The organism is Pseudoalteromonas sp. T1lg76, assembly GCF_002964725.1.
GTDB lineage: Bacteria > Pseudomonadota > Gammaproteobacteria > Enterobacterales > Alteromonadaceae > Pseudoalteromonas.
Window position 1 is genome coordinate 57672 of the sequence record NZ_PQCE01000009.1, and the last position, 57671, is coordinate 115342.

At 50.2% G+C, this 57671-nt stretch carries 56 protein-coding genes and 2 pseudogenes (2 of these 58 cut by a window edge); 26 read left to right on the top strand and 32 right to left on the bottom strand.

The features are described 5' to 3' along the window. The 13 genes and pseudogenes from C2M35_RS03725 to dapA form a co-directional block, all read right to left on the bottom strand. Positions 1-189, bottom strand: the start of a protein-coding gene (locus C2M35_RS03725; RefSeq protein WP_105214180.1) for a LolA family protein. Its footprint begins 369 nt before the window's first position; only the first 189 of its 558 coding nucleotides appear in the window; it begins with the start codon at positions 187-189; its stop codon lies beyond the left edge, outside the window. Beyond that, positions 189-614, bottom strand: a complete 426-nt coding sequence (locus C2M35_RS03730) for an acyl-CoA thioesterase (protein WP_105214182.1) — start codon at positions 612-614, stop codon at positions 189-191. Before C2M35_RS03730 ends, C2M35_RS03725 begins: the two co-directional genes overlap by 1 nt. Then, a complete protein-coding gene (locus tag C2M35_RS03735; protein WP_105258741.1) occupies positions 607-2151 on the bottom strand; it encodes an HAL/PAL/TAL family ammonia-lyase in 1545 nt (514 codons plus the stop codon). Before C2M35_RS03735 ends, C2M35_RS03730 begins: the two co-directional genes overlap by 8 nt. 3 nt (positions 2152-2154) lie before the next feature. Continuing rightward, positions 2155-3102, bottom strand: coding sequence for an LpxL/LpxP family acyltransferase (locus tag C2M35_RS03740; RefSeq protein ID WP_105214186.1), 948 nt, complete (start codon positions 3100-3102; stop codon positions 2155-2157). Between the two features lie 10 nt (positions 3103-3112). Continuing rightward, positions 3113-3853: a glycosyltransferase family 2 protein gene (locus C2M35_RS03745; RefSeq protein ID WP_105264632.1), complete on the bottom strand. Its 741-nt coding sequence runs from the start codon at positions 3851-3853 to the stop codon at positions 3113-3115. Positions 3854-3856: 3 nt separating this feature from the next. Then, positions 3857-4210, bottom strand: coding sequence for an ApeI family dehydratase (locus tag C2M35_RS03750; protein ID WP_105214201.1), 354 nt, complete (start codon positions 4208-4210; stop codon positions 3857-3859). After that, entirely contained in the window at positions 4203-5546 is a 1344-nt protein-coding gene (locus C2M35_RS03755) for an AMP-binding protein (RefSeq protein WP_105264633.1), read from the bottom strand. The genes C2M35_RS03750 and C2M35_RS03755 overlap by 8 nt, the downstream gene beginning before the upstream one ends. Next, positions 5539-6108, bottom strand: a complete 570-nt coding sequence (locus tag C2M35_RS03760; RefSeq protein ID WP_105201471.1) for a hypothetical protein — start codon at positions 6106-6108, stop codon at positions 5539-5541. Before C2M35_RS03760 ends, C2M35_RS03755 begins: the two co-directional genes overlap by 8 nt. A gap of 2 nt (positions 6109-6110) precedes the next feature. Then, positions 6111-6356 (bottom strand): acyl carrier protein, encoded by a 246-nt coding sequence (locus tag C2M35_RS03765; protein ID WP_105201472.1) that lies wholly within the window; start codon positions 6354-6356, stop codon positions 6111-6113. A 14-nt stretch (positions 6357-6370) separates the two neighbouring features. After that, on the bottom strand, positions 6371-6634 hold the full coding sequence (locus tag C2M35_RS03770) for a phosphopantetheine-binding protein (protein WP_105189045.1): 264 nt from the start codon (positions 6632-6634) through the stop codon (positions 6371-6373). Continuing rightward, a complete protein-coding gene (locus tag C2M35_RS03775; protein ID WP_199774383.1) occupies positions 6631-7416 on the bottom strand; it encodes a lysophospholipid acyltransferase family protein in 786 nt (261 codons plus the stop codon). The genes C2M35_RS03770 and C2M35_RS03775 overlap by 4 nt, the downstream gene beginning before the upstream one ends. After that, positions 7409-8118, bottom strand: a pseudogene (locus C2M35_RS15940) (beta-ketoacyl synthase chain length factor). Before C2M35_RS15940 ends, C2M35_RS03775 begins: the two are co-directional and overlap by 8 nt. A 116-nt stretch (positions 8119-8234) precedes the next feature. After that, the gene (gene dapA / locus C2M35_RS03790; protein ID WP_105258744.1) at positions 8235-9152 is read right to left on the bottom strand and encodes a 4-hydroxy-tetrahydrodipicolinate synthase; all 918 of its coding nucleotides are present in this window, start codon (positions 9150-9152) and stop codon (positions 8235-8237) included. Positions 9153-9335: 183 nt separating this feature from the next. Here dapA and C2M35_RS03795 point away from each other — a divergent pair, with 183 nt between their 5' ends. The 4 genes from C2M35_RS03795 to C2M35_RS03810 all read left to right on the top strand — a co-directional run bounded on the left by C2M35_RS03795 (position 9336) and on the right by C2M35_RS03810 (position 11891). Next, positions 9336-9653, top strand: coding sequence for a hypothetical protein (locus tag C2M35_RS03795; protein ID WP_158677906.1), 318 nt, complete (start codon positions 9336-9338; stop codon positions 9651-9653). After that, entirely contained in the window at positions 9625-9972 is a 348-nt protein-coding gene (locus tag C2M35_RS03800; protein ID WP_105264637.1) for a DUF6058 family natural product biosynthesis protein, read from the top strand. Before C2M35_RS03795 ends, C2M35_RS03800 begins: the two co-directional genes overlap by 29 nt. 85 nt (positions 9973-10057) lie before the next feature. Next, complete coding sequence (locus C2M35_RS03805; protein ID WP_105264638.1) at positions 10058-11140, top strand: substrate-binding domain-containing protein; 1083 nt, start codon at positions 10058-10060, stop codon at positions 11138-11140. Positions 11141-11219: 79 nt separating this feature from the next. Further along, complete coding sequence (locus tag C2M35_RS03810; protein ID WP_199774384.1) at positions 11220-11891, top strand: glycine-rich domain-containing protein; 672 nt, start codon at positions 11220-11222, stop codon at positions 11889-11891. A gap of 190 nt (positions 11892-12081) precedes the next feature. Here C2M35_RS03810 and C2M35_RS03815 read toward each other — a convergent pair whose 3' ends face one another. The 6 genes from C2M35_RS03815 to ybaK all read right to left on the bottom strand — a co-directional run bounded on the left by C2M35_RS03815 (position 12082) and on the right by ybaK (position 17471). Further along, the gene (locus C2M35_RS03815; protein WP_233999526.1) at positions 12082-12483 is read right to left on the bottom strand and encodes a cytochrome b562; all 402 of its coding nucleotides are present in this window, start codon (positions 12481-12483) and stop codon (positions 12082-12084) included. 81 nt (positions 12484-12564) lie between these two features. Then, entirely contained in the window at positions 12565-13200 is a 636-nt protein-coding gene (locus C2M35_RS03820; protein WP_105264639.1) for a flavin reductase family protein, read from the bottom strand. A 21-nt stretch (positions 13201-13221) separates the two neighbouring features. Beyond that, positions 13222-13920, bottom strand: coding sequence for an SDR family NAD(P)-dependent oxidoreductase (locus C2M35_RS03825; RefSeq protein ID WP_105264640.1), 699 nt, complete (start codon positions 13918-13920; stop codon positions 13222-13224). After that, positions 13913-14305 carry a thiol-disulfide oxidoreductase DCC family protein gene (locus C2M35_RS03830; RefSeq protein WP_105264641.1) on the bottom strand — a complete coding sequence of 131 codons (393 nt, stop codon included), beginning with the start codon at positions 14303-14305 and terminating at the stop codon, positions 13913-13915. Before C2M35_RS03830 ends, C2M35_RS03825 begins: the two co-directional genes overlap by 8 nt. Positions 14306-14416: 111 nt before the next feature. Continuing rightward, positions 14417-16678, bottom strand: a complete 2262-nt coding sequence (locus tag C2M35_RS03835) for an acyl-CoA dehydrogenase (RefSeq protein ID WP_105264675.1) — start codon at positions 16676-16678, stop codon at positions 14417-14419. A gap of 331 nt (positions 16679-17009) precedes the next feature. Further along, positions 17010-17471: a Cys-tRNA(Pro) deacylase gene (gene ybaK, locus C2M35_RS03840; RefSeq protein ID WP_105258748.1), complete on the bottom strand. Its 462-nt coding sequence runs from the start codon at positions 17469-17471 to the stop codon at positions 17010-17012. A 378-nt stretch (positions 17472-17849) separates the two neighbouring features. On the opposite strand from ybaK, the gene C2M35_RS03845 reads away from it, so the two are divergent. The 10 genes from C2M35_RS03845 (at position 17850) to C2M35_RS03890 (ending at position 25956) form a co-directional block, all read left to right on the top strand. Further along, complete coding sequence (locus C2M35_RS03845) at positions 17850-18662, top strand: hypothetical protein (protein ID WP_105264642.1); 813 nt, start codon at positions 17850-17852, stop codon at positions 18660-18662. Further along, a complete protein-coding gene (locus C2M35_RS03850) occupies positions 18663-19703 on the top strand; it encodes a substrate-binding domain-containing protein (RefSeq protein WP_105264643.1) in 1041 nt (346 codons plus the stop codon). Continuing rightward, entirely contained in the window at positions 19703-21193 is a 1491-nt protein-coding gene (locus C2M35_RS03855; protein WP_105258750.1) for an ABC transporter permease, read from the top strand. Before C2M35_RS03850 ends, C2M35_RS03855 begins: the two co-directional genes overlap by 1 nt. Positions 21194-21206: 13 nt before the next feature. Then, positions 21207-22223 carry an ABC transporter ATP-binding protein gene (locus C2M35_RS03860; protein ID WP_105201485.1) on the top strand — a complete coding sequence of 339 codons (1017 nt, stop codon included), beginning with the start codon at positions 21207-21209 and terminating at the stop codon, positions 22221-22223. A 189-nt stretch (positions 22224-22412) separates the two neighbouring features. Then, positions 22413-23387 carry a hypothetical protein gene (locus C2M35_RS03865; protein WP_105264644.1) on the top strand — a complete coding sequence of 325 codons (975 nt, stop codon included), beginning with the start codon at positions 22413-22415 and terminating at the stop codon, positions 23385-23387. A gap of 13 nt (positions 23388-23400) precedes the next feature. Then, positions 23401-23766 (top strand): hypothetical protein, encoded by a 366-nt coding sequence (locus tag C2M35_RS03870; protein ID WP_105264645.1) that lies wholly within the window; start codon positions 23401-23403, stop codon positions 23764-23766. Positions 23767-23883: 117 nt separating this feature from the next. Next, entirely contained in the window at positions 23884-24318 is a 435-nt protein-coding gene (locus C2M35_RS03875; protein WP_105264646.1) for a hypothetical protein, read from the top strand. Positions 24319-24657: 339 nt separating this feature from the next. Next, on the top strand, positions 24658-25074 hold the full coding sequence (locus C2M35_RS03880) for a hypothetical protein (protein ID WP_105258754.1): 417 nt from the start codon (positions 24658-24660) through the stop codon (positions 25072-25074). Positions 25075-25256: 182 nt separating this feature from the next. After that, positions 25257-25544 (top strand): hypothetical protein, encoded by a 288-nt coding sequence (locus tag C2M35_RS03885; RefSeq protein ID WP_105264676.1) that lies wholly within the window; start codon positions 25257-25259, stop codon positions 25542-25544. A 184-nt stretch (positions 25545-25728) separates the two neighbouring features. Beyond that, a complete protein-coding gene (locus C2M35_RS03890; protein ID WP_158677907.1) occupies positions 25729-25956 on the top strand; it encodes a hypothetical protein in 228 nt (75 codons plus the stop codon). A 220-nt stretch (positions 25957-26176) separates the two neighbouring features. Here the strand turns inward: C2M35_RS03890 and dnaJ are convergent, their stop codons facing one another. Continuing rightward, entirely contained in the window at positions 26177-27307 is a 1131-nt protein-coding gene (gene dnaJ / locus C2M35_RS03895) for a molecular chaperone DnaJ (RefSeq protein WP_105264647.1), read from the bottom strand. 85 nt (positions 27308-27392) lie between these two features. After that, entirely contained in the window at positions 27393-29309 is a 1917-nt protein-coding gene (gene dnaK, locus C2M35_RS03900) for a molecular chaperone DnaK (protein WP_105201492.1), read from the bottom strand. A 186-nt stretch (positions 29310-29495) separates the two neighbouring features. Here dnaK and C2M35_RS03905 point away from each other — a divergent pair, with 186 nt between their 5' ends. From C2M35_RS03905 to C2M35_RS03920, 4 genes are all read left to right on the top strand, one after another. Beyond that, positions 29496-30287, top strand: coding sequence for an acyl-CoA thioesterase (locus C2M35_RS03905; protein ID WP_105201493.1), 792 nt, complete (start codon positions 29496-29498; stop codon positions 30285-30287). 241 nt (positions 30288-30528) lie between these two features. Continuing rightward, positions 30529-31755, top strand: coding sequence for a paraquat-inducible protein A (locus C2M35_RS03910; protein ID WP_105264648.1), 1227 nt, complete (start codon positions 30529-30531; stop codon positions 31753-31755). Next, the gene (gene pqiB, locus C2M35_RS03915) at positions 31748-33406 is read left to right on the top strand and encodes an intermembrane transport protein PqiB (RefSeq protein ID WP_105201495.1); all 1659 of its coding nucleotides are present in this window, start codon (positions 31748-31750) and stop codon (positions 33404-33406) included. The genes C2M35_RS03910 and pqiB overlap by 8 nt, the downstream gene beginning before the upstream one ends. After that, positions 33406-34035 (top strand): PqiC family protein, encoded by a 630-nt coding sequence (locus tag C2M35_RS03920; RefSeq protein ID WP_105214237.1) that lies wholly within the window; start codon positions 33406-33408, stop codon positions 34033-34035. Before pqiB ends, C2M35_RS03920 begins: the two co-directional genes overlap by 1 nt. Positions 34036-34198: 163 nt before the next feature. Here the strand turns inward: C2M35_RS03920 and C2M35_RS03925 are convergent, their stop codons facing one another. Next, entirely contained in the window at positions 34199-37075 is a 2877-nt protein-coding gene (locus tag C2M35_RS03925) for an insulinase family protein (protein ID WP_105264649.1), read from the bottom strand. Positions 37076-37422: 347 nt separating this feature from the next. Here C2M35_RS03925 and C2M35_RS03930 point away from each other — a divergent pair, with 347 nt between their 5' ends. After that, positions 37423-37836: an MAPEG family protein gene (locus C2M35_RS03930; RefSeq protein WP_105214241.1), complete on the top strand. Its 414-nt coding sequence runs from the start codon at positions 37423-37425 to the stop codon at positions 37834-37836. Positions 37837-37854: 18 nt separating this feature from the next. Here C2M35_RS03930 and C2M35_RS03935 read toward each other — a convergent pair whose 3' ends face one another. Continuing rightward, a complete protein-coding gene (locus C2M35_RS03935; RefSeq protein WP_105264677.1) occupies positions 37855-38622 on the bottom strand; it encodes a peptidylprolyl isomerase in 768 nt (255 codons plus the stop codon). A gap of 236 nt (positions 38623-38858) precedes the next feature. On the opposite strand from C2M35_RS03935, the gene C2M35_RS03940 reads away from it, so the two are divergent. After that, positions 38859-39044 carry a hypothetical protein gene (locus C2M35_RS03940; RefSeq protein ID WP_105214243.1) on the top strand — a complete coding sequence of 62 codons (186 nt, stop codon included), beginning with the start codon at positions 38859-38861 and terminating at the stop codon, positions 39042-39044. A gap of 133 nt (positions 39045-39177) precedes the next feature. After that, positions 39178-40796: pseudogene (gene ushA, locus C2M35_RS03945) on the top strand (bifunctional UDP-sugar hydrolase/5'-nucleotidase UshA). Here the strand turns inward: ushA and C2M35_RS03950 are convergent. Next, complete coding sequence (locus C2M35_RS03950) at positions 40783-41772, bottom strand: hypothetical protein (protein ID WP_105264650.1); 990 nt, start codon at positions 41770-41772, stop codon at positions 40783-40785. The pseudogene ushA and the gene C2M35_RS03950 overlap by 14 nt on opposite strands. Beyond that, complete coding sequence (locus C2M35_RS03955) at positions 41769-42659, bottom strand: hypothetical protein (protein WP_105264651.1); 891 nt, start codon at positions 42657-42659, stop codon at positions 41769-41771. The genes C2M35_RS03950 and C2M35_RS03955 overlap by 4 nt, the downstream gene beginning before the upstream one ends. A gap of 262 nt (positions 42660-42921) precedes the next feature. On the opposite strand from C2M35_RS03955, the gene C2M35_RS03960 reads away from it, so the two are divergent. Together C2M35_RS03960 and C2M35_RS03965 are read left to right on the top strand one after the other, a co-directional pair. Continuing rightward, positions 42922-43710 carry a S1/P1 nuclease gene (locus tag C2M35_RS03960; protein WP_158677908.1) on the top strand — a complete coding sequence of 263 codons (789 nt, stop codon included), beginning with the start codon at positions 42922-42924 and terminating at the stop codon, positions 43708-43710. Positions 43711-43797: 87 nt separating this feature from the next. Next, positions 43798-46941, top strand: a complete 3144-nt coding sequence (locus C2M35_RS03965; RefSeq protein ID WP_105214262.1) for a TonB-dependent receptor — start codon at positions 43798-43800, stop codon at positions 46939-46941. Positions 46942-46993: 52 nt separating this feature from the next. On the opposite strand, the gene C2M35_RS03970 is transcribed toward C2M35_RS03965, so the two are convergent. Next, positions 46994-47440, bottom strand: a complete 447-nt coding sequence (locus tag C2M35_RS03970) for a MarR family winged helix-turn-helix transcriptional regulator (RefSeq protein ID WP_105214264.1) — start codon at positions 47438-47440, stop codon at positions 46994-46996. A gap of 114 nt (positions 47441-47554) precedes the next feature. Here C2M35_RS03970 and hmgA point away from each other — a divergent pair, with 114 nt between their 5' ends. Then, on the top strand, positions 47555-48856 hold the full coding sequence (hmgA, locus tag C2M35_RS03975) for a homogentisate 1,2-dioxygenase (RefSeq protein WP_105264652.1): 1302 nt from the start codon (positions 47555-47557) through the stop codon (positions 48854-48856). Then, positions 48856-49482, top strand: coding sequence for a maleylacetoacetate isomerase (gene maiA / locus C2M35_RS03980; protein WP_105264653.1), 627 nt, complete (start codon positions 48856-48858; stop codon positions 49480-49482). The genes hmgA and maiA overlap by 1 nt, the downstream gene beginning before the upstream one ends. 167 nt (positions 49483-49649) lie before the next feature. On the opposite strand, the gene C2M35_RS03985 is transcribed toward maiA, so the two are convergent. The 4 genes from C2M35_RS03985 to C2M35_RS04000 all read right to left on the bottom strand — a co-directional run bounded on the left by C2M35_RS03985 (position 49650) and on the right by C2M35_RS04000 (position 55312). Then, complete coding sequence (locus C2M35_RS03985) at positions 49650-51272, bottom strand: diacylglycerol kinase family protein (protein ID WP_105264654.1); 1623 nt, start codon at positions 51270-51272, stop codon at positions 49650-49652. An 89-nt stretch (positions 51273-51361) separates the two neighbouring features. After that, positions 51362-53023, bottom strand: a complete 1662-nt coding sequence (locus tag C2M35_RS03990) for a hypothetical protein (protein ID WP_105264655.1) — start codon at positions 53021-53023, stop codon at positions 51362-51364. Positions 53024-53134: 111 nt separating this feature from the next. Continuing rightward, positions 53135-54244 carry an arginase family protein gene (locus tag C2M35_RS03995; RefSeq protein ID WP_105214274.1) on the bottom strand — a complete coding sequence of 370 codons (1110 nt, stop codon included), beginning with the start codon at positions 54242-54244 and terminating at the stop codon, positions 53135-53137. A gap of 288 nt (positions 54245-54532) precedes the next feature. Next, a complete protein-coding gene (locus C2M35_RS04000) occupies positions 54533-55312 on the bottom strand; it encodes a DUF2189 domain-containing protein (protein ID WP_105264656.1) in 780 nt (259 codons plus the stop codon). 148 nt (positions 55313-55460) lie between these two features. On the opposite strand from C2M35_RS04000, the gene udp reads away from it, so the two are divergent. Then, positions 55461-56219, top strand: coding sequence for a uridine phosphorylase (gene udp, locus C2M35_RS04005; RefSeq protein WP_105264657.1), 759 nt, complete (start codon positions 55461-55463; stop codon positions 56217-56219). Here udp and cdd read toward each other — a convergent pair. Together cdd and ppc are read right to left on the bottom strand one after the other, a co-directional pair. Beyond that, positions 56180-57067 (bottom strand): cytidine deaminase, encoded by an 888-nt coding sequence (gene cdd / locus C2M35_RS04010; RefSeq protein WP_158677909.1) that lies wholly within the window; start codon positions 57065-57067, stop codon positions 56180-56182. The two genes, udp and cdd, sit on opposite strands and share 40 nt — an antisense overlap. A 92-nt stretch (positions 57068-57159) precedes the next feature. After that, a protein-coding gene (gene ppc / locus C2M35_RS04015) for a phosphoenolpyruvate carboxylase (RefSeq protein ID WP_105214281.1) crosses the window boundary here: on the bottom strand, positions 57160-57671 show its 3' end. The gene runs 2113 nt beyond the window's last position; only the last 512 of its 2625 coding nucleotides appear in the window; its start codon lies off the right edge, out of view; the stop codon is at positions 57160-57162.

Genomic DNA, 57671 nt, shown 5'->3' on the forward strand with positions numbered 1-57671 from the left:
CAGGGTATGCCATAACAGCTGCTCACTGCTTAGGGTAAATTCACCCTTGCTGATAAAGGGCTGGTTAAAACCGGCAAAGGTTTTCGCCTGGCTAAAATTGCCCTGCTCACTTTGGACCTTAGGCTCATTTGCAGCTGCGCTTGCCACACACATAAGCGTAAGCCATAGACTGACTAAAAGCTTTTTCATTACAGTACCTTGGCCAGTTTCTGCATTAAAATCGGCGGTGACACATATTGCATTTCACCGCTGTCTTGCGCAACCGCTACCTGCACCGTATAGGCCTTGGTCAGGCGCTTATTACTGGCGGCATCGAAGATCACATAGTCGATTTTTAAGCGTTGCTCATATTCTTTAAGGTAAGCCTCGACACGTATACGCTGGGTGAACAGCGCCGAGTCTATGTATTTTATGCGCATATCAACAATGGGCCAGGCATAGCCCGACTCAAGCATTTGCAAATAATCATAATCGAATTGGCGTAACAACTCACAACGCGCCACCTCCAGGTAGCGGGCATAGTTACCATGCCAAACGATATTCATGGGATCGCAATCGTGAAACGGGATCTCTATTTCAACTGAGCTAACCAGCAAGGCATTTTTATTATTCATACAGGTCCCAACGTTGCTGCACTATGTAATCCACCGTGGTGCGCAGGGTCTGCTCCAGTGGTCTGTCCTCAGTCAGGTTATCAAAATAGCGACAAACATCGCTATACATGGCACGAATATTTGTGCTTAAACCCTGCTCATCCACCTCACCACGAGCAATACGAATACGCAGTCCTTGTACCGCCGCCAACAGGGTACAGGCCAGCACCTGCTCGGTTAGTTGCAGCACCCGCATACAATCGCGAGCGGCTATGGTACCCATGCTCACCTTGTCCTGGTTATGGCATTCGGTGGAGCGCGAAAATACGCTGGCGGGCATGGTCAGTTTCAGGGCTTCGGCGGTAAAGGAGGAAGCACCGATCTGCACCGCTTTAAAGCCGTGGTTGATGTACTTGCGCTCGTCATGGGCATCGCTCAAGTTGCTCGGCAGGCCATTGTTGTACTTGGTGTCCACCAAGGAGGCGATTTGTCTGTCGGCCAAGTCGGCCAGATTCGCCACCGCAGTTTTCATGCTGTCCATGGCCATGGCGATATGGCCGCCATAGAAATGACCACCATGCAACACATGCTCGCCCTGCCCATCGATAATGGGGTTGTCATTGGCGGAGTTCAGCTCGTTCTCGATAAACTGACGCAACCAAGGCAAGGAGTCCGCCAACACACCAATGACATGGGGCGCGCAGCGAATCGAATAACGGTCCTGCAAACGCTCGGCATTGCGAGGATGACTATGATGATTCAGGTCATCGCGGATCCAGGCCGCTACCTGCTGCTGACCGCTGTGCGGTTTCACCGAGAATAAGATTTCATCGAAATGATGACTGTTGCCCTTGAGCGCCAAGGAGCTTAATGCGGTGATACGCGTCGCCAGCTTATGCAGGTAATTGGCGCGGTCAAAGGCCAAACAGGCAATGGCTGTCATCACCGCCGTACCATTCATAATCGCCAAGCCTTCTTTGGGGCGCAATGTGATGGGTTTCAGCCCTACCTTGGCAAAGGCGTCTTTGGCGGCCATCACCTCGCCTTGAAAATACACATCGCGCTCGCCTACTAATGCACCGGCCACATAAGAAAGCGGCGTGAGGTCGCCACTGGCGCCCACCGAGCCCTCTTGCGGGATCAAGGGCAGGATTTTATGGTTGAGCATATCGCGAAGCAAATACAGCAGTTCCCAACTCACCCCGGAATAGCCCTGAGTCAGGGAGGTTAATCGGGTTGCCAAAATGGCGCGCGACTCGGCATGAGTAAAGTGAGCGCCCATGCCACAGCCGTGAAAACGGGTGAGATGCAAAGGCAGCTCTTGCACCAGCTCAAGGGGGATGCCTACGGTCACAGAGTCGCCGTAACCGGTAGTGACGCCGTAAATCACCCCTTCTTTTTCGAGCAGTTCATCTAAAAAGGCCACCGCCGAGTCTATTTTGCGCGCCAAGGCTTGGTCATTACTAATGTGTGCTAACGTATCAGTGCGGGCAAAAGCAACGATATCTTCTATACGCAGCGGCGCAGCGCCAAACTCGATGGATTGAATACTAGACACGAACTACTTCTCCTTGTGGCGCACGCTGTCTTCATCGCGTTGCCAAAAATCGTAAAAATTGAACCATTGATAAGGGCATTGCAGCGTCACGCGCTGCAACTCTTGGGCGTAATCATCTATTACCTGAGCCAGGGCCTGCTGCCGGGTTTTACGCGGCAAGGATAAGGCCTCGCTGTAATGACTGAAATGGACGTCAAAGCCATCACCACTTCGGGTACAGAATAGCCAGTATATTGGGCACTCCAGTAGCGCCGCAAGAATAAAGGGCCCCTGCGCAAAAGGCGCCGGCTCGCCAAGGAAGGACGCATAGTGCACCCGCCCAACCGCACTGGTGCTGGTGCGATCGCCGACAATCACTACAAACTCACCCTGCTCGACCTTGCTTTTAAGTAAAATCGCCAGATCCGGGCCCATATCGCTGACCTGAATAAGGTTGACGCTGACATTGGGGTTAATGCGCCCCAAGGTGCGATTAAATTCCACCGCGTGCTCGGTAAACACAAGTACATTGATCACACAGTTTTGATGACGCATGCCCAAGGCCCGGCATACTTCCAGGTTGCCCAAGTGCGAGCCGATAAAAATGGCGCCTTGGCGGCGGGCCACCAAGTCATCAAACAGATGTTGATTCTGATAACGCAATTGCGCTGGCGTAATACGCCCAAGCCAGGCATCAATCTTATCAAAGGCGCTGTCGGCAAAGGTACAAAAATGTTTTAACCCAGTGCCAAAACTAGGCTTAGGTTGACTGGAGTCAAACGTGTGGAGACGGCGCCAATAATCAAGGGACGCACGGCGTGCTTTTCTGCCGCTGACATAAAAATAAAACACCACCACAAACATAAACAGCCAGAGCACCCGGCGGCCAAAGAGCTTATACACACCAAGTAAAAACTGCATGCCAAGATAGCTGCCACGCTCTTTGGTTTTTGACCAATGTTGTTCGCTCATATCGTGCCGCTTACCTTTGACCACTGAGCTTACGCCATAGCAATTTAGGCAGGCGTACCAACATGCCGAAAAACAAGCGGGTGTGCAGCCAGCTGATCTTAAGGTTATCGGCCAGCGGCTGAAAATGCGACACCCCGTCTTCTGGGTAAATCACTTGGGTGTCAACAAAACGCGAAGGCGTACCGCGCCAATACATGCGCACCATGATCTCAATATCAAAATCCATGCGTTTACCCAGCTCGCAGCGTGCAAATAGCGCCATACAAGGTGCCAGTGGATATACGCGAAAGCCGCACATGGAGTCTTTAATGGACAGGCTCAGGGTTTCTACCCAGACCCAAAAATGGGTGATATAGCGACTTAAATATCTGTGTTTGGGGACCGAGTCGTCATACTGGGGACGACCACTGATAATGGCCTCTGGATTTTCCCGGGAACATTCTACCAGTCGGTTCATATCCGCTAGGCAATGTTGGCCATCGGCATCCACCTGCAGGGCATGGCTGTAACCGTTTTCATATGCCCAGCGCAGACCGGTTTGCACCGCTCCGCCCTTGCCCTGATTGATTTGATGGCGTAGTAGGGTCAAATCACTGTATTGCTGCGCCAGCTCGTCGAAGTATTTTTGCGCCTCGGCATGACTGCCATCATCGACCATGACTATCTTGTAACCGGCACCACTTAATTGCGCCAGCACCTGATCAATGGCATGGGTATGGTTGTAGTTAGGAATGACGATACACAAGTTCATGGCTTAGCTCGCAAAGACCAGGCGGCCACTGGCATGCTGACCCTTTTCAGAATGATAACTAAAGAGCACCTTTTCGTTATTTTTCTTGGCCAATTGCAGCGTCACTTCCAGTTCTGGGGTCATCACCACCTGAAACTTCAATACCTCGATATCGGCTATCTCCCCGATCATGCCCAGATATTGACGAGCGTATTGCACCGCCCAATCAAGTTGCACGACACCGGCAAGGATAGGCGCACCCGGAAAGTGGCCACGAAAATAATCGAGCTCGGGTTGTAAATACAAGGTCAGCGCAACCTGGTCGTCCGTTTGTTCAATGGCGCGGATCTGCGGCTCGGTTATCACTAGATCAGACAAAATATTGCTCCAATTGCGAATAAATCAGCTTGCCCTGACTGTTGTAGGGGAGCTGCTCAAAATAACGCCATTTACGCGGTACACACACGGCTTCAAATTCCTGCCCCAGCCAGGCCTTTAACTGCACGGTGATTTCCCTGCTGGAAGCCTGCGATTCACCTGCATTGCTAAGTGCCACCAAGGCACCTAAACGCCCCGAAGAGAGTTGCAGCAGCGCACAGGCGCGCACCAGAGGGTGCTGGCGCAAACGCGCTTCCATACCAACCAGGTCGACCCTTTTTTCCGCTACCTTCACGGTTCTATCGGCGCGCCCGAGTAACAAAAATCGGCCATCACTCAATACCTGGCCCTTGTCATCCAACAGCCGGATTGGCTCGTCTATCAAGGGGGATTGCAGCGCCAAGCGGCCCTCGTCTGTGCTTAGACTGATGCCAGCAAAAGGCTGCCAGGGCGTTGCCGTCGTCGAAAGCACACTGCGATAGCCTATGCCGCCGGTTTCCGTGCTGCCATAAACCTGCACTACGCCTTGATGTAACTGCTCCGCCAAGGTAATGGCATCTGAGTCCGCCAAGGGTCCACCGGAGGAAAATATGCGCTCTATCTGTGCACGCTTCGGCACCAGAACATTGTCATCCACAAGCCGGGATAGCTGAGCTGGCGAGGCCACCACCAGCCAACGCCGATGATCGCCAAGTCGCTTGGCTAAATGCTCTGGGTATTGGTAACTGCTGGCTTCGAAGAAGTGCCCAAAACGCAGCGGCCACAGCAGTTTAAATAACAGCCCATAAATATGCTGGTGCGACACCATGGCCACAAAGGACAGATGTTCGGGCTTAGACTCGGCGCAGATAAAGGTCTGCTCCAGGGTTTCTAGTTCACAGTTAATGGCATCCCAAGATTTATAAATGGCCTTGGCAGGACCGCTAGAGCCCGAAGTGAAAAACACCAGGCTGCCGGAGCCCTGAGCGCTACCGGGCCAGTGTAAATCGCACGCCAATGAAGAATCTGGGGCAAAGGCGTCCACACAGGTAAAGCCAGGCGGGCTATCCGCCTCCAACTCACCGGCATAGAAACTGGTGATCTTTTGCAAATCACACAAGGTTTGTGGCTGAGCGTTAGGAGGTAAAACAATATCCAGCGGCAATTGCGCCAATGCCAGCAAACGCGCTGCAAACTCTATGCTATCGCTGTGATACAGCAACACCGAGGAGCCGGCTTCAAGAGACGCATAACGGCGATAAAAACTCTCGACTAAAGCAAGAAATTGTGCGCTGCTAAAAGCACAGCCGTCACGGCTGGCCATGTGCTCACCGAGGAGGTTTTTTAAGTTATACAAGCTTGCCCTGCCTTTTTAACCACAGCCTATAAGTCCACTCGCTGGCGGCCAAAAGGCCGATAAGCACATAGGCGATAAAGCCGTTATACCAGGTCCACAAAGCCACATCACCAAGCCAGACCGTGTAGGTGGCGGCGATACCATTGAGGACAAAAAAGGCACACCAGATCATGGTCACCTTACGGGTATAGCGTACGCCTTGCTCACTCAATTGTGGCTCCTGCAAGCGGGCAAAACGCTCCACCATGCTCTGCTTTTGCAGCAAACTTAGGGCAAAGGTGATGGCCATAATCAGGTTCACCATAATCGGGTAGAGTTGCAGCCACAGGGATGAGCCGCGCATTAGCGCCATCAACACCAGCAGCAAGCCAACGGCGGAGATAGGTAATAGCCAGTTGCCAATAGCCTTGTGGCGCAGCGCCAACAGCACGCGCCCTGTTAATAAGGCCGCCAACAGCCAGGCTACCTGTTGCTCATACCCCCGGCTTAAGCCCAGGTAAACCAAGACAGGATAAGCCAAAAGGCACAAGGAGATCAGTGCATTCACTATGCCTTTAAGCATGATTAATTAACGAGTTGTTCTACTTCTTTTACTACGTCCGCTACGGTACGCACCTGTTTAAAGGCTTCCGGCTCGATTTTCTTACCGGTGATTTCTCTTAGTTTCACAACCAAATCAACGGCGTCGATACTGTCTAAGTCCAGCTCTTCGTATAGGTTGGCATCCATACTGATGTCGTCGGCGTCGATTTCAAAGTCATTCTCTAAAATGCCACGTAATACGTCGTAAATTTCAGCAGCAGTTTTCATCTTCTATTCCACTATTAAGCGTTGTTGCGCGATTGTTCAATAAACTCAGCCAATGCATTGATAGATGCAAAGTGAGCCTTCGTTTGTTCTGAGTTAGCGTCGATTTTTACATCGAATGCCTTTTTAATGGCCAGACCCAATTCCAGCGCATCGATACTATCTAGGCCAAGGCCGTCAATGAACAAGGGCTCACTGTCGTCTATGTCTGCTACTTCGATGTCTTCCAGATCTAAGCTGGTAATAATTAGTTGTTTTAGTTCTAGTTTTAAATCACTCATAAATTCGCTACTTGATTATGAAAATAAGTTTCTAAGTGTTTGGTCAAGCCCCGCGATTGCATGCTCATGGGTTCATGCTCATGGCCCTGCCAGGGCTGCGGTTGCTCGGCGGCAATATGCATCGAAAAATGCGCTTTCTTCGGTGCCACCTTATACCAGGGCGTGCCCTTGGTCAGGGTGCTGGGCTTCATGGTGATCAGCACCGAGGTGATCACCGAGCCCGAAGGCAAACCACAGCGCAAAGCGATATTGGCAGCCCCGCGTTTAAATTTTTGCAGTGAGCCTTTGTCAGAGCGCGTTCCCTCGGGGAAAATAATCAAATTATTGCCCGCGGCTAACGAGCGACAACAATCCACCAGCAAGCCTTCGGGATCATCATTACTGATATAGCCGGTGCTTTGAATAACGCCGCGCATAAAGGGGTTTTTAAACAAATGCGCCTTAACCACGCAATCGGCCCTTGGCACAGAGGCAATCAGCACCACCACATCAATTAAACTCGGATGATTGGCAAGGATCAGCTGCCCGCGTAAGTTTTTAAAGGCATCGCGGTTGTGAACATGAAAACCTATCACCCCCAAGGTATCCATCACAGCCACAAAAAAACGAAAAGTGTAATGCACCAGCTTTCGCGCCTTGCGCTGACGCACCTCGGTTTGCCGGTAAATTAACCGCTGCAAAGGCAGGATGGTCAGGCTTAAGATCATACCACCGAGACCAAAGAGAGCAAAACAAAAACCCGTGCCAAGCACGCGCCAACAGTAGTTGAGCTTGCTAATCATAGTGCAACCGCCATCCACTAAGCTCAATGCTTTTTTGCTCGTGCAGGGCCAGCGCTAAACTCAGCGCTGCAGCCACTGTAGGCTTGGTTGTTCCATCGCCTTGTTCAAGGCGTACAGCAGCACCATTATTTAGGGCCTCAGAGTTTGTGCTCAGCACCAAGGCAAGGCAATGATCCACTTGCGGCTCATCGGCAAACTCCTGATACAGCTCGGGCAAGGTTTGATCGGCATGGATCACCATCACCCGCTCAACCTCTGGGTCTTGCAGCTGAATATAGGCCTCACACAGGGCGCTGTTAATGCTGTTGTTGCCGCCGGCCAAGGCGACAATGGGCGCCTTGTTATTGGTCAGAATCGATAAGAGTCCGGCTACGGCGTTATGTACCGATAAGCCAAACTGAGTAGGTGATAAGGGTTCATGCGCTTGAAGTGTGCCAGCAAGTCCGACGTTTTATGCAGATCACCATGGCGGGATGAGAAAATAATCGGCAGCGGCTGAGCATCAGGGTTTACCTTATGGGCACAACTGAGGATCATCTTGGCAAAAGCGCTTAAACGGCGACGTTGAATGGGCTTGACCCAACTGACATCAAGCGCAATAAATTCTGACGCCAATGCATCTAAGAGTTTATTGAGCTCAATATTTTCTGTTAAGTCTGGCTGCGCCGCATATACGGCCAACTTTTCGACAGCACACTTCATCGCCAAAAGTCCGTTTATTCATAAGGCGCAAATAGTAATGGATTGTAAAAAAAATAGCAAAAAAGCCGGTACAATTAACCGGCTGTTAAGTCTTAAAATGTTACTGCTTGGCTAACTTAGTACAATTTAAACGCATTTTCAGCGATGATAGCCGCTGTTTGCTCACCAACCAGGTACTTTTCATCCAATTTGGACATAAGTTCAACACCCTGTTCTTGTTGTTTTTGTGTTAATGGCACATAGGGTAAACGCAGCACAGGTTTTACCGCGCCTGTCATCGCCAACGCCGTGTTAATGGCAATGGGGTTAGGTTCACAAAACAGCCAATTCATCAGCGGCGTAAGCTCGGCATTGAGCTCAGGTTGAGGTGATTTCAGCAAGTCACAAAACAGCTCGGGGATCAGGTTAGTGGCCACCGAGATCACACCATGGGCACCGTGCTGATGCACCGCATCATGGGCTTCATCATCATTACCTGACCAACAGGCGATACCTTGGCTTTCATAGGCGGCAATGCGCTCGTTGCCCTGGCACTCTTTCATACCGATGAAGTTTTTGTGCTGGGCCAATGAGCCGATAAAGTCAGGGGTGAGATCCTGACCTGTGCGCCCCGGAACGTTATAGATAAAAGCAGGGCCGATATCGAGTACGGCATTAAAATGAGCTTGTAAGCCCAGCACAGAGGTACGGCCATAGTAAGGATTGATCTGCAAGGCGGCATGCATACCTGTAGCAAAACCGTATTTAGTGGCTTTAATAGCTTCACGGGTGTTGTTGCTGCCGGTGTTACCTATGATCAAGATACGTTCGGCGAAGGTGGCGACGCTGTGAGCAATCAGCATTAAATGCTCTTCCCAGTTCATCAGTTGCCCTTCGCCGGTAGTACCGCCAACAACGATACCATCGACACCGGCGGCAATCTGGCGCTCCACCAAAGCATCAAAGGTTTCCAGGCAAATTTCGCCATCGTCGTTATACGGGGTCTTTATCGCTGTAATCACCCGTGCCTGTCTTAATTGCTCCATAGTTCCCATGCTATTGGCTTCTCTCACTAACTATTTTTACTAATTTAATCATATTCAAACGTCTATGCCGAGAGGAACGACACCTTTGCGTAATAATTTCTCCATTTTAAGGCTTGCAACTTAATCGGGTTTGAATCAAGATAACTGTATAAATATCCAGTTATAAATTTACCTATGCATCTTTTGGATTATTTGGAACAATTTTTCTACCGGGAAGATCAGCTTTGCCAACACCTGGGTGTCGACCGTGAGCAACTTGAGCACTGGCAGCATCTGTGCATTTTTCCTCAGGCCAGCTATAGCTTGGAAAACACCATTCAATGCCACTCGGTACAGGGGATTTATGACTGTCAGGTATTTTGGCTGTACTACCCTATCGCTATGCAGGACTGGGGGCGGCAAATTGCCAAGGCAAACATAGAGTCGGCCAGTGTAGCCTTTAACCTCTTTGCCCAGCGGGCGATGCAGGCGCCTTTACTCTTTGCAAAACGAGGGGCTCTACCTGGTTGATGACTACCTGGAAGATATTGACGAGCGACTCACCCACCTGTGGCAGCAATTTTTAAGCGGCCAATTCGGTACCCAAACCCGACAAGGGCAGATTGAAGAAATTATCCATATGGATGCATTGCGCTACAGCATAGACACCCTAACCGAAGGGATGACGGTCACCGCCTTAAGTGCCGATCAAAGGCAGCAATTACACCCAATTATGAAACAATTTTCCAAAGCGATTATTGAACCGCCTGGCCATGAATACAAGCATTCGCTGCGCGCCAAATACCTGGATGCCCTGGTGCTCAAGTATGATTTATCGTTAAAACGCTAAACTAAAGCGGAAATTGTCGACCCTTCCTTTACTGATGCACGCACGCCACATACACTAGGGTCTATATCAGTTATATGTTGAAATAATGACGATTTTCCGCTTTTTACTCGTTTCGTTCACCCTCAGCTTGCTACTTATCAGTGCGGGAGCTCAAGCCGATCCCGATGCCCAGCCGCTTAAGGTACGCTTTGTGAACCCCGGTCACCAGTTCGATAATTCGACCGGCCTGTTTTGGCGTAACGTGGCCCTGGCGATGGAAGCTGTGGCCGAGGATCTCGATATTAAATTGTCGGTCACCTATGCCAATCGCAATCATATTTTAATGAAGTCGCAACTGAACGACGCGCTCAGAAGCAATGCCGACTATGTCATAGTGGTTGACGAGAAAAAAGCCATAACCAAACTGATCAAGGCCGATGCTGAATTAGATAAGCCACTGTTATTTATTTATAATGCTCCGCAGGAGCACATTCTCACCACTAAACCAGATTGGCTGTTCGGCTATATTCTGCCCAATCATTTCGAGGCCGGTTATAAGCTGGCCCGCGGTCTGTTTGAGCGCGCCATTGAGCGTTTTGGTGAAGGTGCCAAACTCAATATGCTGGCACTGTATGGCGATCACACTACCGATTCGGCACTCAGCCGCCAGCGTGGCCTGGAATTGTTTTTACGCCAGCACCCGGAAGTAAACCTGGTATACCATGAAGTGGCAAATTGGTCCGCAGAGCAAGGCTATCGCAAAAGTATTCGCGTGCTTAGTCATATCAAGAATATCAATATGATTTGGGCAGCCAACGACCCTATTGCAGGGGGGGCTCTTAGAGCTGCTGCGAGTGTAAACTCGGCGCAGCTACCGGTCGTCGGCGGTATCAATTGGGATAAGATGGACACCGATGAACACCTTGATGTTTCCGTCGGTGGCCATGTGTTATTGGGGGCTGCGGCCTTGATCATGTTGCACGATGCCCATCATCAGGGCGATACCTTTATCTCTAGCAGTAACTTCGCCATATTTGAGCCCGATTCCGAGCAATATCAAATACTGATCAAGGCCATACAAGAACGCACCCTGGGCAATATTAACTTTAAGCGCTTTAGTAGCTTACACCAAGAGCCCTGGCCCTTTACCTTGCAAAACCTGGCTCTGTGTATACAAAAAGGCTGTTAGCCAAAAAACAACTTGCTTCCAAGGGCAACCCGTAGTTAGCTGAATAATAAAAAGAATAACCCATGGGCAGGGACAGCAAATGTTAATGACATCCATCACGGCGCTGATCGTTTTAGGTCTGAGCGTCTATTTATACCAGCGCCGCAAAAAGCAAGCACAGCGAGTGTATATAGAGCGATATCAGTTTGCCCCGGCGATAGCCGCCAAAGTAAAGCACGCTTACCCCCATCTCAATGACAAGGACGTAGAGCTGGTATTGCAAGGGCTAAGGGATTACTTTTATATCTGTCATCAAGCAGGCAATAAAATGGTAGCCATGCCCTCGCAGGTGGTCGACGTGGCCTGGCATGAATTTATCCTCTTTACCCGCAACTATCAGCAGTTTTGTAAAAAGGCACTCGGGCGCTTTTTGCACCATACCCCAAGCGAGGCCATGAGAACCAAGGTGGTCGCCCAGGATGGTATCAGGCGCGCTTGGCGTCTGGCCTGCGCCAAAAGCAACTTACCCGCTGCGGCACCCACGCAGTTGCCCCTACTGTTCGCTCTCGATAGCCAGCTTAAAATTAAAGATGGCTTTGTCTACGCCTTAGATTGCAAGAATAAAAAGTCGCCCCTGTATGGCGATGGCTATTGTGCCGCCCATATAGGTTGTTCATCGGGATGTGCAGGTGACAGCGGTTCAACGTCGAGCTCGAGCGATAGTTTCGGCGGTGACTCAAGCTGCGGTGGAGGCTGTGGCGGCGGCGATTAACACCGCAACCAGTGAGAAACTAATACCAAATCTGTTAAGTATGTGATCAGATATAGCGCTGGATAAATGATGTGATAACAAGGCGGAATTTTTCTTATGTAGTTATTCTACATAAGAAAAATTCCAACGCGGTGAGCACGACATTTAGCCCGCTAGGGTGATTAGCTATTTAAGTGAATTGGTATAAATATTATTGACCAAACAATAATTGCCATAAGCCCGGTGGCTCATGAAGCTCATGGTATTCTTTGCGCAGTGAGTCAATGCTTTTTAGGGCCACGCTCGCTTGCGCCAATTCGTTGTTCTGCGCCAAGGTACGAGCCAGTGCAATCTGCTCCAGTACCTTGTCCAACCCCAACTGAGACTTTTCCGGCTCTTTGTTAAAGCGAGCCTGCTTGGCTTGCTCTACCAAGGTCTCTAGCTCGTCCAAGGCCATAAGCATTTGCCCTTGATCTTCGGCTTTAACCGCTTGTTTAAAGCTGTGGCCCATTTTCTTCATCACGGCTTCGAGATCAACGCTCTGCTGAGCCGTTGTCTGCATTGACGCCAGACCAATAAAAACACCAAGAAACAGGGATAAGACTAAACGCATGGGAGAAACCTCTTAATTCAACTTGCCGACATTGTACCTCAGCACAGTCTCGACACAAGGGCGCTGTCAATCCCCTTTACACTAGTCATCCAGGGCGCTTGGCCACACATGGGGCTGTGCGTAACTGAGACGGCCAAGGCGGCTGCCAACATGGTACCCGTCTAATCCCGTTATCGCCACCGTATCTATACTGTGAAGGTCGATATGGCCGTCGCTGCACAAGGCGTTGTCACTGACCTCCCCCTGTTCGATTGCGCCAATCAAGATCAGGGTGCCATTTTGTTCTATGACCTGCTCGGTAACCAATTTCACCGAATATTTCAACTGGCTTTGGCTGACGAAAGGAGCGGGACACTCACCGATAAATTGAGGCTCTAAACCCACCGCATCAAATTCACTTTCATGCACAGCGTACTTGGCCGATGTCTGATGCGCGGCCTGCCAAAAACCAGTGTTCACCTGGTTGATGGTATACCAACCCGTGGCCCTTATATTACTGAGGGTATGGCGCTCCACCACATCCGGGCGCATGATCATGGCAACCAAAGGAGGATGCGCCCCCAGGTGCACCACCGAGCTGACAATGGCTAAGTTATGGTTTCCCCGACCATCTGTGGTGCCCACCAGATTTGCACTTTTATACCCCGACAGGCTGTTTACGAAGTGCGCTCTATAGCGCGAGGGCATGGCGTCGAGATCGTCTTTACTAAATTGCATACATTAGATTCTCTATAAACTTTAAAACTCAATAGCTTGCCTATTCCAATCATAAAAGCCGCAGGGCGGAAGAAAGGCGTAATCGTTACTCAATTCTCGTAATCGCTGGGCGACAAAATGAGGGCTGAACAACTTGCCCGCAGGCACATTTTTTTGAAAAGGCTTGGACAGCGCACTGTCCGTGGTACCGGGATGAAACAGCAAAAATTTGCTTTGCTTGTGCGTGCGCCGGATTTCAATAGCAGCGGTTTTAGTAAGCATATTTAAGGCCGCCTTTGAGGCGCGGTAGCTATACCAGCCCCCCAGACGGTTATCTGTGATGCTGCCCACGCGGGCACTCAAAATGGTGACCACGCATTGCGCTTCGGGCGCCAAAATCTTGCTTAGGTTCGACAGCCACCACATAGGGACTACTGTGTTGCACTGCATCACCTCGAAAAAGGCCGACTGCGAAAAAGCAGTTAGGGATTTTTCGGGCTGCACCTCCTCTGCGTGCAGCATGCCGTTGCAAATATAAATGTGTTCAAAGGCCAACCCCTGTTGCTGGGCATCAAGGCACCAGTTGGCAATCGCCTGCTCACTGTAATCCAAACAGCTGTGTCGCTCACGCGTGAGCCTGGCTCTGCTCACGCTGTGCACCTGCGTCCCGTGTAACTCCAACTCATCGATAAGAGCTTGGGCTATGACACTCGAGGCGCCAATTATCAGGGCTCTACTCATGTCGCTCACCCACTGCGCACTGCTCTTTACAAGCTCGAGTCGATAGCCAGAGCGATATTCTGTGGCGATTGTTAGCAAAAATTCGATAGCAGCAGTCTGCGACAATACGGATCAATGGCCAGCGCAACACCCTTAACCAAGGGTACTTACCAACCGCCCGCCACACGGCGACATTGGCATCCAACCCCAGTAAAATCTGCCCTTTGTCATCAAGGGCATGCAAGGTATTTAAGGCGGCGTGATAATCAAGCATGGGGAAGGATGAAAGGTCTTCATCGTTATTAATATCGATAAGTACAAGGGCACCCTTATGAGCGTACCCTTTTAATTTTCTGATCTCGGCGGCACACAGCGGACAATTGCCGTCATAAAATAAAGTGAGCATACATTTCCTCCGTCTGGCATTACGAACAGAGGCCGCCTTAAGATCACCCAATAAAAAAGCCCTAACGCAGAGGTAAGGGCTTGGTGGTAATGCAAATGTGACAGGGAATAATTAGCTGGCGCTGCGTAGACTCATGTCTTGGCCGTCGGCACGGGTGCCGTCCGGGCGCAGCAGGTTCATATCGAAATCGAATTCATCGACGCGAATAGCCAGCTCACGCTTGCGATTATAATCAACCAAAGACGCATATTCGTTGGCATCGATCACACTGGCCGCCAGGGCATTATCCAGCGTCTCGGCAAAACGCACACCAGAGCGAATCTGCTTCGACTTAATGGCCTTGCGTACCTTGGCCAGGCTCTCAAGGTTTGCCAGCTTGGCTTTATAGGCCTGCTCGTTGATATCGTGACCATCGCCCGGCGTCGGTTTCACCAGATGTGTCAGCTGGGCTTTAATGGCCGTATCCAGTTGCGCCTGATGGGCCAGTTCGCGAACCAGATTGTCGCCAATGGTTGGCATCTTGTAGCCGTACTGCCAGGTTAGGAAGCGCATAAACTTACGGGTGCCCGATGCCGGGAAGTTATCCAAGAAGGCATGCAGTGCCTGCTCCGCTTGTTGCAGTGCCCAGCGGGTCGCATAGTGGAAGTATGGCGCCGCTTGCTCGCGATCTGCGCTGCTGACCTTTTGCTCATAGTATTTAATCGAGGCCATGGCCGCATACATATAGCTCATCACATCGCCCAGGCGCGCCGACAACATTTCCGCCTGCTTTAACTTTCCGCCCAAAACCAATAAGGAGAAATCCGCATACACGGCTAGGCGTGACGACAACTTGTGCACCGCCTTTTCATACTGGCGTACTTCTGGCAAAGACGACGAGCTCGGCGCGGTAAAAGGCAGTAAACCATGTTTGAAAGCACGCAGCGCATTGGCGGTGCTGTAACCCACGGTTTTACGCAAAATACGATTAAAGGTGGCATCGGCATCTTTTTCTTGCGAGTGAATAGACTCCACCATGCTCTGCAAGTAAGGGTGACAGCGCATCACGCCTTGACCAAAGATCATCAGGTTACGCGTCAGGATGTTCGCCCCTTCTACCGTAATGGCGATGGGCTGAGCGACAAAGCCGCTGGCCAGGGTGTTTTGCGGGCCACGCTGAATCGCTTTACCGGCTTGAATATCCATGGCCGAGTTCAGCACGTCACGGCCGATTTCGGTCATATGGTACTTGGCGATGGCGGTTACTACCGAAGGTTTTAGACCCATGCCCAGACCTTCTGTGGTGAGCACACGCATAGCTTCTTGTAAGTAGGTTTTACCGGCGATATCGGCCAGCTTTTCCTGAATACCTTCGAACTGACCGATAGCCAGACCAAACTGTTCACGCACCGCGGCATACTCGGCGGCGCCCTTAAAGGAAACCTGAGATACCGACACACCTAAAGCTGGCAGTGAAATACCACGGCCGGCACCCAAACAGCTCACCAGCATTTGCCAACCGCGACCGATGTTCTTTTGTCCGCCGATAATAAAGTCCATAGGAATAAAGACTTTTTCACCGCGCGTCGTACCATTGTAAAAACGCACGCCCATAGGGTCGTGGCGATTACCCAGCTCCACACCCGGGTGGGTATTTGGAATCAGCGCACAGGTAATGCCGAGGTCTTCCTTATCACCCAGCAGGTGATCCGGGTCCTGCACCTTAAAGGCTAAACCCAATACGGTGGCGATAGGTGCCAGGGTGATATAACGCTTGTCCCAGGTTACTTCCAGGCCAAGTACCTTCTCGCCCTGGTATTCACCTTCTTTAACCACGCCGATATCCGGAATACCACCGGCATCCGAACCCGCTTCCGGGCTGGTCAGGGCGAAACAAGGAATATCGCGACCATTGGCAAGGCGCGGCAGATAATGATTTTGTTGCTCTTCGGTACCATAGTGCAGCAATAGCTCACCCGGGCCCAAGGAGTTTGGCACCATCACGGTCACGGCAACCGCCGATGACTTAGTTGAAATGGTAGCCACTATGGTCGAGTTGGCATAGGGGCTAAATTCAAGACCACCGAACTTCTTCGGAATGATCAGCGAGAAGAAACGTTCTTTTTTCAAGAACTCTAGAATATGCTCAGGCAGATGCGTGCCCGATTGAATCTCGGACTCATCGATCATTTCCAACAGCTGGGCCACGGGGCCATCTAGGAAAGCTTGCTCTTCTTGGCTCAAGGTTGCCGCTGGCACATCGCGCAGCGCCGCGAAATCCGGTTTACCACGGTAGATAGAACCTTCTAACCATACATCACCGGCGTCCAGCGCCTCTTGCTCTGTGATGGAAATACTAGGAAGGATTTTTTTTAATTTTGTACGTAAGCTCATAACCAACTCATCTGACCAGTTAATTTCCATTATTACGTCATAAAAATCTGAATAGATCAATTGGTCCAACCAGTTTTTTTAACACAAATTTCAAACTTTATTTGCCTTATTCGCCCCAAGCACCTGAATTACCGCGCTTTGAGCGTACAGGTGTACGCAAAAAATAATTTTGCTCAGTACGTGATTCAAGGAGGGGGTTCGAGTGCTTCGCTAGTGAAAAAGCATGAAACAAATACGCAGAGAGAAGATTGTTTGGGGAAAAATGAGCGCCGCAGCAAGCGCCCAACAACACAGAGCGCGCTCGATAGAGAGCGCAATAAAGGCACTAGGGCTAAAACTCACCGCTACGGGCATTTAGAAGGGTAATTAAATCCTGTGGTGCCAAGGCCAGCTCAACACCGCGCTTGCCGGCACTGACATAAATTGTTTCCTGCGCCAGGGCGCTTTGATGCACATACACGGGCAGTCGTTTCTTTTGCGCAAAGGGGCTCACGCCGCCGAGCACATAGCCGGTTACCCGCTCCACATCGGCCCCCGCGGCCATGGCCGCTTTTTTACAGCCCGCCAGTTTGGCCAGGGATTTGGTATTCACCTGTTGGTTCACCGGGGTAATGGCGACCACAAACCCTTGCTCTGCGGTTTCCAGCACCAAGGTTTTGAATACGCAGGCCCCGTCCAGTGCCAATTTATCTATGACTTCCTGACCATAATTATCAACCTGGGCGTCATGCTCAAAACTGATGAGCTCAAACTTCACCTTATGCTTGGTTAAAAAGGTTACCGCTGGGGTCATGTCCAATCCCTTGTTCAAAGTAGATATACCAATTCACTTAAATAGCTAATCATTCTAGCAGGCTAAATATCATGCTTACAGCGTTGGAATTTTTCCATGTAGAATAACTACATAAGAAAAATACCGCCTTGTTATCATATCATTTATCCAGCGCTATATCTGATCACATATCTAACAGAATTGGTATTACCATCAAGCAGCATACTGTTTGCTTAGGGCACTTGTCTATGCTCCATCGGGTCTATGAGACCCAGCTTTTGCTAATGTGCTGTTTGGCACAAAAAGTAACGGAACACGACACTTTAATGTATTGATTTAAACGAGTTGTGCGGATATGATAATAACTATCATTTACAATTAGCCTTGGATCCCCACGCTATGAATTCATTGTATAAATCAGTCAAAACCTTGGGCGTGAGCCTGTTATTCGCCTCTGCATTTAGCTTTCAGCCGGCCTTTGCCAACGGTCCTATCGGCGAACACGTTAATCACCTACAAGAAAACCTAAAAGATTATTCCGAAGAAGTACAATGGATGATTGGCAAGGTTGATGCCATGGTCAGCGATTACGAGGCTAAAGGCAACAAGGCGGTAAACAGCGATGACCTCGTTGAATACTGGGAATCGGTTAAATTTCACAGCGCCATCGAAACTAACTATGTGCCCGTTTATGCTTCTATCTGGCAAGGGCTTTACGGCATCAAGATGGCCATAGACAATAAAGCGCCAGCGGCCGAAGCACGTAAGCAACAAGAAGCACTCAATGCCGCGCTTTGGCAAGGCCTGGGCGCAGTTAAACTGGCGGCGCAATTCCAGCAAAAAGGCCTGCTTCAGAGCGTTAAGGCTACGGCTACAGAGACCATGACACAAAGCGCCACCATGGACGAGATCAAGCATAAGCTCGACCGTGTCGTTGCCAAATATGCAGAACGCCTTGGCGATGAAGCCACGCAGATCGTTCATGACACCTACCTGCACCTGTTTGAAGGCGTTGAAGGCACCTTAATTGAGCAAGATGCCAACCTGGTAGAAGAATTGGAAAAAGACTTCAATGTGACCTTGCCAAAGGCGATCGCCGATAACCAAAGTGTCGATGACGTACGTGCTGTGGTTGTTGCCATGCAAAGCAAGCTTGATCGTGCCAAAAAACTAATTGAAAAGGCCGAAAAAGCCCGTAAGGACGTGTTCTAAGTGAAACGCAGAACCTTTATTCAGGGTCTGGCCGCCTTTGGGGTAGCCAGCACCTTGCCGCTACCCCTAGCGCGGGCATTCGCGGCCACCGCTGCCAACCCGGTATCGGTGGACAGTCTGCCCGCCCTCGAAGGCAAGCTAACCTTATACCTTGGCCGTGGCGAAGGCGGTCTGTATGAAAATGTCCTGCAAGCCATTCAAGATAAAAACCCGAATTTAGAGCTGGGTATTCGCCGCGGCCCCACCGCAGCCCTGGCCAACACCATAGTCGCGGAAGCGAAAATGGGCGTACGCCGCGCCGATTTATTCTGGGCGGTGGACTCCGGTGCCATTGGCTTGGTAACCGATGCCGGGCTGGCACAGCCCCTGCCTGCTGACTTATCGGCACAACTGCAACCTCAGTTTCGCTACCAGGGTTGGGCGCCGGTGACCGGCCGCATACGCACCCTGCCCTACAACACAGAGCGTTTGACCAAGGAGCAGATCCCCGACAGCATTATGGCCATTGCCGATAGTGACCTGAGTATTGGCTGGGCCCCGGCCTATGCCTCATTCCAGTCCTTTATCACCGCGATGCGTTTGCTTGAAGGTGATGATAAAACTGCCAAGTGGCTGAAAAAGGTGAAAAAGAAAGCCAAATCCTATGCCGGTGAACTGGGTGTAGTGATGGCTGTGGAGCGCGGTGAAGTAGACATAGGTTTTGCCAATCACTACTACAGTCTGCGCCTTAAAGCGGGTAAACCCGAAGCCAAGTTAGATCTTGCTTTTACCCAAAATGATGCCGGCTGTTTGGTTAATGCCTCAGGTATTTTGGCCTTGAATAAAGACCCGCTGGCAACCAACTTTATGCGTTACCTATTAAGCGCTGAGGTACAGGGTTATCTGGCCCGTGAGGCCTATGAAATCCCGCTTATCGAAGGCATTAAACCGCCCGAAGGATTGCCCTCACTGGCCAGCATTTCACCGCCTAAAATAGACTTAACGCAATTGGCGGACTTGCGCCCGACCCTGGATTTAATGCGTAATAACGGTGTGCTCTAATGCGCCTACCCGCTTCCTACCCCATGGCGCTGCTTGCAGCGCTCGTGGCCTTAACCCCTGTGTATGTGCTGCTCACGCTCGCCAGTGACGCCAGTAATGTATTCGACAGCCATAACCTCACCATACTCGGCAATACCCTGTCGCTGATGGTGCTTACTGTGTTGGGCTCGATCATTATCGGCGTGCCCCTGGCCTTTATCAGCGCTTATGTGCATCTACCGCTGAAGAAGATGTGGCTAGTGGTGTTTGCCGCGCCCTTAGCCATCCCCAGCTATATCGGCGCTTTTACCCTGTATGCGGCCTTTGGCCCGGGGGGAGAAATCAACCAGCTGTTTGGCATAGCCACGCCGCCCATGTATGGCCTAAGTGGCGCCGCCATTGTTATGACCCTGTACACCTTTCCCTTTGTGATGCTGACCACCCGCTCTTCACTGCTGAGTCTCGATGCCAGCATGGTCAATGCCGCAAGAACCCTGGGCATGTCGATGACCATGAGCGTATTTAAGGTGATTTTACCCCGGGTGGTAAACGGTATTGCCGCCGGCGCCTTGTTGGTGGCCTTGTATACCCTGTCCGATTTCGGTACCCCGGCGATGATGCGCCTCGATACCTTTACCCGGGTGATCTATGTGGAATACAACGCCTTTGGTTTAAACCGCGCCGCCATGCTGTCGTTGCAGTTGATGTGTATAGTCGGCTTTTTGCTGTTTTTAGAATCACAAATAAAAACCGCCACCGAGCGCCATGGTCGTCCCTTGATCTTATTCCCCAAGCCCTGGCAAGTAGCGGCCCTGTTCGCCACCTTCGCCCCCGTACTGCTATTGGCGATAGGCCTGCCTTTGGGCATTTTTTCGCTGTGGCTGGCCCGCGATGGTCTGGCCGAGTTCGACTTTACCATTGCCTGGCATTCGGCCTACGCCTCGGGCATAGCGGCACTGGTGGCGGTGATCGTTGCTATCCCTGTGGCCCATGCGGCGCTTAGCGGTAAGGCCGGTCGTGTTATGGAACGTATTACCTATTTTGGCTTTGGTATTCCCGGTATTGTCATGGGCACCGCACTGGTTTACGCCGGCCTGCAACTACCCATGCTTTATCAAACTCTGGCTCTGCTGGTTATCGCGTATGTGCTGCGGTTTTTACCCTTGGCGGTGGGCTCGGTGCGCACCAGCACCGAGCATATGGACGCCAGTTTAGTTAAATCGGCGCGGGTATTAGGAGCCAGCCCACGAGAGGCCTTTACCCGCATCACCTTGCCGTTGACCGCGCGCGGTATAGTCGCAGGTGCTGCCTTGGTATTTTTAGAATCAATGCGAGAATTAGAGGCCACACTCTTGCTCGGCCCGACTGGATTCGAGACATTATCGACGTACCTATGGCGCGTCTATGAAGCGGGCTACTTTGGCCGCGCCGCCATCCCCGGGCTCTTGCTTGTAGTGATCTCCGCCTGTGGTTTAGCTATTATGCTTTCCGGTGAAAAACGCAGTAATTAAGGATCAAGAATACATGTTATCTGTTAGTAAGTTGGCTATCGATTATGGTAGTAATCGGGTCGTAAGCGACTTAGATCTCTCATTGGGTGAGAGCGAGATCCTGATGCTGGTTGGTCCTACCGGCTGCGGTAAAAGCACCATTTTACAGGCCCTCGCCGGGCTTATTCCAATCAGCGCCGGAGAAATCAATCTTGGCACCTGGCGCGCCACCCCAAAGTTACATGTGCCCCCGGAAAAACGCCGTGTCGGCATGGTGTTTCAGGACTTTGCCCTGTTCCCCCATCTCACCGTACAGCAAAATATCTGCTTTCGCTTAAAGGACACCTCCTTAGCGGAGCACTGGATTGAACTGCTTGGTCTTGGTGCCTTTGTCGATAAAAAGCCCGCCACACTGTCAGGCGGCCAAAAGCAACGGGTGGCATTAGCGAGAACGCTCGCTCACCAGCCAGACTTTGTGCTTTTAGATGAGCCTCTGTCGAATCTGGATGCGGCGCTTAAAGACACCTTGCGCTGGGATATTCGCAATGCCTTAAAAGACGCGGGCGTCCCGGCGATTTGGGTGACCCACGACCAAGAAGAAGCCCTGTCGGTAGGCGACCGAGTCGGGGTGCTCAAAGACGGACGTATTCAGCAAATCGATTCTCCTGAGCACTGCTTTAGCCTGCCGAGCAATCGCTTTGTGGCACGCTTTTTAGGCGAAGCCAGCTTTATTGCCGGCGACTATCAACACGGCCAAGCCAGCACCGCTATAGGCATAGCACCGGCGCAAGGCATAGATTGTGATGCAGGCGCCGTGGATGTGCTGCTGCGCCCCGATGACGTGCTGTTGGCGCAAAATGGCGATAACAGTAACGGTACCGTAACCTGGGTGCGCTTTGAAGGCGGCAGTCGCCTGTGTGCGGTTGAGTTGACCTGCAATACCCTAGTCACCAGCCGAGTAAGCCACGAGGTGATGGTACGTCCCGGAGATAAGGTGCATATCTCGCTCAGTACCTCCCATCCCTTGGCTGTGTATCAGCAACGTCAATAAAAAAACCTTACTAGGAGCCCGTGATGCTGGGCTCCCGCTCCCCACTCTAACCTGACCAGTTTTTTACCGCCTAAATTTAGGTAACTCATTGCCTTTACTAAATAAAGCCTAGTTTTTAGAATTCAAAAGGTGCTAAGGTAAGTATCATATTTTCTCGCTCTACAGCCTTAGCCATCCAAGGAAGACGGCATGATAGTCCCCAAGTATTGGTCCGAATCGCAAGCAAAAACCCGTGCCAACAACCGACAATACACAATCAAGCGCTTTGGCTGGTCAGATATCAGTGAAGAAGATGCAAAGCAACACGCGGATCAGCGTCTTGATGACGCACTCAAGACCCTGAGCGAGCAAGGCGATGTGCGACGCATTGATCATAAAATTTCCTATAACGGTGCTGAGGGTATTCCCATCCGCGAAGAGGTCGTCTCTAAGCATCAAGACGTGGTTATTTCCAGAAACTCCTATGGCGCCCTGTGCTTAAATACCCCGGATGTGATGTTTGCAGACATAGATCTCGATAGTGCGCCCTCGACGAGACTCGTTACCTGGGTGTTTATTGGCCTGGCACTTGCTGGGGCTGTTGCAAGCGTGTTCACTGGCTCCTGGTGGGTTTTATTTGCCGCGCTAATGGCGTCGCTGATGCTCTCTTCACCCATTGCGGGTTTTATCAATAATCAGCTAATTAACCGCAGGGGTGGTTTGGAGCAAGAGGCCATCACCCGCTTTCAGCAGGTCTCTGCCGATAATCCAGTGCTTCATATGCGCATTTACCAGACATCCATGGGCTTTCGCATTCTCTTTATGGAGCAAACCTATGAGCCCACCAGTGAGGGCTCGGCGGCGCTGTTAAAAAGTCTTGGCTCGGACAGGGTCTATATGCAAATGTGTCGCAATCAGCGCTGTTTTAGGGCCAGGGTCAGCCCCAAACCCTGGCGAGTGGGCATAGAAAGGCTTCGTCCGCGCCCTGGGGTCTGGCCTATTAAGGCGGAGCGCCTTAAAGAGCGGCAGGACTGGATAAACGCCTATGAGCGCAAGGCCAATGATTATGCCTCGTGCAAATTTATGATGAAACTCGGCTCCGATATTACCGACCCAAAGGCAATCCATGTGATGAGGCTGCACGACGACTTGTGTAAGGCTAATCGCGAATACAACCTTGCCTAACGGCCTAAAGAAGATGAAAAAATCCAACAAAATAATCATCTTGGCGCTATTTTCTTACATCCTTGCGGCCTTTATAGACAGCTATTTTCTGTATGCCCACGACAAGGAAAGCATTACCTTTTTGCCTCATACCCTGTTTATTTCCTTTTGCTGTTTTGCCTGGTGTAAATACCACGGCGCAGAGAACTCAATAACCCATCCTGGTTATTTTCCCTTGTTTTGCGCCCTAATCGGTTTTATCGGCATTCCCGCCTATGGCTACAGTAAATTCGGTTTTAAACGAGGCAGTAAGATATTCGCCGGATTTTTAGCCTGCCTATTTGCCACTATGCTGTTGCTCGGTGCTGTCGATTTTGGGGTTAAAGCCGCATACACATAAGTGGCTTATGCCTTGTTTATCTTAAATATTTTTAACTTGTAATATTTACCGCTAGAATGGCGCCGAACCCAAGCCCCATGCCTTGGGGCCAAGAGATTTAATCGAGAAGGGAATTTTATGTTTTCATGGATTTTTAAGAAAAAACCCAAAATGGCAAAAGAGCTAAACCACACCATTTTAGGCACGCTAAAATACGATAGCGAGAGTAATAAATGGGTGGGCAACTATAATAACAAGGCCATCACCCTGGAGCACGAACAGGGCGCCTTAGAGCCAAACCCGCAGCTAATTTCTTACGCTGTACAAATAGTCAGGGACTCGGCCTGGGTAGAAACGAATTTAGAAAAACAAAAATCCACATTTGCCCAGCAGCAGAGCTCGCTCTCACCGACGCAAATAAAGGATCTTGCCTCCCTCTATATTCAAAGCATGCACTTTTATCTGATAAAGGATAAAGGCTATACCTATTTTATGTTGGGCCCGGATGATTGCGAAGACGTCTGGCAATTGGAGTTGCTCAACGAGAAAACCTTTGAACTTGCGGTTAACTAGCCTCATATAGGCACAACCACGGCCTTAGTTATAAGTTGTGCCTTCAACACTCCCACTAGTCTACAATACCGCCCTTACCTATCCAATTAACAAAAATACGTCCTAGTTCAGTGGCTTAAATAGCAATTTCCACACCTAAATAGCAGGCTTAAAATTAGGCACTATACTAATCTATCTAACGGGTTTGGTTTCAAATTGGTTGTTCCGATAGAGGTGTTACATACCTGCTGGGGGAAGCCGATAGGCAAGGAACAAAGCGGTTAAAGAGGTTTGCAGCCAAACGATTATTCACCTTAAGGACGCTCAACAATAAAGCGTTCGGGTTGAACAGAGGGAACTATGAAGGTGCCTCTAGGTTTGGGATTTCTTTTAACTTACCTTGTTTATCAGGCAGGGCAGACCCCCTTTTATGTGGGGGCCTGGCAACTCGATGAGGCCAAAACCCTTGCCAGTCTGCTTTCGCAGCATGAAATCCCCGCAGAAGAGCGACTTATGCTTAGGGATAATATCAACTCAGGTATTGTCCATGTCTTGCATGAGCATGCCTTTACCACCTACCCCGCCAACCGCATGCCCGAGCAGCTCAAGTTTACTCCCCATAAGGTGGAAATCCTTGGTGACACTACGATTAGAACCACCTATTTTAGCCGCCCCCAAAGAGCGGATATCATTCAGATCCTCACCTTTGAAAGCAATTGCTACTATATACGTGCCAGTAAATGGCAATTTAAACAGTATTATTGCCGGGTGGAGTAAGGGTGCAAACAAGCAACAGGCCGCGCCAATAAAATGTTCATATAACGCTTTTAGATTCTCTATAACCAGGCTGTCTAATAACCGAGTTCAAAACCAAGCACATCTGCTTGTTGCCCCCTAGGTATACTGCTAACTTATTGCTCTAAATGAAAAAAGTTAAATTTATCAATAAGGGGTTAGATATGAATAACGAACAACGCCGCGAAATAATCAAAACAAGCTGGGAAATACACAACTTAGTTGAAAGTAGTTATTTAGCCCTTACAGCGGCTAAAGGGGAACCACAATGGCTGGAGAAACAGCGGGTTTTGCTTGCTGACATGGCAATTCATCTACTGCAAACGTCACTCAACCCCGGTGAACTTGACTTAGAAAAGCTTAAAAATAACCTGCATGCAATTTTGACCATCTCAGATCAATTTTTACCGCATGCCGAGCTAAAAAAGGTCACCGAAAAAATCTATAAATAACGCCCAAGTGTAACAATCCCGCCTCTCGAACCTACTGACACAGAGCCAGCCAACCAGGTAGTCACTTCACGCTTCTACGCCCTTCTTTTAACACTCGACACCTCTCTAAATAAAATCTGCTTAGGTAGGCTCATTGTTTTTACACTAGAGTTAAAGTATCGGACTTTAGTGAGCGGAGGCGATTATGCTTTTAAAACGACTAAGGGTGTTCACCCTGATTCTGGTCTGCCTGCTGCTGACCTGGTTGGTACAAGCCGAATACAGTTACTGGCAACAACAGCGCCAATGCGTGATGCGCTGCGAACAACTAACCCCGGTGAAGGCTGCTGCCATCAATGATATTCGTTACAGCGACAGCGCCGAACTGTGCCAGTGCAGTACGGACGGTGAACAGGCCATTTTGCTAAATTGAGCCTGAGTAAAAGGCCATAAAAAAAGCGCCTTACGGCGCTTTTTCACTATTTTCTGCTTATACCAAATCTGTTAAGTATGTGAGCAGAGATAGCGCTGGATAAATGATGTGATCACAAGGCGGAATTTTTCTTATGTAGTTATTCTACATAGAAAAATTCCAACACAGTGAGCACGATATTTAGCCCGCTAGAATAATTAGCTATTTAAGTGAATTGGTATTACTTCGTCAGGTCGTCAAAGAACTTTTTCACGCCATCGAAGAAACCTTTCTCCTTAGGACGGTACTTTGAGCTGTCTTTGCCCATGCTCTTTTCCAACTGCTCCAGCAGTTCACGTTGTTCGCTGTTCAAGTTAACCGGGGTTTCGATCACTACTTTACAGATCAGATCACCCACTGAGCCTGAACGAACCGATTTCACACCTTTACCACGCATACGGAACATTTTACCCGTTTGCGACTCGGCCGGTATTTTCAGTTTGGCGCGACCGTCTAAAGTCGGCACTTCAATCTCGCCACCTAGGGCAGCCGTGGTGAAGCCAATCGGAACTTCACAATACAGATTGTTGCCATCACGAACAAAAATCGGGTGCTCGCGCACGCTCACCTGCACATACAAGTCACCCGCTGGTGCGCCATGGGCGCCCGCTTCCCCTTCGCCAGCCAGGCGACTACGGTCGCCGGTATCAACACCCGCAGGGATCTTCACCGCCAAGGTCTTGGTCTTTTCTACGCGGCCCTGGCCATGACAACTGTTACAAGGGTCCGAGATAACCTGACCTGTGCCCTGACAGGTTGGACAGGTTTGCTGCACCGCAAAGAAACCTTGGCGCATCTGTACCTGACCTGCACCGTGACAGGTGTGACAGGTTTTCGGCGTTGAGCCGGCTTTAGCACCCGAGCCATCACAGGGCTCACAGCTAACCCAGGTTGGAACCTTGATTTCGACGTCTTTACCACGAACCGCCTCTTCCAGGCTCAGTTCCATGTTGTAACGTAAATCGGCGCCGCGTTGTTGACGAGACTGGCGACGGCCACCGCCGAAGATATCGCCGAATACGTCACCAAAAATATCACCGAAATCACCGCCGCCACCAAAGCCGCCGTGACCACCGCCACCGCCTTGTTCAAATGCAGCATGACCAAACTGATCATAGGTTTGTCGTTTCTGCGCGTCGTTAAGAATTTCGTAGGCTTCTTTCACCTCTTTGAACTTGCTCTCAAGTTCCTTGTCGCCGGCAGTACGATCCGGGTGATATTTCATCGCCAGGCGCTTATAAGCCTTTTTAATGTCGCGGTCACTGGCGTCTTTGGCTACACCCAGTACCTCGTAATAATCGCGTTTTGACATATCTACCACTATTTTTAAAAATCTACATACACTAAGGGCGCGTCAAGCGATTTCCGCCAGCGCGCCCCGTGTTGCAACAAGTATATTACTTGTCGTCTTTCACTTCTTCAAACTCAGCATCAACAACGTCGTCGTCTTGCTTTGCTTGCTGCTGGCTACCTGCATCGGCGCCACCTTGCTGCTGGGCTTTCGCTTGCGCGATTTCCATTAGCTTTTGTGACTTCTCGATAAGCGCTTGAGTTTTCGCATCGATTTCTTCTTTGCTTTCACCCTTGATAGCCGTTTCTAGCTCGGCTACCGCCGCTTCGATAGCTTCTTTATCTTCTGCAGGTAATGCATCACCGGCTTCTTCGATTTGCTTACGGGTACCGTGAACCATGGCATCGGCTTGGTTACGGGCAGTTACAAGCTCTTCGAACTTTTTATCCGCTTCGGCGTTGGCTTCAGCATCACGTACCATTTTTTCTACTTCTTCATCGCTTAGACCTGAAGAAGCCTGGATGGTGATCTTCTGCTCTTTACCTGTGTCTTTATCTTTTGCAGACACGTGTAGGATACCATCGGCGTCAACATCGAAAGTTACTTCGATTTGTGGCTCACCACGGCGTGCCGCACGAATACCTTCTAGGTTGAACTGACCCAGCGACTTGTTGTCAGCCGAGCGCTTACGCTCACCTTGTAACACATGAATGGTTACTGCACTCTGGTTGTCGTCAGCTGTCGAGAAGGTTTGCGACTTCTTCGTTGGAATCGTCGTGTTTTTCTCGATCAGCGTAGTCATAACCTGACCCATGGTCTCGATACCTAGAGACAGTGGGATAACGTCCAGTAATAGTACGTCTTTTACTTCACCGGCTAGTACACCACCTTGAACCGCAGCACCTACGGCTACCGCTTCATCTGGGTTCACGTCTTTACGTGGCTCTTTACCGAAGAACTCAGCAACTGTCTTCTGTACCAGAGGCATACGTGTTTGACCACCAACTAGGATGATGTCGTTGATATCGCCTACAGACAGATCTGCATCAGCAAGGGCTTTCTTAAGTGGTTCGATAGACTTGGTTACCAGGTCTTCAACCAGTGACTCAAGCTTCGCACGAGTCAACTTCACGTTCATGTGCTTAGGACCAGTTGCGTCTGCTGTAACGTACGGCAGGTTCACTTCGGTTTGCTGTGCACTTGAAAGCTCGATTTTCGCTTTTTCAGCCGCTTCTTTAACACGCTGCATGGCTAGCGGGTCGTTACGCAGGTCGATGCCTTGCTCTTTTTTGAACTCGTCAACCAGGTAGTTGATTACACGGTTATCGAAGTCTTCACCACCTAAGTGCGTGTCACCGTTGGTCGCTAGTACTTCAAAAGTGTGCTCGCCTTCAACTTCGTCAATCTCGATGATTGAGATATCGAAGGTACCACCACCTAAGTCATATACTGCAACTACGTTGTCGCCTTGTTTGCGGTCCATACCGTAAGCAAGTGCTGCAGCGGTTGGTTCGTTGATAATACGTTTAACATCAAGACCCGCGATACGACCGGCATCTTTAGTTGCCTGACGCTGTGAGTCATTGAAGTAGGCAGGAACTGTGATTACCGCGCCTGTTACTTCTTCACCAAGGTAATCCTCGGCGGTCTTTTTCATCTTTTTCAGTACTTCGGCTGAAATCTGAGGTGCAGCGCGCTTTTCGCCCTTCACTTCTACCCAGGCGTCGCCATTGTCTGCTTTAACAATTTTGAACGGCATGATGCCGATATCGCGCTGTACTTCTTCGTCTTCAAAACGACGACCGATAAGACGCTTGATTGCAAATACTGTGTTTGTAGGGTTAGTTACCGCCTGACGCTTCGCCGGCTGACCTACTAGCGTTTCACCGTCTTCGGTAAACGCAATGATAGAAGGGGTAGTGCGATCGCCCTCGGCGTTTTCAATTACGCGCGGCTTGTCGCCATCTAGTACTGCAACACACGAGTTAGTAGTACCTAAGTCGATTCCAATAATCTTACCCATGAATCTTCTCCAACTTCAAAAATCTGTTTAACTGTTTGATGCTTTACTAAATAGGGGTCAGTTTTGCTAATTCAAGCGCGATAGCTAAAAAAAATTCGTTTTTTTGAAATTTTTTTCAAATTGACCACTCTACAAACAAGGTTTACGCGTTAAACTGGTCGGACAAGAACAAATAGGAATCAGATTATGACTTTTGATCAGCTTATGGCCTTGGTCAGTGAAAAAGACACCCAAACCCTGCAGTTCCCAGAGACATGGACTCAGGGGCGCACCGCTTTTGGCGGGCTCTCCTGCGCCTTTGCTTTGCAATCCATGTTGCTGCATTGCCATGACGAGCGCACCCTACGCTCCTTTAGCGCCCAATTTGTCGGCCCCATCGCCCCGGATGAGCCTTTTACCTTGTCTTTTAACTTGCTGCGTGAAGGTAAGAATTCAAGCCAATATGCGGCCACTATTACCCAACATAATCAGGTCTGTTTAACTGTGCAGGGCTTGTTTGCCAAAGACCGCGCGTCCATTGTTGAAGTGCCCTACGCCCAATTGCAGGGGAAACAGGCGCCTAACGCCGATAACTGCTTGCCCTTTGTGCAGGGGGTGATGCCCAATTTCTTCCAGTATGTGGATTTAAATTTAGTGGCAGGTGGCATGCCCTACAGCTCCAGCCAAGCCACTGACTTAAGTGGCTGGATGCGCTTTAAAGAGCAAACGCAAGATTATGACTGGACTCATCTTATCGCCCTGATTGACAGCTGGCCGCCGTCGCAGCTTCAGGTTTTCCCAAGCCCGGCGCCGGCCAGTAGCATGAGCTGGCATGTGGAATGCCTGCATCTGCCAAAGCTTAGCGCTGGCGACTGGGTGGGGGTGGATATCACCACCACGGCTGCCCACAACGGCTATGCCTATGAAGATGCCACCTTATATACCGAGAGCGGCGATGTGATAGCCCAAAGTAAGCAAACCGTCGCCTTATTTGCCTAGGCAGGTTTTAGCTAAATTGTGGTCGGTGTCCAGGCACCGGCCATGGTCCAGGTTGCCAATGTTCCCGCCACTGGATTGTCACAGGCACTTAGCCGCTTTTAAATTTCCCCTGCCCTAACCACATTTTTATCTTACTCAGTCACCACTTAGCTGCATTTATGTAACAATAAGTTACTAGGATTAAGCGCCTAAAACGGCTATTCTTACCAGATACGCGGTAATTTATTATTTTTGGGAAGCCATGCGTCTAGCCTGCTCACATTGTGATTTCATTGTTGAAGTTCCAGACTTAGCAGCCGGGCAAGTCGCCAAGTGTCCTCATTGTCGCAGCCAAATTAATCTTCGTACCGAAAATAATGATGCCCAGGTTGTCGCCCTAAGCCTGAGCGCTATCATACTTTTGCTCAGCTCGGTGTTTTACCCCTTTATTTCTTTTTCCAGTAACGGCCTGACCCAGACCATCACCCTGCCCGATGCCGGGCGCATGCTATTTAACTACGACAGCACCTTGCTTGGGGTGTTTATCGATATCAGCATTATTATCTTGCCGCTGCTGATGCTGATCTTGCTGGTGCCCTTGCACATGGGTTTACTGCGCAGCCTGCCCAAACAATGGGGAAGGCGCGTTCTAAAGTTCACCCTGGCGCTGGAACTCTGGGTGATGTCGGAGATTTTCCTGGTCGGCGTGTTGATCAGCATGGTTAAGATCATGAGCCTGGCCGATGTGTCCTTCGGGCAGAGCTTTTGGGCCTATGCCGGTTTTGTGATCTGTTATATCGCCACCATGAGCCGGGTTAACAATGAGCGTTTATGGCAGCAGATCAGTCCCTATCAGGATGTGCCGGTCAGCAGTGGTATTCGCGCCATAGATGCGCAATTACGCGCCTGTCATACCTGCCATCAGTTAACCACAGAAAAACGATGCCCCAGGTGTCACACCGCCACCCATTTTCGCAATATGAAAGGGCTGCAAAAAGCGGCGGCCTGGCTGATCACCTCTGTGCTGCTTTATATACCCGCCAATGTATTGCCTATCATGTATACCACCAGCCTGGGCTCTAGGGAGGCATCGACGCTGATCGGCGGTGTTATTTTATTATGGGAAGTGGGCTCTTACCCCATAGCGACCATTATATTTTTAGCCAGTGTGGTGGTGCCTTTCGCTAAGGCCATGGTGCTGGCCACCCTGTGCGTACTGGTCTATCGTCAGGTTGGCAGCCGATCAGGCACCTATACGCGCCTGTATCAGGTGACCGAATTTATCGGCAAGTGGTCGATGATCGACGTTTTTGTGGTCGCCCTGTTAGTGGCCTTAGTGCAGCTGGGCAATCTTATGTCTGTGGAGCCGGGATTCGGCGCCATGTGTTTCGGAGCTATGGTGATCTGTCAAATGCTCGCCGCTCATTCATTCGACCCAAGATTGATTTGGGATCCCCCCGAACAGGTAAAGGGAGTGGTAAATGACTAAACCTGCATACATACAAGCCGCGGCAAGAATTTCACCGATTTGGTTGATCCCCTTGCTGGCGCTGTTTGTCGGTGCATGGATGTTGCTTGAATATCAATTAGATAAAGGGCAAACCATCTATATAAAAATGGCTCAGGCCGAGGGCATAGTCGCCGGTAAAACGGAGATCAAGGTGCGCAGCGTAAAAATAGGCACGGTTGATGCCATTCGCCTGGCCAATTCACGCGATCATGTCATAGTACGAGCCCAAATCGATAAACATTACGACTCCTTACTGAGCGAAGACGCTAAGATGTGGGTGGTAAAACCACGCATCGATGAAACCGGCGTTAGCGGTTTTAGTACTCTGCTTTCGGGGGTATATATCGAATTTGCCCCTGGCGAAAGCGACGAGCTGGTTAACCGATTTGAATTACTAGAAGAGCCGGCCCTGATTGGCAACGACGTCAAAGGCGCCCGCTATAAGCTCTCCAGCCGTAATGCCGAAGTACTTGAAGTTGGTACAGGCGTCTACTTTAAAGGTTATCTTATCGGCCAAATCGAAACCGCCCACTTCGACTGGGATCAACAGGTGATGCGCTATGGCCTGTTTATCAATGCACCATACGAAAATCTGGTTACACTCAACACAGTGTTTTGGGTGCAATCCGGCCTTGAGGTGAACCTGGATGCAGATGGCATCAGTATCAAAACCGGCTCACTGTCTAAACTGCTTAAAGGCGGCATTTCGCTAGGAATTCCCGAGGACAATTCACCGGGTCCCGTGGTTAAAGAAGGCCATACCTTTAGTCTCAGTGAAAGTTACAGCAAGGCACTAGAACAACGCTTTTATGATTTCGACCATTACCTGGTCCAGTTTGAACAGTCGATCCGTGGCCTGCGCGAGGGCGCACCGGTGGAATACCGTGGCATGCGCATAGGAACGGTAGAGCAGGTACCTGCCGAGGTGATCATAGATGGCGCTCCGGCCCACTTTGGCGATACCAGCAGTGCAGTGCCCGTGTTGGTGCGCATCGAATACGGTCGTCTCTATCGCGATACCCAACAAGCAAGGGAATATTGGCAATCCCGCGTTGAAGGTTGGTTGGCCGAGGGCTTAAGAGCCTCGCTTAAACCCGGCAACCTGCTTACCGGCGCCGTGTATGTGGATTTAGACATGTATCCGGATGCCGAGCCGGCGGTGCTGACCAAACGTGGTGAATATACTGTATTCCCAAGTACATCGAGCGGTATCTCGGCGTTAGCGAACCAGCTCAACGATGTGCTTAACAAGGTGAAAAACCTCAAGGTCGAACAAAGCCTGTCCCAATTTGAGCAGACCATGGCCAATTATGAAGCTCTGGCCGCGGATATGCGCACCTTTATTAATGAGCCTGCGACACGCGCCCTGCCCGGTGATATTAGCAAGGACATGGCCGATATCAGCCAAAGCATGCGTCAGTTCGAGCAAAGTATGGAGCAATTTGAGCTGACCATGGCCAGCTTCCAAAACGGCTCCGGCATGTATCAGGAGCTGCAAAGCACATTACAGCAAGTACAGCGCCTGATGGACGAATTACAGCCGCTGTCCCGAGGCCTGAACGAGCAACCGAATATGCTGATTTTCGACAAGGAGCTGCCCGTCGACCCTACCCCAAGGAGTAAAGATTAATGTCGCGATTACTTACATTACTGATGGCCTGCGCCCTGCTCGGCGCCTGCTCAAGCAGCAGCACGAGTTTGCATCATTATCAGTTGCAAGGCACAAATCAAAACGAGGCGCTGGGTTCCCTGTTTAGCCGCGATCATCTGCAAAGCGAACACCTGCTGCGCCTAAGCCCTATTGCTGTGCGCGGTACACTGAATAACCGCGCCATGGTGATCAAACGCTCCGAGCATCAGGTGTACAGCGCCAACTATCATTTTTGGGCCGATGCACCGGCGCATTTACTGGCCACCATGGCGCAGTCGCAGTTGATGCAAGAACTCGATAAGGTGATGGTGGTCAAGGGTGCAGATGTCTATGCCGAGCAGTTGCAAGCCTCATTTTTTCAGCTCGATGTCAGCATAGAGCAGTTTAATGGTGGTTTGGACAACAATGCGGAAATAGCAGGCACCTGGCGACTGTCTAAGGTGGATGCCAAGGGCAAGCTGCATGTGTTGAAAATTGCCCGCTTTTATCACAGCCAAGCCCTGGCCGAAGATGGCTACGAAGCCCTGGCTAAGGCCTTAAGCCAAGCCTGGCAACAAGCCTTGAGCGAAATGAGCGCTGAGATTAATAAGTTAATTTCAAATACCTAATGCAGTGAGTCCCTTGTATGGGGTTGTCCTTGTAATTCGGGGTTTGCCGCCATGGTTGTAGGTCGGGGTTCACCCCGACAAAGTGTATATGCTGTATATTTTGTCGGCCTAAAGGCCGACCTACAGACTTAAAAAGGCTCCCGAGGGAGCCTTTTCTATTTGCTTATTGCCAGCTTACGACGCGGTGGAAATCAGCCACCGACTCTATTTTCGTTTGCTTGGGCAAATCTGCGAACGGCTTGTCGGCAAACTTGGTGCCGCGCAGCTGCACGTTTAGACGTGCCGCCTCCGGGTTCATCATGGTCTGCTGATAGAAGTCCTGCATATCTTTAAGAGTCAGCGCTTCAACGGCGGCCAGTAACTTGGCACGACTGTCGAACTCAAAACGCTCACGATACCAATCCGGCATCAAACGACTCAGCTCGTCGGTCAGGTTCTTCGGCTGCTCTTTTAACGCCACAAGAGAGGCATTCTTTAACTGAGCAAAGGTGGCTTCGTCCAGCTCGGCTAACACCTTGGCGTATTGCACCTTGAACTCATCGAAACGCGCCTGCATCGCCTTGGCATCCTTCACCGGGGTTTGGATATACAAGCCAATACCGGCGTAATCTTCCAATGGACGCGCGGTGGCGCCAACGGCGTAGGCCAGTTGCTCTTCGGTACGCAGCTTATCGAATGCCACGGTACGGAAGTGACCCTGTAACACGGCGGCTGCGGCTTTTTGCGCATAGCCGGATTGTGGGTGATACGCCATATCGATAATGGCCACATCGGCAACTTCTATATCTTTTTGTACCACATAGGTTTCACCGGCTTTAGGCTTCCAGGTTTTCGAGCGGGTATAGTCGCTGTCTTTTTGTTGCTCAGGCAGGGCCTTGGCAATGCTTTGGGCGATGGCGGCAACGCTGGCATCGTCATAGTTACCAAAGGCGAATACGCGCACATTATTGCGGCTTAGTACGTCATCCATCAAGGCATTAAGATCCGCAACAGTAACACTGTTAGCAGTGGCAATCAGCTGCTCGCTGTCATGGCTGCCAGAGCGCACCAGATCCGAGTACAAACCAAAGGCCTGATAGAAGGGGAACTGCTTCTTGGCATTTTGCAAACCACGGGTATAGCGGTCTACTGCCTGAGCAAAGGCTTGCGGCTCAACATCTAGCTTCAGGTTGCCCAGCGCTTCACTCAGTAACACAGGCTGTTTATCGGTAAAGCCACCGACGCTTAGGCTAAAGCCATTGCCCGGATCCATGTTGACCGCCATGCCGGCGATCGCCGCCTCGGTCGATAATGCCGCTTGCGACAGGCTATAAAGATCGGCCCACAGGCTTAGCAGCACACCGGCCTTGATATCCTGCTGCGCTTTCGGACTGTTCACATACACCTCAACCACACCCTTAGGCTGCTCGGCAAAGTACTGACTCGGCTGTAACCACACCTTAACGCCATTTTTATCATAGCTGATGCTAGGCTTTTGCTCTGTATTAGCGGCGGCGGTTTTGATATCAAAATGCTCTGGCAATAAGCGGTTTACGCTAGGCAGAGCCAGGGCAAACTGGCTCGGCTGCTGCCAGCTGGCTTGCTCTTCGGCGCTGATGTCTTCGATGCGGTATTCACCATCATAGAAGTGCAGCTTGCTGTCGGTTTGCTCGCCCTTAGACACATACCAGACGCGCAGGGTATCGGCATTTAGCTGATCTAACACCTCATTAATAGCGCGCTCGTTAAACTCGGCGTAATAATAAGGAGCGTTAATGGCATTATTAAGCGGGTAATCCTGCATGCTTTGCGTCAGGGCCGACACATAACCAAATTCGTCGCTCTTTTCCAGGAACTGGAACTGGTTATTAAGTGAGGTACGAATTTCACTGAAGTACTTGGCGTCAACGCCATTGGCCTTAATCAATTCGATATAACGCATAATGGTGGCGAGGATCTCTTCGCGATTTTGCATGCCGACATCGGTCAGCTCGACATTCACATTCAATTCGCCATAGTTGCCATACTTGTTGTATGAATCCGAAACGCTTAGCTGTGATACCCAACCTTTATCACGCAAGATTTGCGCCGGGCTGCCCGGCATTTCGTTGCTTAGCAGGTAAGAAACGAAACGGTTAGGCTTGTAGGCAAAATCGTCACGGTTGTTTTCAATAATAAAATCAAGCTTAAGCTGTTTTACGTCTTCGTTTGGCTTGTAGTGTACACGCTTGCCGCCAACGTTTTCGTAGTTGAGTGCATGAGTCACGCCTGGCTTGTCGATGCCCTTATTCTTAATATCGGCAAAGTACTGTTTCGCCAGTTGGCGCATTTCATTTAGGGGACGATTTGAAATCATCGCCACCTTCATAATGTTTGACGAATAATAGGTATTGTAGAAGTCTACGGTTTCCTGATGCAGCGAGCTGCCTTCTTTATCGCCCAGAGTTTCCAAGTTACCGATAAGGAAGCGGTTGGCCGGGTGCTCACCCATCATTTTACGAGCCAGTTTAAACTGACCGAAAAAGTCCATTTCGCGGCGCATCGACCACTCAGCGTTTACCGCGTTTTTCTCTTTGTCTGTATATTGCGGGTACAGCTTAGGTGATTTAAAAAAGTCGCTAAAACGGTCCAAAGCTTCGCCGTAGGCATCGTTATTCACCTTGAACATATAGTTGGTGATATCCAGCCAGGTATAGGCATTATGGGCGCCGCCGTTTTTGGTCATAAAGTCGCTGTAACCCTGGGTATCAGGATAACGCTCGGTGCCAAGAAACAGCATATGCTCTAAATAGTGCGCCATGCCCTGCTGCGTCATGGGGTCATTTAACAAGCCCACACCCACACTTAAGGCCGCCGCCGATTTTTCCGCACTCGGATCAGACACCAGGATCACCTCGATTTCGTTATCGAGTTTTAGCGTTTCATAAGCACGCTTATCGTTAGGGCTTACTACTAATGTGTCTGGAACAAGTTGCACTGCGGTGTTAGTGGGTGTCGAGGTTGCGCTGCAACCAGCCAACACGGCCAGCGCTAGCGCGCTAAGGACGATTGTTTTCTTCATTATGCTGAATCTTATTGATGAATATTGCCCTTCATAATCAAAAATCACCGTTTAAAATGCAATAAAAAAACACCTAAGTTTGTAACAGATTATGAAAATCTTGTTTGCTTATTAGCCATAGAATTGTAATAACTATGCTAACCACATGGTATTTTTGCGAATTTAATACCAATACTGTTATGTATGTGATCAGAGATAGCGCTGGATCAATGATGTGATTACAAGTCGGAATTTTTCTTGTGTAGTTATTCTACACATAAAAATTCCAACGCCGTGAGCATGATAATTTAGCCCGCTAGAATGATGAGCTACTTAAGTAATTGATAGCAGACCTAAGGAGTCTTAACGTGACCAGCCAGCTTATACTTGCCCTGTTTGCCCAGGTGCTACTGACCTTGATAGTGATGGTAATAATGGGGCGCCGCCGCTTTGGGGCAGCGAAAAAGAAACAAATACAGATGCGTCAGTTTGCCACCATGGAGCTCGGCTCAGCGCCAGAGTCGGTGCAGGTCGCCGGACGAAATTTTATCAATCAATTTGAAATCCCTGTGCTGTTTTATGTGGCCGTGCTCTGTGCCCTCGCCACCAACAATTCGGGTTATGCGTTTGTTGCGCTGGCCTGGTTGTTTGTCTTAACCAGAGTCATTCACAGCGTCATCCACCTAAGCACAAACCACCTGCGCAGCCGCTATTTTACCTTTTTAGCGGGTTGCGTGGTGGTTCTGGCCATGTGGCTGACGCTGGTTTGGCGATTTATCTAACTATTTATTAGCGCGTTCTTAGCGTACAGTGCGGCGACGTAATGCCACTAACAAAGCCAGCGGCGCAAACCACCAGGCGGCGCCGGAGTCAGAGTCCGACTGGGGCTCAACCTCATCGATCAGGGTATTTTCAACCGGGGTCAGATCGATTGCCGAATTCGGGTCATTATCAATAACAACAATATCGTTGATCATCACCAGGTTGGCACGCACCGCATCTTCGCCTTGGCTACATTGCTCTGCACTGTAATCCAGCATGGGGATCTCGCCACAGGTTTGCAGTGCATTAATGGCATTGACCACCTTCATGCCCTCGCCGATAACCTGACCAAATACGGTGAAACCGCCGTTTTGCAGATCTAAATTGGCACTGTTGTCAGCGATATTAAAAAACCACTGGCTGGTCGCACTGTTTACCTTGCCGCCAACCTTAGCCATGGCTATGGTGCCAGCCACATTGGAAAACACCGGCTCATTGATAATGGGTGCCTGCGTTTCAATGGCTTCGGCCTGACCGTCAAAGCTGTATGCACCGCCTTGAATAATAAAGTCCTCAACCGAACGGTGAACATAAGTCGATTGATAGTCGCCACGCTCTACATAACCAAGAAAGTTAGCTACCGTGGTTGGCGTTTTTTGGTCGAAAAGATTGACCTGGAAACTGCCTTGTGAGGTTTGGAACTCAACTATGGTGGCATGGGCCTGTGTGGCTAGGGTTGCAGCAGCGATTGTCAGGCCGGTGGCCACACTGGTTGCCAGAGGTGTTGCAGCGCGAGAAGCTTTCATAAAAATTCCTTGATTATCTTTTTCGCCTACCTTAGCGCCCACCGCCCCCTTTCTCCACGACTAACTGAGCGCAAAAACAAATTGATACCTAAATGTAAACGGTGATTACATTTAGCCTAAACTTTTATAATAAAAAGTTATAAACATTTAAATTTATAAAACAAATTGAGCTTATCAAACCCGCTGCAATTGCCTACTATGGTGTGCATGATTTCAGCAACTATTCGACAGTGACCATGAACAAGAATAATAATGTCATTTGCGACTTTGGTGTACATAAGGGCGAATCTTATAAACAACTCCCTGCTTGCTTCCTCAATTGGATGATAGGTGTAAATCACCAACAGGCGGGTATCGCTAAGGCCGAACTAGCGCGCCGCGAGCAGGCGGTACAAAAAAGTGTTAATGCCATAAATCACTGAAGAAAAAGACAATAGCCGCATACCATCAGAGTAAAAAGCTAGAGTAAATAACCTAATTAGCCTTTGATGCTAATGAAATCTTCATAAAACTACATTAAGATCGGCGTACTTATTCGTTCAAGGGAATCGTATCGTGCGCCTTTTGTTTTTAGTTTCAGCCGTTTTTCTCGGCGCCTGCACACAATCAAGTAACATGGATGTCGCGCCAGACGCGCCTGCCCAAACCCAATACCTCACAGTTTTGCATACCAATGATCATCATGGCCGTTTTTGGCCCAATGCTCAGGGTGAATATGGTATGGCCGCCCGCGCCACGCTGCTGACACAATTACGCGCCCAAGCACAAGAACGCAATGACGCGGTGATCTTACTTTCCGGCGGCGATATCAACACCGGCATTCCCGAGTCCGACTTACAACAAGCAGAACCTGATTTTAAAGCCATGAGCATGCTCGGCTATGATGCTATGGCCATAGGCAACCATGAGTTCGATAATCCATTATCTGTGTTGGCTAAACAGCAAAAATGGGCGAATTTCCCGCTGTTAAGCGCCAATATTTTAAATAAAGACGATGGCAAGCATGCCTATCAGCCTTATGTAATGCTCAATAAACAAGGGCTTAAAATTGCCGTGTTAGGCCTTACCACCACGGATACGGCAAAAATCGCCAACCCGGATTTTATCGGTGCCTTCGACTTTATCGACCCCACCAAGGCGACCAATGCCATTTTGGCGGATTTGCAGCGCCAGCAAGCGGATGTGATTATCGCCGTAACCCATATGGGCCATTACACTAATGCCGGTCATGGCATTAATGCCCCGGGCGATGTGACCCTGGCACGACAGCTGGCCCCTGGCGCCATAGACATGATAGTCGGCGGCCACTCGCAAGAGCCCGTGTGTATGCAAGACACCAATGTTGCAGTTGCAGATTATCGCCCGGGCATGGCTTGCCAGCCGGATAAGCAAAACGGCATCTGGATTATGCAGGCCCATGAGTGGGGCAAGTATGTGGGTGAGGCGCGCTTTGCCATCGAAGGTGAGCAAGTGACCCTACTTAACTATCAACTTCATCCGGTAAATCTAAAAGATAAGCAAGAACAATGGGTTGGCAACTATATTGAGCCCGACCAAAACATGGTGAACTTCCTTGCCCCTTATCAAGCCAAGGGTCAGAGCAAGCTAAGCGTTACCCTGGGAAGTACCCAGGTGCGTCTTGAGGGCGATCGCAACAAGGTGCGCTTTATGCCTACCAACCTAGCACAGGTGATCACCGAAGCACAAAAGCAGCATGTAAAGGCCGATTTTGCGGTGATCAGTGGCGGCGGAATTCGCGACTCCATCGTCGCCGGTGAGATTAACTATAAGGATATCCTGCGCGTTCATCCGTTTAAAAATCGCATCGGTTATATCGATTTTAGCGGCCAAGATGCGCTGGCCTATATTCGCAAAATAGCGGCCTACCCGGCTGACTCTGGCGCCTATGCTCATTTCAACAATGTTACTGCCATCTGCGACGGCGCTACATTAAAGTCGGTACGTATTAACGGTGAGCCGATCAGGCAGACAAGACCTACCGCATGAGCATTAACAGCTACAATGCCGCCGGTGGAGATGGCTATCCAAGGCTTAATAATGATCCGCGATTTGTCGATAGCGGCGATGCCGATGCCAGCGTTTTAAGCGCGTATGTGCAAAAGCACAGCCCGCTCGACACCATTGAGGTGCCCGCAGCCTTTACTTGCCGATAACCTCAAACGCCGAGGGTTCTGTGATGCTAAGCCCATAGTGATGGACCCGCGAGCGTGACCCTTCACCATGGGCTTTAGGCGGGAAGTAAGGGTCTTTTTGCTCCCCGTCCTCGGTGAAGGCTTCGTCTAACGCGGCGCGGATCTCGCTCAGGGTTTTCTCCAGGCTATTGCTGAAGTTCGGACGCTTACGAATGGTGTGGCCTAATTCAATCAGGCGTGAGAAATACTTGTGCGCCAAATCCAATAGCTCAACCGGCACATCTTTATTTTGATTCAGGGTCACAGTAGGGTGCTCTATGGCAAACTCCAACAATGCCAGATAAAAGCACAGCGGCTTGTTGGCCAGGGTCACACGCATCCCATGTTCACCATAACGTATACTTTTATCAGCCAAGTCCAATAACAGGCTCTTTTTCTCCACCCTAATTTCTGGCTTCTCGGCCAACACCTGCAACTTAACCTCCATGGCCTTAAACCAGGGCCAAATAAACAAGGCCGCCAAGATGCTCAACAACAGGGGTAAAACGCTAAGCCCATGATGCAACGGCATGGGCATCAATGAATATCCTATACTCAGCTCACCTGCTCCGGGGCGCTGCAACAACAAGTGCTTTGGCGCCGCCGCTGAGTTGATGGTCGTTGTGCCTATTTGTTGTAATTGCAGCGGGTAATCCTGAGCCTGCAAATGCGTGTTCAGTTTCTCTATGTAGGCTTGGGTAAGCTCAACATCGGCGGGCACTTCCAATAAAGGGTACGCCAAGCCAATATGGCTGCTATCTAAAGCGATACGTGTTTTCAACTGCGCCAATGCCTGTGCCTGGCCTTGCTGCCAGCTGCCATACGCGCCCAGGTAATAGGCCAGCATACTGATAAATAAGGTTCCGAGCGCAAACAAGGTGATCGCCTTTTGCGCATTAAAACTGCGATTGGCAAAACGTCGGCGCAACAGCGACACCACTAAGCGTCTGGTACTCATTGCCCCGCTCCTAAATATTGACCACCGCCCTGTTGACACAGCCAATAGGGTTTGGCGCCATTAAAATAACTGGACTCACGCCCTTGTGCCAGGGTCATCAGCCTGGTTTGAATGGCACAGGCAAGATCAGGATTATCCGCAGCCCGTTTAAGATACCAGTGACTACCGCTGATATTGCTGCCAATGGCGGTGATATAGTTCTCGGAAAAACGCTGATGGTCCGATTGCTGCCAGTAAGAAGAGATAATATCTAATTCGCCCAGCGCTAGCTTGTCACGCAGCGCATCATGGGAGTTCACAAAGGTGATATCCAGGCTATCAAGGTTAAGATCCAAATCCTTAAATACCTGTTTGGGGATAATATGCCCCGAGCGACTGGTGGGATAGTCAATTAGGCCGATACGCTTATCGAGAAAATACGCTTTCTCTAATTTTGGCTTTTCATGACTGGCAATAAAGTAAGCTGTGTAACTGGGGTAACCAATCAGCGGCGTATAGCCATAGGTATTGCGGGCATCAAAGGCGTGGATCATATTGTCCTTGGCCAAAATCAGGTGCGCCAGGCCCTTACCAAGAAAATGCACCTCGTATTGAGACGAGCCGCTCCAATAAGCAAAGACTTCACCATATTGTTTTGATACCACCTCATCGACACAAAGTTGCTGTGCCAGTTCACTGGCTAGGGATTGACTGGGCGCAAACAGAGTCAGTCTGGTTTTATTCCCGACGCTCAAGGTGTTACAGCTATATGAGGTGGAAAGCACGGATTCGAGCTGAGGCAAGTGGGCATTCAGACGATACTGACCGACAAGATAACTAATTAAACCAACAATGGTAATAGTTGTTAATATCAGCGCGCTGTCACGCCAGCGTTTGATCGATTGCAACGGACTTTATAGCTTATTGAAATTGCGTTGCCGACATTTCACCAGTTATTATTACTTATTGCAACAGGTAATTTTATTCATAGATTATAACCTATTGTTTTAATAGATTTATTAACAAGTAATTATGAATCCCCTTAAGTCCTTTTCTTTCACTGTAAAAACTCGGAAAATTTAACTCACAGGGCAACTATGCAACGTGAAAACAACAATGGATTTACAGCTGATTCGCCGCTCATTTAAAGCCGCTCTAATAGCAGTTTTGATGATGGGCACAACTTTTGGGATAAGTTTTAGCAACCAGGCATGGGCCTGGGGCGCAAATGGTCACCGTATTATTGGTGCCATCGCCGAGCAGCATTTAAGCGCCGAAGCAAAAGCCGAGGTCATGGCTATTTTAGAAGGACAGAGTTTGGCAAGGGCCAGTACCTGGGCCGATGAAATGCGCTCTGCTCCCGGTCAATTTTGGCAACGTCAGTCATCACGCTGGCACTTTATTAATATCGACTCGCAGCAAGCATTTTTAAATACCGAGCATCAAGCCCATAGCGACAAGGCCGATATAAAAGATGCCTACAGCGCTATTCTCACCGCCATATCGGCGCTAAGCAAAGCGGATACCAGTGCCGCCGACAAACAATTTTATTTACGTTTTTTAATTCACCTTATTGGCGATATTCATCAGCCCCTTCATGTAGGCCGCAGCGCCGACCGTGGCGGTAATCGCATTAATGTCGAATTTTTCTCGCAAGTGACCAATTTACATCGCCTTTGGGACACACAACTAATCGCGCATCAACAATTGTCATATTCTGAATACAAAGATTTTATATGCTGTACCCAAAGCCAAGTCACGCAAAATAAAAACGTTGACGTAAAAGCCTGGCTACTGGAGTCGCATCAACTGGCAACTAGCATCTATGCCCAGGGCAATGAGCAGTTAGGATACGAGTATGTCTATCAATACCAGGCAGTAGTAGAACAACAACTGCGTCGCGGCGGCTTACGTCTGGCGGCGCTGTTAAACCAGTTATACCAAGGAACCGCGGCCTAGCCGCACAAAAATAACTTTCGGCCCAAGCTTTACGGCCGATGATAATGAATTGTTTAACTAGATAAACTTAACACGGGAAACAACAACATGAAAATGCAACTTAGGAAAACGGCCATCTCTGCTGCTATTGCAGCAACCATGGGTGTATCCACTGGTGCTTTTGCAAACGAAACGTCATCATCAATTAAAGGTCAGATCACTGGCCCTGCCGGCAACCCTGCTGCTGGCACTGTGGTGACCATTATCCACCTACCAACGGGCTCATCTAAAACCGCCGTTGTTAACGACGCTGGCTACTTCAGTGCCAAGGGTCTGCGCGTAGGTGGTCCTTACAACGTAATCATCGACTCTGATAAGTTCGAAGATCAGTTGATCGAAAACGTACAGCTGTCTCTGGGTAAAGAATACCCGGTAACCGTACAGCTACAAGCAAAAACCGATATGGAACAGATCGTAGTAACCGGTCGTCCTATTAGTTCATTTTCTGGCGGTACCGGCCCAACCGCTACCTTCACTCAAGAAGACCTGGAAACCGCACCGGCCATCAACCGTGACATTAAAGATATCGTTCGTATCGACCCGCGCGTATACGTAGACGAAAGCCGTGATGCAATCCACTGTGGTGGTGCTAACCCACGCTACAACAGCTTAACCCTTGACGGCGTGCGCATGAACGACAACTTCGGTTTAAGTTCAAACGGTTACCCAACCGTACGCCCGCCTTTCTCATTCGATTCAATCGAGCAGGTTGCCGTTGAGATGGCGCCTTTCGATGTTCAATACGGTGGCTTTACCGCTTGTAACATCAACGCTGTAACCAAGTCTGGTACTAACGAAATCCACGGCGGCGTATTCTTCGACTACACCAATGATTCAATGAAGGGCGATGAAGTCGATGGTAAAGAATACGACAATGGTGACTACAACGAGAAGCGCTACGGCTTCAACGTAGGTCTGCCGCTATTAGAAGACAAGCTCTTCCTATTCACTTCTTACGAGAAGCTTGAAGGTGTTGCCCAGTTTAACTATGGCGCCCTGGACACAGGCAGTGTAAGTGCTGCTGACGTGGCACGTATCCAGGAAATCAGCCAACGCGTGTACAACTATGACGCCGGTACCACACCTGCGAGTGCGCCGGTAGATGATGAAAAAATCTTGGTTAAACTAGATTGGAACATCAATGATGATCACCGTGCCAGCTTGGTATACAACTATAACGACGGTTTTACCCTGTCACAATCAGATACTGGCAGCACGCGTTTATCGCTAAACAGCCACTACTATGAGCAAGGTGCCGAGTTCACCTCTATCATAGGTTCATTATACTCGGACTGGAACGACAGCTTCTCAACCGAAGTACGTATCGGTAAGTCTGAGCTGGACGCGCGCGTAGAATCTCTTGACGCAGCCTCTGGTTTTGGTGAATTCCAAATCAATACTGCCGATGGTGGTACGGTTTACATTGGTCCGGATGACTCACGTCATTCAAATGACCTTAACTACGAAACCACTACCTTCAAGCTAGCGGGTACTTATTACCTTGACCAGCACACCCTAACAGGTGGTTATGAGTACGAAGAAATCGACGTATTCAACATGTTTATGCAGCACACTCAGGGTGAGTTCCGTTTCAGCTCAATCGATGACTTTGAAGCGGGTCTAGCTAATCGCATTGAGTACAATAACTCGGCCGGTACCAACAACCCAGCGGACGCAGCAGCGAAATTCTCATTCGCTCAGCATACCTTCTATATTCAGGACGAGTATGCATTTAGCGACCTGGATGCAACCTTGACCTTTGGTGTTCGTTACGACAAATACACCAGTGACGATAACCCGAACTACAATGCTAACTTCGAGAACCGTTACGGTTTCTCTAACCAGCAAAACCTTGATGGTATTGACCTGATTCAGCCACGCGTTGGCTTTAACTGGTTTGTGGATGAAGCCCTTGAAGTGCGTGCCGGTGTAGGTCTGTTCTCTGGTGGTAACCCGAACGTATGGGTATCGAATGCCTATTCAAACGACGGTGTAACCAATATCTACACCCGTTTAAGCAATGTTGACCTGTTCAACACAGCAATGACCAACTTCGATGGCGGCACACCGGGTTATGATATCCCTCAAGCCCAGTATGATCAGGTTGCCAATACGCCTATCGGTCAGGGTGATGGCACAGTTAACGTGATCGACCCTAACTTCGAAGTACCTTCTGAGTGGAAATACTCAATCGGTGCAACATACACGTTCGAAAGCGATTACGTGCTAAGCGTAGATCTATTACATTCACGTAAGCAAGACTCTGCGATTCTTACGGACCTGGCACTAAAAGACAGTGGTGACACTACCTTTGACGGTCGTCCTATCTATGAATCACTTGAAGGCCGTGATGGCGAATACATGCTTACCAACGTAGGCAGTGATGATGGTGAAGCCACTGTACTTTCTGCTGCCATCAGCAAGAAGTATGACAATGGTATCGACTTCAGCTTCGCGTATTCTTACACCGACTCTGAAGACGTAAACCCAATGACCAGCTCGGTAGCCGGCTCTAACTATGGCAACCTGGCAACAACCAACCCTGGCAACCCGGGTTCACATACTTCGGACTACAATGTGCCGCACCGCTTCACTTTAAACCTTGGCTATACCCATGAGTTTATCGATGGTTATGCGACGCGCTTTAGCCTATTCGGTCAAGCAAGTGAAGGCCTGCCTTACAGCTACACCTTCGCGGGTAGCGATAGAGGCACGGGTGCCCAAGGCGATGCCTTGTGGGGTGACGAAAACGCCAATGGCGGCCGTCAGTTACTTTACATTCCACTTGAGAACGATCCTAACGTAGTTTACGGCGAGAACTTCGATCTAGCAGCATTCAATGCCTTTATCGAAGAAGAAAATCTGAAGCGCGGCTCTATCACAGGCCGTAACTCAGAAAACGCCGATTGGTTTGTTAAGTTCGACTTAAAAGTAAGCCAAGAGCTTCCTGGCTTTATGGACGGTCATAAAGGCGAAGCCTTCTTCGTTATCGATAACCTGACTAACCTGCTTAACGACGACTGGGGTACATACGAAAAAGGTTCATTCGTAGGTAACCGTCTAGTAGGTGCCAGCATCAACGAAAATGGCCAGTACGTTTATCATAACTTCAACGCCAACAACGTAAATACAGCAGTTCAACGCGATGCGTCACTGTGGGAAATGCGTATCGGTGTTCGTTACACCTTCTAATAACCTTTAACGCAAATTTGCGCCTGGCGCAAAGTTAAGCCAAGGCCCATCCCTACTGATGGGCCTTTTTTATATCTGCGGCGCGCAGCTCCAGGCGGCGCAATAAATCCACCAGCAGTGCCTTTTCCTGCTCAGAAAATCCCGCCAGCAGTTCCTGCTGCCAGAGCAAAGCCTCTGGGATCAAGGCATTAAATTGCTGTCTGCCCTGCTCACTTAAACGCACCTGTTTGGCCCGTTTATCCTTGGCACAGGCACTCACTGTTAGCCAATCAAGCTGCTCTAGTTCGTTGATAGCCCGCGAGGCCGTTGATTTATCCAACATGGCCGTATCGCATAACTGCCTTGATGTTAGGCCCTTTTCGGTCTGAGCCAGATGGCAAACGATGCGCCATTGCGGGTTAGTCAGTTGCCCGCCATAGACCTGAGCAAAGGCCTCGCTCACCTTGGCGCCGCTTAAGGTCATCAAATAAGGAATAAAGGTGTCCAGCTTAAAAGCCATAGTCTGCTTACCTTAAGTTAACGTAAATAATTTCTTACACCCGAATTAGAGATGGGATTTGAAATTAGTCTCACATGAGAGTATCTTCAAACACAATACAACAGGAGTGACACCATGACAAATAACAGCCTTGAATATATGACAGGTTTTGGTAACGAATTTGAAACCGAAGCCCTTGAGAATGCCCTGCCTATCGGCCAGTTCAGCCCACAAAAAGTAAACTATGGCCTGTACGCGGAGCAATTTTCCAGCACCGCCTTTACCGCGCCTCGTGGCGAAAACCGCCGTACCTGGCTATACCGCATTCGCCCTTCAGTAATTCAAGGCGATTACGAGATAATGGACAATGGCCTGCTGCGCTCAGCCCCTATTACCGAAGTGCCAACGCCGCCAACCATGTTGCGTTGGAATCCGGTTGCTATCCCTGAGCAGGCAACCGACTTTATCGACGGTCTGGTGACCATGGCCGCCAATGGCAGTGTGAATGGCCAAGCCGGTATTGGTATTCATATTTATGTGGCTAACCAGTCTATGGAAGGTCGTTACTTCTACAATGCCGACGGTGAAATGCTGTTTGTGCCACAACAAGGACACCTGCGCCTGAAAACCGAGTGCGGTATTTTAGAGATCGGCGCCGGTGAAATTGCGGTGATCCCACGCGGTATGAAGTTCTCTGTAGAACTACCGGATGGCCCGGTACGTGGTTATATCTGTGAAAACTACGGCAACCCATATATTTTGCCTGAGCGTGGTCCAGTGGGCGCCAATGGTTACGCCAACGACCGTGACTTCCAATACCCGGTTGCCGCATTTGAAGACATCGAAGGCGACTTCGAGATCGTGGCTAAATTCAGCGGTCAGCTTTATCGCGCCGATATCAAGCACTCACCACTAGACGTTGTCGCCTGGACAGGTAACAGTGCCCCGTACAAGTACGACCTGGCGCGCTTCAATGTGATGAACACGGTGAGCTATGATCACCCGGATCCATCAATTTTCACCGTATTGACCTCACCGTCGGGCACCCCAGGCGTGGCCAACGTTGATTTCGTGATCTTCCCTGAGCGCTGGATGGTTGCCGAGCACACCTTCCGCCCACCTTATTACCATCGCAACATCATGAGCGAGTTTATGGGTCTGATCAAAGGTGTGTACGATGCCAAAGAAGCGGGCTTTGTGCCTGGCGGTTCAAGCCTGCACAACTGTATGTCGCCTCATGGTCCAGAAGCTGAAGTGTTTGAAAAGGCTAGCAATGCTGAGCTTGAGCCGGTACGCTACGAAGACACACTTGCCTTTATGTTTGAGTCTCGCTACATCATAGCGCCGACCAAATATGCACTCGAGGGTCAGGAGCGTCAAGGCGACTACCTGGATTGCTGGAAAGGCATCAAAAAGCACTTTAACGGAGCTAAGTAATGAAATTATATAGCTATTTTCGCTCTTCGGCGGCTTATCGGGTGCGTATCGCCCTGAATCTGAAAAACGTCGATCACGAATTAGTACCGGTTAACCTGCTTAAGTCTGAGCAAGAAGGCGAAGCGTATCTCGGCAAAAACCCGCAAGGCTTATTGCCGGCGGTAGAGACGGAGCAAGGCGTGCTGGCGCAATCTCTGGCCATTCTTGAATGGCTGGATGAAACCACAGAGCAGGCCCCTCTGCTCAGTGGCGATGCCTGGCAGCGCGCACAAATTCGCAACCTGGCCTATGCCATTGCCGTGGACATTCATCCGCTTAACAACCTACGCGTTTTGAAATACCTAAGTAATGAGCTGGGTGTGAGCGATGAGCAAAAAACAAAGTGGTATCAAGACTGGATCATCACCGGCTTCGACAAGGTTGAACAACTGCTTGGCGACACACAGTTTTGCTGTGGCGACCAGCCGAGCCTGGCCGATGTATGTTTAGTTCCTCAGGTATTTAACGCCCTGCGCTTTAAGGTAGCCATGGATAACTACCCGAAGATCATGGCAGTTTACCAGCATTGTAATACCCTTAAAGCATTCGCAGACGCAGCCCCTGAGCAGCAAATCGACGCACAATAAGGGCCTAAATGCGGCTTTTAATAGCAAAGTGATACTCATACTGTGCTTGCCGGCTTCGGCAAGCACCTTAGCACTGTTGCCGCATCAAGCAAAGCATGGGCGCGAGCCCATCTATCCGCGCACAAATCTAATGCCCGCATTAAGCTAGGGCTTCATCTATAACTTACCTAGGGCTTACTCGGTACCATCACTTTTAATGATGCCGGTTGCACCCTAATTTCCAATGACTCTGCCTGACGGGTTTCACCGTCGATAACATAGTCTATGCCCTCAGCACAACTCACCGTTACCCGCCTGGCGTGAGTGTGGTGAGCATGTCTGTCGAGCTGGGTCTGCGCCACACTGTTAAATGCCAGCTCGGCGATACTGAGCACATTCACATTGGAATTTTTAGTCGGCTCCAGCCAGTTTACATCGAGCAGGCCATCGTCATGCTCCGGTTGACCCTGCCCTTGCGCCAATAAAGTAAAGACAGGCGCCGCATTGGCAATGATCATGCTATTGGTGTGAATTTCCTGTGCCGGCATATCATCCAGAGTAAGCGTGTAGTCCTTGGCCTTATGTTCGCTGAGCGCCTGCCAAAAGCCCTGCAAATAGGCAAACTGACCACTGTTGTTCTTAGCTTCACGGTGCGCCGACTCTATCATCTTGTGCTCAAAACCTATGCCCACCAAAAGCAGTACCAGCTCGTCATTACAAGTGGCTGTGTCCATGGCCTTTACATCGCCGCTGATCAATACGTCCAGCGCCTTTTGCACGCCAAAGGCCTTGCTTTCAATGCCCATCAGCACATGGGCTAAGGCATTAGCCGTGCCTAAGGGAATAATCCCCAGCGCCACATCGGTATTAACCGTAACCGAAGCCACCTCGGCTATGGTGCCATCGCCGCCACAGGCGATGATCATATCGGGATGCTCAGCCATGGCCTCACGCGCTAAGTCCGTGCCATTTTTAGTTTCCGTGGTGGTTTTTATCGACATATCAAAATAGCTGTTGAGGCTGGACATGATATCGTGCTTTTTATCTGCCCACAGCTTGCGCCCGGATACCGGATTGGCAATAAGGCAAACGCGGTTGCGCACCACCAACTCGCCGCGCTGGTGCATTTTCTTCAGCGCTTTACGCTGGAAGCGGTTTAAATTGGCGGTTTCCCGGGTTTCCTGAATGCGCTCTAACACCTCATCGACATCCGCATCAGGCTCCTTGGCCAGCAAGTAGGCGGCCATCACCAGCACAGAGCGGCCACGGCCTAAAGCACAGTGTACTACGACATTACGTTTGCGCTTACGGTGATGATGGATCCAGTTAATGGCTTGGCGCAACTGCGCCCTGTTTGGCGCGGCATGATCCAACACCGGAATATTTAAATAACTGATATGCTCGCCCATTACCGTCCAGTCCAGGCCATCAAATTCACAGGTGGCATCTAAAATGGCGGTGACGTTTTCATGTTTTAGGGTATCAACATCGGGCGGGAAAAGTCGGCAGGCGAGGAATAAACCGGGCTCGACTTCCTGAATGGGCGGCACCTTATCATTGCGTCGCTGCCAGGCGTTATAAAGTTGCGCCCCCAGCAAAAAGGGGATAAAGGCCCAGCGGATATACCAGGGAATAGTGCCGTTTTGACGCTTCCGGAAAACCTTCCCGGCGTTGGCAATATAAGCCAGAGACACCAAAAATAAGGATAACGCACTCCAATAAAAAAAGATTGCGATATAGGGAAGCCTTATCATCCAAGCCGTGGTGCATAAGATCACGGCCAACACCAAGTATGCAATTGCTGCAAACATCAACCACTCCTGGTAAGCGTTTATACTGTAAAAGGTATCACGCTACCAAGTAGACGCAAGCCCGTCATCAATAATTAGCTGATAAAACACTAATTCCGTGGCGCAAATTCGATAATAAGCGCTTCGATGGCACAGGCGTTGGCACGAATATCGGTATTCAGCATTCGGGTTTGCTGATCGCTGCGCAGGGTAAAATCCCAATACTGGCCGCGGGTATATTGCGTTGCCAAGGCCACCTTGCTGTTTGATAAACACATGGCCTGAGTCAGGCTGCGCAACTTGCCATCATAGAGGATATCGCCAAAGCGCATTTGTGGCAGTGCCTGAGCGTCTGGGCCCTTGACCTCTATGGCCTTTGTGTCGGTGGCTAAGCGCCATTGCTGCTGCTCTAACGTCAAACGCACGCCACTCGGATAATAGCTGTAACGAAAGGTGCGTTTATCCAGGGGCTGGATCTTAACAACCCCCGCCTCACCAAGCACTGTACCTATATAGTCCTGACCGGATGTAATAACCACCAAGGCGCTGCCGGCATCTATGCCGTAGCCGGCCAGTTGCTCGGCCCCATATAACAGGCTGTGCAAGCGCAGGCTGCGGTTGTCATCGCTAAATTGCGTATCCAGCACCCCGTAGTTAAAGGTTCCCAGGCCCCCTTCGGGCTCATAGCTGATGGCTGCATAGCCAGAAGGCAAACTGGTTGGCTTGGTCGCAAGTTCTACCTTGTTTTCAAGGGCAGCAAAGGCATCGCCGCCGGTGATCACGGCCACTGCCCCCTTGGCGTTACTACCGCCACTTTGTAATGCACTGCCAGTGCCATTGGCAAGAATAACCGGGCGGGTGCGCAAGGCTTCAGTCCAAGGATATTCCTTGCCCTGCTCGTCATACAGCACCGCTTTGGCAAGCGCTTGATCGCCGTCATTAAAAAATACCGCACTTGCTGCCTCTATCTGGGCTGTCAGGGCCTCGACACCTTGGCTGCACAGTGCCTGTTCCTCGGCGATACGCTCAGGGTACACCCGCGCTCTGTCAAAGATCAGTGCTTGTTGGCGAAACTCGTTGAGCTTATCGCAGCGCCCCTGGCTAAGCGCCTTGGCCAGCGCAGGTGTTAAAGGCAACCATTGACCGTCTATGCTCTTTGATGCCAGTAATTGCTGGTAGTAATCGGCACTGGCATAGGGGTCGCGACTGGCGCTAGTTAGCATCAGCACCTGAGGTGGCTGCGCCTGTTGCCCCGCAGCAACGCTAATTGAGCTTTGCATAAAGGCAAGTATGTCCCCAGTAGCCTCATGGCTATTTATGTAGGTATCGAGGCGCACTTTCTGAGAAGGCTCAGCCAACTCCAAGGTATCGAGTACATAATAATAAAGGGGACGAGCCAAAAGCTGAGCCTGAGGGTCTTGTTGATACCAAAGCGCTAGTAATTGCTCCTGCGTCATCGCTTGCTCGCTAACAAGTGCTTTAAGCGCCTCTACCGTGTTTTCTTTTTGCGCCTGATACTGAGATGGCCAGTGTGTCTCCAGACGAGTCAGGGCCTTATCGTCCACTAGATAGCGAGTGTGAGTTTTACCGCCTTCACGACTTTGTTGACAATGGTCGGGCGTCATAGATGAGCATACCTGTAGACCGCCGCCGACCAAAACCTGAGTTTGCGCCCATGCCTGGCCAGGCATACAGGACATAATCAAAGCACTGGCGCTCAGTAACAAGACTCGGGGAGTCAGGCTGCAAAGGTGAAAGAAGGGGTAGCTCATAGAAACACTCGCAAAATTTTATGCTGACACTTGTTTATATTGCCACAAAGCGGCCACAAAAAAGAGCGCTAATGCGCTCTTTTTATTGCTGATTTCTCAGGAAAATCAAGCTTACTTATTCATTTGCTCAAGCAAGAATGCCGAGATTTTTGCACCTTCACGCAACGTTGTTTCCGAGCTCGACTTACCCTCTAACGAGCTGTCGGTGAAAGGAGCAATCTCCATCATATCGGCGCCGGTAATGGGGAACTCGGCGGCTAGTGCGCCAAGAATATCCAATGCCTGTTGTGGATTAAGACCGTCTTTTTCCGGTGTGCCGGTGGCCGAGGCAAATTCCGAGTCCAGTGCATCAATATCAAAACTGACATAAAGCTCATCAACGCCATCAGCATGTAGCTGAGCCAATACTTCAGCTACTACCGCATCTGTGCCGCGCTCATTGATTTCGTGAGCCCAGTGTTGCTTCACGCCAAAGGTGCCTTCCCAATGGGATTTAGGCTTGCCACTTGAACGGATCCCGAATTGGATCAAATGCGCCGGGCTTGGCAAGTACTCAAGGATATGGGTGCACCAAGAGCCGAAGCACAAATCGATACCCAATCGCTCTACCAAAAGATCTGTGTGGGCATCAAAGTGAATGATGGCTACCTTCTTGCCCTGCTCGCGCTTGGCTTTTAGGTACGCCTTGGTCAAAGGATAGCTGATTGAGTGGTCGCCACCGATACCGAAGATCCCCTTTTCTGGGAAGTTAGCATAAAAGTCGGTGCACACGTCCTCGGTGATGGATAGAGGGCTTACATGGTACTCACTGTCGGTATCCGCATAGAGGGCCTTTTGACAGTTGCTGATAGTGCCTTCGTTCAAATATTTGTCGTGCAACAGATGCGGAATGACACGCACATCGCCCAAATCAAAGGCTTTCGCCTGAGGCTGTTGTTCAATCAGGGTGTTGCGTAAAAATAGCGGACCCCAGTTGGCGCCACGCAAAATACCGCCGCCACAGTCTGAGCTGATCCCCAGCATCACCGCCTTGTGCTCGGTCGTTTGCAGACCATCGAGAGACGCTTGCCACAGAGCTTCAATATTGTCGGTTTGGCCATAAAGCTTCTGTTGCAATGCCGCCTTGCGCTCCTGCGCCGTGTTTACCGTAAATACACCATTACCCGGTGGACACAAGCACTGTGCTACCTTAGTTCGAAAGTCTTGCCACTTAGCGGTCATGCTATCTCCTCAATATTTATGCAGTTTTTCGATTTACCGCCGGTGTCGATGAAAATGACTCCAGAGCGCCTCAAGGATTTTCCTTAGCCCGCTCAGGAAAATAAAAACCAACACATAAGACATTGATTTTTATTTATTTATCAATTTCACATCGGCGTTAAATCGGCACCAATACAGGATCAATATACAAGCCGAGCGCAGAAGTCAAACCCAAGCAAACAGGCGTAACTGGGGAAGGTGACTGGCTATGCATAAATGCTGCATAAGCCAGCCGATAAGCGAATTCGTCTACTCGTAACTACGGGGGCGCTTGGTTTTAATGGTGGCGATGTAACCGTGCCAACTGGCATAACTCAGCCAGGGCATAATCACGATAAAGCCGGCGGCGCCGGTCAGAAAGCCAAGTAAAATCAAACAGACAATACAGATACACCAAACCACCATGGCGGCAATATTATTGCGTACTGCATGCATGGAACTGACCACAGCGGTCATCAAATCCACCCGGCGCTCCATCATGATCTGTGGGGTAAAGGCGGAAATGGCAAACACGGTTACCAGCAAGACCCCACCTATAATACTGCCCAAGGTTAAAAACGCGCTCAACTCTTCAAAGCTGGGGTTCACAGTATTCGGATACAGGGCATGCGCCAACGCCGCTAAACGCATCCAGACTATCATGATCACCATCAGCAGCACCGCAAAGCCCCACTCTCCGGCTGGGTTACGAAACATGGACTTAAGGCTGTGCCATAAGGTGGGGGTATGACCCTTTTCCAGCTCCCAGGCAACATCAAAAAGACCGGCGGCAAAGGCTGGGCCCACCAAGGCAAAGGCCACGGTTGCCGGCAAGATCACCAAATGAGTTTGACTGGAATAAATAAAGAATAAAATGGTGGCGGGGATCAGGGTAAAAACCAGACCATAAATCAGGCTTAAAATCGGCGCCCGCGCCATATCGTTAAAGGCCAAGGCTAACCAATGCAGTGGCGCCAAGGGGCTAATTCGATTACATTCAAAACAACGAGCGAACTCGCCATGACTGGTGGCATTTGACGATACGGCCATACGCTAACTCCTCTGATGATGTTATTTAACTTCTAGTTGAGATTTACGGCGCTGGCAAGCAAGGACATATGTCCTTATAAAAAATGCCCCAGCGCGCCAGCATAGGCTTACTTGCTCGCTTAACACGCATAGGGATCAGAGAGTTAATATGAAAACAATGTTTCACCTTGGCATTTCAAAAGAACAATTAAACGGCGCCACCCTGGCTATTATTCCCGGCGCTCCAGAGCGGGCCGCAGTAATAGCGCAGCAACTGGATAATCATCAATGTCTGGCGCAGCATCGCGAATTCCATGTTTATCTTGGCGAATTAAACGGCCAAAGTGTGGTGGTCTGCTCCACAGGTATCGGCGGCCCGTCAACTTCCATTGCCGTTGAAGAGCTGGCGCAACTGGGGGTCGATACCTTTTTACGCGTCGGCACCACGGGCGCCATTCAGCCCCATATTAAGGTCGGCGAGTTACTGATCACTCATGCCTCGGTACGCCTCGATGGTGCCTCGCACCACTTTGCTCCCCCCAGCTACCCCGCGGTTGCCGACTTTAGAGCCACCGCCGCCTTAGTCGCTGCCTGCGAGCAAAGCAAGGAAGCACACCATATCGGCATTACCGCCTCAAGCGATACCTTCTACCCGGGTCAGGAGCGCTACGACACCCACAGCGGCTATGTGCCTCAGCACCTGCAAGGCAGCATGGCACAGTGGCAAGCCCTTAAAGTAATGAACTATGAAATGGAATCGGCCACCCTGCTGACCATGTGCAGCGCCTTAGGGCTGCGCGCCGGTTGTATCGCCGGGGTGCTGGTGAATCGTTGCGATCAGGAGATCCCGGCAGTGGATATTGCCGCGATAGAGCAGCGCGCCATCACTCAGGTACTGGCTGCGGCGGCGCTACTATTGGCACAGTGATACTGAAACCTGGCCTGCGGCGCTAAGCGTCGCACCATAGCCTCGGTGCTGTCCCGATGCGACTTTAGGCTATCCAGCTCACAGAGGGACACACTGTCGATGGCCTTAAAATCAATGCCCTGCCCCAAGAGCGCCACCTGACTAAAGGCCGCCAGCAAGGGATGGAAGCTGGGATTAAAGGCGGCATTTTCAATATAACGGCCATAAAAATGCTGCTCGCCCATGCTTAACATCAAGGCCGCCTGGCCACCACTGTAGGGCGCATAACTGAGCTGCAGATGCCGATGCAATTGCTGCTGCAGTTGCTCGACATCATCACATTTACCAAGACCGCAACAATTGCCTTTTTGCTCAGCCAAGATACGTTCACTTACTCCTAGATCGTTTGGCCCAAACGCCAGAGGTAATAACTCGCTCAGCGTCGCCTCAACCTCACCAATACTGATTGCAAGTCCAGTATCGGCACAAAACTCATTGATAAACTGGCGACAATAGCCACAAGGCGTGGCACTGACATACAAGTGCAGAAGCTCACAGGCGTCATTGAGCCAGGCATTATGCAGTGCGGTTTGCTCCGCATGCACGGCGCTCTCTAGCCCGCAATGGGGCAACTCAACATTGACTCCGGCGGCGTAGAACTCTTCACCCTGATGATTGCGGGCATGCACCAAAGCCGCCACCTGAAACTCGGAAACGGGCGCGACTGCCCAGGGCTGTATCTGGGTTAACAGCCACTGTGCGGTGTCTTTGTGATTATTTCCCAGCAATTGGCTGAGATTTTCAAATTGCTGTGCGCTAATAATGCCGCGCTGTTGCTTGATACTTTCAAGCATGGGGGTTGGACACACAAGCTGTCCTTTTGTTTAGCAGTTTATGGCGATAGTAACCTAGTGGCGCTAACGCGGCAACCTGGCCCGCATTAGCGCTACTTTACACTAACTTAGCCGGTATTACGCATCCCGGCGGCGATACCGGCCATGGTGATCATCAAAGCATTATCCAAAGCCACCGAGCCACCGGCGCGCACCCGCTTTAATAGCTCAACCTGAAGCACATTCAAGGGATCGGTATAGGGGTTTCGCAGGGCAATGGACTCGCGAATCCAAGGCTGATGACCGAGCAAGGTATGCTCAGGGCTCAACTCCTTGATAAGCGCCGTGGCCTGTGCCAGCTCACTGCGCAGTTGCTCACCTAGGGGTTGCAGATGCGACGCCACCAGGCGTTGGTCATAATAGGCGCTAAGCCAACTATCTGCTTTACAAAACACCATTTCCAGCATTTCCAAACGGGTGCGGAAGAAGGGCCATTGCTGGCTCATCAGTGCCAGGTGCTGCTCACCAAATTCCTCTATGGCTGCCGCCAATCCCTGATAAGCACCCAACCAGGCGGGCAGCATTAACCGGTTTTGCGACCAGGCAAATATCCAAGGGATCGCTCTTAGGCTTTCTACGC

What these genes read in the sequence shown, in the direction of transcription:
- C2M35_RS03730 (WP_105214182.1), bottom strand. Translation starts at nt 614, where the DNA reads ATGAATAATAAAAATGCCTTGCTGGTTAGCTCAGTTGAAATAGAGATC.
- C2M35_RS03740 (WP_105214186.1), bottom strand. Translation starts at nt 3,102, where the DNA reads ATGAGCGAACAACATTGGTCAAAAACCAAAGAGCGTGGCAGCTATCTT.
- C2M35_RS03745 (WP_105264632.1), bottom strand. Translation starts at nt 3,853, where the DNA reads ATGAACTTGTGTATCGTCATTCCTAACTACAACCATACCCATGCCATT.
- C2M35_RS03760 (WP_105201471.1), bottom strand. Translation starts at nt 6,108, where the DNA reads ATGCTTAAAGGCATAGTGAATGCACTGATCTCCTTGTGCCTTTTGGCT.
- C2M35_RS03765 (WP_105201472.1), bottom strand. Translation starts at nt 6,356, where the DNA reads ATGAAAACTGCTGCTGAAATTTACGACGTATTACGTGGCATTTTAGAG.
- C2M35_RS03770 (WP_105189045.1), bottom strand. Translation starts at nt 6,634, where the DNA reads ATGAGTGATTTAAAACTAGAACTAAAACAACTAATTATTACCAGCTTA.
- C2M35_RS03775 (WP_199774383.1), bottom strand. Translation starts at nt 7,416, where the DNA reads ATGATTAGCAAGCTCAACTACTGTTGGCGCGTGCTTGGCACGGGTTTT.
- dapA (WP_105258744.1), bottom strand. Translation starts at nt 9,152, where the DNA reads ATGGGAACTATGGAGCAATTAAGACAGGCACGGGTGATTACAGCGATA.
- C2M35_RS03805 (WP_105264638.1), top strand. Translation starts at nt 10,058, where the DNA reads ATGACGATTTTCCGCTTTTTACTCGTTTCGTTCACCCTCAGCTTGCTA.
- C2M35_RS03810 (WP_199774384.1), top strand. Translation starts at nt 11,220, where the DNA reads ATGTTAATGACATCCATCACGGCGCTGATCGTTTTAGGTCTGAGCGTC.
- C2M35_RS03815 (WP_233999526.1), bottom strand. Translation starts at nt 12,483, where the DNA reads ATGCGTTTAGTCTTATCCCTGTTTCTTGGTGTTTTTATTGGTCTGGCG.
- C2M35_RS03820 (WP_105264639.1), bottom strand. Translation starts at nt 13,200, where the DNA reads ATGCAATTTAGTAAAGACGATCTCGACGCCATGCCCTCGCGCTATAGA.
- C2M35_RS03825 (WP_105264640.1), bottom strand. Translation starts at nt 13,920, where the DNA reads ATGAGTAGAGCCCTGATAATTGGCGCCTCGAGTGTCATAGCCCAAGCT.
- C2M35_RS03830 (WP_105264641.1), bottom strand. Translation starts at nt 14,305, where the DNA reads ATGCTCACTTTATTTTATGACGGCAATTGTCCGCTGTGTGCCGCCGAG.
- C2M35_RS03835 (WP_105264675.1), bottom strand. Translation starts at nt 16,678, where the DNA reads ATGAGCTTACGTACAAAATTAAAAAAAATCCTTCCTAGTATTTCCATC.
- ybaK (WP_105258748.1), bottom strand. Translation starts at nt 17,471, where the DNA reads ATGACCCCAGCGGTAACCTTTTTAACCAAGCATAAGGTGAAGTTTGAG.
- C2M35_RS03845 (WP_105264642.1), top strand. Translation starts at nt 17,850, where the DNA reads ATGAATTCATTGTATAAATCAGTCAAAACCTTGGGCGTGAGCCTGTTA.
- C2M35_RS03855 (WP_105258750.1), top strand. Translation starts at nt 19,703, where the DNA reads ATGCGCCTACCCGCTTCCTACCCCATGGCGCTGCTTGCAGCGCTCGTG.
- C2M35_RS03860 (WP_105201485.1), top strand. Translation starts at nt 21,207, where the DNA reads ATGTTATCTGTTAGTAAGTTGGCTATCGATTATGGTAGTAATCGGGTC.
- C2M35_RS03865 (WP_105264644.1), top strand. Translation starts at nt 22,413, where the DNA reads ATGATAGTCCCCAAGTATTGGTCCGAATCGCAAGCAAAAACCCGTGCC.
- C2M35_RS03870 (WP_105264645.1), top strand. Translation starts at nt 23,401, where the DNA reads ATGAAAAAATCCAACAAAATAATCATCTTGGCGCTATTTTCTTACATC.
- C2M35_RS03875 (WP_105264646.1), top strand. Translation starts at nt 23,884, where the DNA reads ATGTTTTCATGGATTTTTAAGAAAAAACCCAAAATGGCAAAAGAGCTA.
- C2M35_RS03880 (WP_105258754.1), top strand. Translation starts at nt 24,658, where the DNA reads ATGAAGGTGCCTCTAGGTTTGGGATTTCTTTTAACTTACCTTGTTTAT.
- C2M35_RS03885 (WP_105264676.1), top strand. Translation starts at nt 25,257, where the DNA reads ATGAATAACGAACAACGCCGCGAAATAATCAAAACAAGCTGGGAAATA.
- C2M35_RS03890 (WP_158677907.1), top strand. Translation starts at nt 25,729, where the DNA reads ATGCTTTTAAAACGACTAAGGGTGTTCACCCTGATTCTGGTCTGCCTG.
- dnaJ (WP_105264647.1), bottom strand. Translation starts at nt 27,307, where the DNA reads ATGTCAAAACGCGATTATTACGAGGTACTGGGTGTAGCCAAAGACGCC.
- dnaK (WP_105201492.1), bottom strand. Translation starts at nt 29,309, where the DNA reads ATGGGTAAGATTATTGGAATCGACTTAGGTACTACTAACTCGTGTGTT.
- C2M35_RS03905 (WP_105201493.1), top strand. Translation starts at nt 29,496, where the DNA reads ATGACTTTTGATCAGCTTATGGCCTTGGTCAGTGAAAAAGACACCCAA.
- C2M35_RS03910 (WP_105264648.1), top strand. Translation starts at nt 30,529, where the DNA reads ATGCGTCTAGCCTGCTCACATTGTGATTTCATTGTTGAAGTTCCAGAC.
- pqiB (WP_105201495.1), top strand. Translation starts at nt 31,748, where the DNA reads ATGACTAAACCTGCATACATACAAGCCGCGGCAAGAATTTCACCGATT.
- C2M35_RS03920 (WP_105214237.1), top strand. Translation starts at nt 33,406, where the DNA reads ATGTCGCGATTACTTACATTACTGATGGCCTGCGCCCTGCTCGGCGCC.
- C2M35_RS03925 (WP_105264649.1), bottom strand. Translation starts at nt 37,075, where the DNA reads ATGAAGAAAACAATCGTCCTTAGCGCGCTAGCGCTGGCCGTGTTGGCT.
- C2M35_RS03935 (WP_105264677.1), bottom strand. Translation starts at nt 38,622, where the DNA reads ATGAAAGCTTCTCGCGCTGCAACACCTCTGGCAACCAGTGTGGCCACC.
- C2M35_RS03940 (WP_105214243.1), top strand. Translation starts at nt 38,859, where the DNA reads ATGAACAAGAATAATAATGTCATTTGCGACTTTGGTGTACATAAGGGC.
- C2M35_RS03950 (WP_105264650.1), bottom strand. Translation starts at nt 41,772, where the DNA reads ATGAGTACCAGACGCTTAGTGGTGTCGCTGTTGCGCCGACGTTTTGCC.
- C2M35_RS03960 (WP_158677908.1), top strand. Translation starts at nt 42,922, where the DNA reads ATGATGGGCACAACTTTTGGGATAAGTTTTAGCAACCAGGCATGGGCC.
- C2M35_RS03965 (WP_105214262.1), top strand. Translation starts at nt 43,798, where the DNA reads ATGAAAATGCAACTTAGGAAAACGGCCATCTCTGCTGCTATTGCAGCA.
- C2M35_RS03970 (WP_105214264.1), bottom strand. Translation starts at nt 47,440, where the DNA reads ATGGCTTTTAAGCTGGACACCTTTATTCCTTATTTGATGACCTTAAGC.
- hmgA (WP_105264652.1), top strand. Translation starts at nt 47,555, where the DNA reads ATGACAAATAACAGCCTTGAATATATGACAGGTTTTGGTAACGAATTT.
- maiA (WP_105264653.1), top strand. Translation starts at nt 48,856, where the DNA reads ATGAAATTATATAGCTATTTTCGCTCTTCGGCGGCTTATCGGGTGCGT.
- C2M35_RS03985 (WP_105264654.1), bottom strand. Translation starts at nt 51,272, where the DNA reads ATGTTTGCAGCAATTGCATACTTGGTGTTGGCCGTGATCTTATGCACC.
- C2M35_RS03990 (WP_105264655.1), bottom strand. Translation starts at nt 53,023, where the DNA reads ATGAGCTACCCCTTCTTTCACCTTTGCAGCCTGACTCCCCGAGTCTTG.
- C2M35_RS03995 (WP_105214274.1), bottom strand. Translation starts at nt 54,244, where the DNA reads ATGACCGCTAAGTGGCAAGACTTTCGAACTAAGGTAGCACAGTGCTTG.
- C2M35_RS04000 (WP_105264656.1), bottom strand. Translation starts at nt 55,312, where the DNA reads ATGGCCGTATCGTCAAATGCCACCAGTCATGGCGAGTTCGCTCGTTGT.
- udp (WP_105264657.1), top strand. Translation starts at nt 55,461, where the DNA reads ATGAAAACAATGTTTCACCTTGGCATTTCAAAAGAACAATTAAACGGC.